Below are 57671 nucleotides of genomic sequence, written 5' to 3'. Positions count from 1 at the left end.
GATAAATGTATCTAGCTCAGCATCAAGAATGTCTCGGCTAGGCGCTTCAAAGTGCACGGTTGGGCGGTCAATTCTTCCTGATACCACTTGCATCGGAGCGTCACCTCGTAGCTGACCTCCAACTACAGGGTTAAACATGGTGTAGCCTTGAGGAAACAGTCTATCGTGCCAATGTAAGATCCTATCAAGCGCTAGTGGCTCTGTTAGGTTCTGCACCGCATCCAACATAATTTCAGCTAGGCCATCGGTTTGTTCTGTCGTTGGAAAAGGTCGATCTTCACTGACACCGAGTTTATTGGCTAAAGAAGACCGGACCGAGAAAGCATTAAGCTTTTCTCCCTCAATCGCACTGGAATGGACTATGTTCGCTAATAAGGTGTCGAGCATGGTTTGGGATTGATCTGCCGACTGTGAGGTAATCTTGCCCAATAGAATGCCCTGATTAAGCCGTACTTCTCTTAACCTCACGCCTATTTTCTGATTATCCCAAACAAAGTTTGGCCAATTATCTTGCTGCCAAATCCACATATTAGACCCCATGATGCGAAAGTATCACTTATTCAACTCATACTATGAGCTGTTTAAGGCAATTATTCAACTCACATTATGAGCCGAATAATGAGTTAATCGCATCACAGAGGTTGCAAGAGTAACTCCTAACCTACAAAACTATTCACTCACCGCGAACACATCGCAGCGTGAGGCGCAGATGAAGTCATTTTTGTGCAGGCCTTTGATTGAGTGGCTCCACCAAGTGACGGTGACTTTGCCCCACTCCAATAAGATCGAAGGATGGTGGAACTCTTCTTCTGCCAGTTCTGACACTATGTTGCTGAATGCCCATGCTTGCTTGTAGTTCTTAAACTTGAACACCTTCTCAAGCTGCGGGATGCCGTCTCTTTCGATGATCTGCCAGTCTGACAACTCCAACAGTAAAGATTGTTGTTCATCTTCACTTAGGGCAATCGCGTCGATACTGCAGGCTTCGCATTTTTGTTCATTCAACATGTGTTGGTTCCTTGGGTTCAAAAAGTGGTGGTAGTAACCCCGCATCGATGGCGAGATCAGCTTGCTGTAATAGGTTTTCCTGACTGATTTTAAAGAGCTCAGATAGCTCGTCGATCACGTAATATTTCGGCTGCATGATGTCGATACGATAAGGCGTTCTTAAAACCGTTTGCAGATCGAACCGCTCGCGAACGGCCAAATCCCCTCCCAACGCATACATAGTTTCCGCTGGAGACGAAAGAATGCCACCGCCATAGATTTTCAGTTGTTGGCCTTCTTTTACTAAACCGAACTCAACCGTAAACCAATACAAACGGGCAAGATAAGCGCGCTGTTTAGATGTGGCGGCTTGGCCTAGTTTTCCATAATGCTCAGTGAAAGCCGCGAAATCGGCATTAGTGAGCATGGCACAATGGCCGAAAATTTCATGAAAGAAATCAGGTTCTTGTAAGTAATCGAACTCGTCTCGCGTTCTCAGAAATGTCGCAACTGGGAATTTCTTATTGGCGAGCAAATCAAAGAATCGGTCGAAATCGATCAATGCAGGCACAGGCTGAACTTGCCAACCGGTTGTTTCCATTAGCACTTTATTTATCTCTGGCAGCTGGGGAACTCTGTCTAATGGTAGATCCAGCAAGGTCAGACCGTGCAAATAGGCATCGCAAGCGCGGTCACTAATGACGTCCAGTTGCCTTTTCACCAAGTCGTGCCAAATGGCATCTTCTTCGAGGCTCCACTCAACCCATCCCTCTTGGCTCACGGGCTTAGAATGATATTGAGTCATTACACACCTCCTTTCGAATGTCTCACTTTAAGCCTATCTCCACTCCTTATAAGCGCCAATTTGCGCGATTTTTCGAAACAAGCGATCGTGTAACATTTTATTTACACAATTCCACCAAGCGCTTATTTTGCTGAACTTTTGACTTTGTAAAACCTAAATACCAGACTGAAAACGTTAACTTTTTGTTAAAGGTAAAGGAATGCACGAAAGCAATAAGCCCATTTGGCAGCCAAGCGAGCAGCGTATCGCCGATGCCAACTTAACCCGATTTATCGATAGCCTTGAACAGTCTGGGTTAAACCTAGATAGGGACGTAAAAAGCTACACCGAACTCCATCAATGGTCTGTGGAACATCCGGAATCATTTTGGCAAAACGTATGGCAGTTTTGTGGAGTAGTCGGCTCACAAGACTCTATTAACAAGGCAGAAAGCGAGACCATCAAAGCTCAAGGTGGGAGCCGCTGGCAGCAGCCTAAATCGAACCGTGATGCGGTTTGGTTTCCCAATGCACAAGTAAACTACGCCGAGAACTTGCTGCGTTTGGCACACACCATGCCTGATGAGCTTGCGATTTGGTTTGAAAATGAACGTGGCGAGCAGCAAAGCTACACATGGAAAACCTTGTGTGAGGAAGTCTCTAGTGTTCAACAGTGGCTCCTGGATTGTGGCGTGGAGCAAGGTGATGTAGTTGCCGCTTATACCCCTTATCTGCCACAAACCGTGGTCGCAATGCTAGCCGCCACCAGCTTAGGCGCGATTTGGACATCGACCTCGCCTGATTTTGGAGTAGAGAGTGTGATTGAGCGATTCGGACAGGTGAAACCTAAGGTGCTGTTCACCTGTGACGGTTACACCTTCAATGGCAAAACGTTCGATATGGCGGGCAAGAACCGTGAAATCATCGAACACTTAAACGAATTAAAACAGGTGTGTGAGATCGGTTATTTGAAACCGAGTAATGACTTAGAGAAGAGCGATTTAGAGAAGAAAAAAGTTGAACATGATGTGTCGATTCTAAGCTGGCACAGCATCATTAATCACTATCAGACAAAACCTCTTCGATTTACTCGTGTCGGCTTCAATGAACCGTTGTTCGTGCTCTATTCCTCCGGTACCACCGGAAAGCCAAAGTGTATTGTTCACTCGGTTGGTGGCACTACCATCAACCACCTAAAAGAGCATCAGCTTCATTGCGATATTAAACCGAGAGATCGCGTGTTCTACTACACCACTTGTGGTTGGATGATGTGGAACTGGCACGTATCTGCGCTCGCGAGCGGTGCTTGTTTGGTGATCTTTGATGGTAGCCCGGTTTATCCGCAACCCAATGTACTGTGGGACTTGGCACAGCGTGCAGACGTATCGACATTTGGCACCTCAGCCAAGTATCTAGAAGCGATTGAGAAGGCAGAACTCTCGCCGATCGACAGTCACTCTCTTCCTCACTTAAGAACACTGTGCTCGACCGGTTCTGTGCTTTATCCAGAACAGTTCGATTACGTCTACAAACACATCAAGCAAGACCTGCATTTAGCCTCAATTTCTGGAGGGACAGATATTTGTGGCTGCTTTGTTTTAGGTAATCCCATCTCGCCAGTGTATCGCGGTGAGTGCCAACAGGCCGGGCTCGGCGTCGACATCAAAGTGTTCAATTCGTCTGGCCACAAGGTTAATCATGAACGTGGCGAACTGGTGTGTACAAACTCCCTACCCAACTTCCCCGCTGGCTTTTGGAATGACACCGGAGAGCGCTATCACAGCACCTATTGGGATAGGTTCGATAATGTGTGGCATCACGGTGATGAAGTCGCACAGAGCGTGCATGGTGGCTACCTGTTCTACGGTCGAGGCGACACCACCCTCAACCCCGGTGGGGTAAGAATTGGGACTGCCGAGATCTACCAGCAAGTGAACACCATTGACGGCATCATCGATTCCATCGCCGTCGGTAAAGATGTCGACCGAAATGAGCAGATATGGCTGTTTGTTCAACTACAACAAGGTGTGGATCTAGATGATGGGCTACTGGCAGCCATCAAAAGCAAACTCAAATCTTCTTGTTCACCAAGGCATGTGCCAAGCCAGATATTTGCGATCAGCGATGTGCCAAAAACGCGCTCTGGCAAACTGGTGGAGTTGGCTGTGAAACAGGTGATCAATGGCAAAAATGTAGAAAACCTCGGGGCTATCGCTAACGCCGAGGTTTTGGAAGAGATAAAGAGTGTTGTTTCGCTTTAGTGTTGAGCCTTAGAAAGTGGCTAACTATCTCCGATTTTCATTTGGCTGTCAGATAACACCTAGAGTAAAGGCAGCCGATTGAAAACCGAATCGAAGCCACTATTAAAGCTCATGAACCCTCTCATCAGTTTGGCTTCGTGCCTTTTCTAAAGCTCTTAATGCGATCTGCTCATCATATTTAAAACAAAAATAGAAAATTAATCATTTTATAGCCAGAGATAATATTCACTAAAGACGAATCATTCATACCAAAAAAGCCTCCACCGCTAGATTGTATCCAAGCTTATGGATATTTAATCGAATTGCAATAACTCCTATTTCCACAGCTCCATTTCTAGTGAAATAATAATTTGATAACTATCACATTTAGGACGATTATTTTCCCATACTATCTCGGTATGTTAATTACTTAAGAGTGATTAAAAACTTAGTCACTGTTATTAATAAGCTTGAATTTAATTAGAAACAAGCGGTTAATCCCTACGTAAAATAAAATCATTATTAAATGATCGGAGACATTATCATGCGCATAGTATTAGCTTTAGGCGGTAACGCTCTTTTAGCAAGAGGCCAAGCATTAACGGCTGAGAACCAACGTGAAAATATAATCAAATCAGCGGCGAGTATTGCCGCGATCGCACGCGAGCATGAGATTGTTATCGTTCATGGTAATGGCCCACAAGTAGGTTTGTTGATGGAACAAAACGCGGCTTATAACGAATATTCGCCTGAGACGACCCCGTATCCAATGGATGTACTCGGCTCTCAAACCTGTGGCATGGTGGGCTATATGTTACAGCAAGAACTAAGAAACATTGACCCTGAATTAGACGTAGCGACGCTAGTCACGCAAACTGAAGTATGCAAAAAAGACCCTGCGTTTGCTAACCCAACTAAATTTGTTGGCCCTGTATATACAGAGCAACGAGCTAAAGAGTTAATGGCTCAAAGCACAATGCAGTTTAAAGCTGATGGCGAGTATTACCGTCGCGTTGTGCCTTCTCCTATGCCAAAAAGCATTGTTGAAATTCAGCAAATTGAAACTCTTCTAGATACAGAAAACCTTGTTATCGCTTGTGGCGGCGGTGGTGTTCCCGTGAGTATTGAGCATGGTAAGAGTACTGGCGTAGAGTGCGTAATTGACAAAGACCTTACGGCTGAATTACTGGCTGAAAAAATCCATGCCGACTTATTTATTATCTTAACCGATGGTTCGATTTTCCGTAACTATGGTAAAGAAGACCAAGCAGAAATGAAGCAAGCAACGCCTGCTGGTTTAGCAGAATTTTCATTCCCTGCTGGTTCTATGGGGCCAAAAATTGATGCCGTTTGTAAGTTCGTTGAAGCTGGATTGGGTAATGCGGCGATTGGTTCATTATTTGATTTAGATAAAATAATTACCAATGAAGCTGGTACTCTGATTACTAAAGGTGAAGGTATTTTTTATTATTAATATTATCGAATGATAATCACCACTAATATAAAACCTTGGGGTAAAGCCTTTTAATTAATAACAAGGCTTTTTATTAAATCCATATTAGTTCTAAACGAGATAAATATTCACACACTAACTGTATTTAATATATTTAATGTTGGAAACCGCTTCTTTCAAGAAGCGGTTTTGGCAGCGCAAGGGAAGAGTATTTGCATTTACATCAGTGAATCTACATGGACTCATTCGCATCCGCTTGGTTCTCTGGCATCGCGTCGATAAAAGCGGGTAACTGATTACACGCTTCGACAATTGAGTTAATCAGCGGATAAGGTGACATATCAACGCCAAAACGCAGCGCGTTATACACCTGTGGCACCAAGCAAATATCGACAATGCATGGTGAATCGGTGAGGCTATACACCGAATCACCGTGTGCTTTTCTGTGCTTTGCCAGTTTCTCTTCTAGAGCACGGAAACCTTGGTTCATCCAATGATGAAGCCAGTCCATTCTCGCCTCTTGCTCGCACGACAATTCCCGCTCCAAATACTGCAACACGCGCAGGTTGTTCAGAGGGTGAATTTCTATCGCAATATCCTGAGCCATTGCCAACGCTTGATAGCGCAATGGTGTTTGCTCGGGAATCAACAAGGAGTCTGGGCTGCTCTCACATAAATATCTTTCATCCAAGTATTGCAAAATAGTCAGCGACTGATTGAGTTTAACTTCACCATCCACCAGCACAGGCACTAACTCACTGGCGTTGAGCTCACAATATTGTGGATCATGCTGCTCGCCGCCATTACGCACCAAATGCACCGATTTAGACTCATAGTCGAGTTGCTTTAGGTTCAATCCAATACGCACCCGATAGGCGGCCGAAGAGCGCCAATAACCGTAAAGTGTCATGTTCTGATTCATACAATGATCTCGCTCGAGCTGAATCTTTATAATATGGGTTATAACGCTCGATATTGGCTAACTTTTTGGTCAATCGCACCAAAAATGGAATCACCCGCCGTATCAAACATCTCTAGGCGAATCGAGTCGCCAAACGACATGAATTGAGTCGAAGGTTTGCCATCGCGAATCGTCTCAATCATGCGCACCTCGGCAATGCATGAATAGCCCACGCCGCCCTCGGCAATTGAGGTGCCGTGGTCAGTGCCTTGCTTATTCGATACCGTGCCTGAACCTATGATCGCGCCTGCCGATAATGGTCGAGTTTTAGCTGCATGCACAACCAACTCTGCAAAATTGAAAGTCATATCTATACCGGCATTCGGACAACCAAAAGGCTGGTCGTTGTAGGTCGATATCAGCGGTAAATGTACCTTGCTGCCTTTCCACTGTTCGCCAAGCTCGTCAGGTGTGACTGCGACCGGGGAGAACGCCGAAGAAGGCTTAGACTGGAAAAAGCCAAAGCCTTTCGCGAGCTCTGCTGGAATCAAGCCACGCAGTGACACATCGTTCACCAACATCAGTAAACGAATCGAATCATGCGCTTGCTTGGCGCTGGCTCCCATTGGCACATCTCCGGTAACAACCGCAACTTCACCCTCGAAATCAATACCCCATTCGTCGCTGGCAAACTCAATATTGTCACGCGGCCCGATAAACGCATCTGAGCCGCCTTGGTACATGAGTGGATCAACCCAGAAGCTTTCTGGCATTTCAGCACCACGAGCCTTACGCACCAGTTCAACGTGGTTTACATAAGCGCTGCCGTCTGCCCATTGATAAGCGCGTGGAAGAGGCGATTCACAATACTGAGGTGCAAACACTTCACTGCCTGTGACATGTCCGTTGTTTAACGAGGTGTATAACTCTTGTAACTGAGAAGCCACGCTGTCCCAGTTATCCAATGCTACCTGCATGGTTGGCGCTAGATGCATCGCATGGAAAATTTCGGTTGCAGCTACACATTGTTTAAGATCTTTACTTACGACCATCAATAGACCGTCGCGAGTGCCATTTTTCTTGGTTGCTAATTTCATCCTTGTCCCTTACTTCTTATCGTCAGCCATGGTTTGAGAACCTGTCTCTTGCAAACCAGTGTCTTGCCAACTGTAGACATATTCTTTGTTCTCAACGCTATCGAGTTCATCAGAGAACTGCAGCGCGTGGCGAGTATCGATCATCACCGCCACTTCATCGGTAAACTTCTTCTTGTGCGCTTGCCCTGCCTTAAAGGCTTTAGGGTGAGGCCCATGCGTAAACCCAGCCGGATGGAAGGTCACCATGCCCGCCTCAATGTTATCGCGACTGAAGAAGTCACCTGCGTGATAGAACAGCACTTCGTCGTAATCATCGTTGTTGTGGTAGAACGGCACTTTTAACGCCCCAGGATCGCTCTCAATCGGGCGTGGCACAAAGGTGCACACCACAAAGCCTGCGCCAACAAAAGTCGTGTGTGCAGACGGTGGCAAGTGGTAGCGATGTGACATCAGCGGTCTGATATCGCGCCAGTTCACTTTCACCACAGCCAAGTCACCATGCCAGCCAATCGCGTCTAAAGGATTGAACGGATAAGTGATCACGCTGACTTTGTCGTGGCGTTTTACCTGAACTTGAGTTTGATCTTCTGAATACTGAGCGCGGAATTGATCGTTGATCGATGGTATTTCAAGAACCGCTGGATCAAACACCGCGTGATTGCCGACCATGCCTTTCTCTGGCAAGGAGTAAGCCGCGTCTGTGTTCTCAATCATCAAGATAAATATCGGCTCGCTTGGCTCTAAACGCCAGTTGGTCGAGCGCGGGATCATCACGTAATCCCCTTCACTCACCTCTAGATGACCATAGTCACAATAGAGATCGGCGCTGCCTTGATGAATGAACAGCAGCTCATCACCGTCGGAATTACGCACCAAGAAATCCATCTTCTCGTCCATGCGCCACACACGAATTTTGCAGTCCGCATTATGCAAAAGATGAGGCACAGCCCAAGGCGTTATCTGGCTGGCTTTTTCCACCAGCGTGAAATCAAAAGCGCGAGGGCGCAGATCACCCTCCCACTCCGACCAACCTGTTGGGGCATGTTGGTGATGAAAGTGAGCCGCTGGGCCGAAGAACCCACTTCGGCCCGCCTCTCGCTCATAAATTGCCTCTTCGGGAAAATCGGCGTGCGCTTGTTTAGAGCACACACCCTCCCGATGAGGAAACGAGATCCATTTATGCATCGTCTAATACTCCTCGACGAATCTGGTCCTCTTCAATCGATTCAAACAGCGCTTTGAAGTTACCTTCGCCAAAGCCTTCATTACCTTTACGCTGAATGATTTCAAAGAACACAGGCCCGATTACCGTCTGTGTGAAAATTTGCAGCAAGATGCCGTCTTTGGTCGGCGCACCATCAATCAGAACGCGTAGGTCACGCAACAGATCGGTATCTTCCCGGTGGCCTTTTACACGATCGTCAACTTTCTCATAGTAGGTATCTGGGGTTGGCATAAAGTCCATGCCGCGATCACGCAGGGTTTTCACCGTTTTGTAGATGTCATCCGTAGCAAGCGCGATGTGTTGGATACCTTCGCCGTTGTATTCACGAATGAACTCTTCAATTTGTGATTTGTCATCTGAAGACTCATTGATTGGAATACGGATCTTGCCACATGGTGAGGTCATGGCACGGCTCACAAGGCCTGTCAGCTTACCTTCAATGTCGAAGTAGCGAATCTCACGAAAGTTACCGATACGCTCATAAAAACCAGACCACAGATCCATATTGCCTTGTTTCACGTTGTGCGTGAGGTGATCGATCTCATAAAGGCCTACGTCGGCTTTCGCCATGCGCTCTTGCGCGTCATCATAGAATCGGAAATCAACGTCGTAGATGCTCTGCTTGCCGTAACGGTCTACGAAATAAAGCAAACTTTCACCAATACCGTAAATAGCAGGAATGCTCAGCTCCATTGGCCCGATTTCTGTCTTGTACTCTTCACCACCACCGCTAGACGCCTGCGTCATTGCCGTGGTTGCATCGTTAACACGAAACGCCATGCCACACACCGATGGGCCGTGAACTTTAGCGAACGCTTCCGCTTGGCTGTGTGGTTGTTCATTGACGATAAAATTGATATCACCTTGTCGATACAGCCAAGCTTCTTTTGAGCGGTGCTTGGCTATCTCAGCAAAACCAAGTGACACAAACAGTGCTTTAAGTTGCTCAATTCCCTTGTGGTCAACGGCCGTGTATTCAACAAACTCGAATCCATCCGTGCCAAGCGGGTTGTATGTATCCACCATGAACTTTCTCCTTGTACCTATTGGTTTTGTATTACGTGTTTTTTGTCCTTAATTAAATTTGGCCCACAAGCGGAAAGATTGGAATGCATCGAAGGAAATGGGCAATAACGCTAAAAACCCGTCAAATTGTAAAATAATTGTTACACACAAACCCTCACAACAGGAAAGTGAGTGCTATCAAGGGATTGAAGAGTGGTGGTTTGATTTACAGCAAAGCAAGAGATGTTACTTAATTGTTACAAGTGATTTTTTTGGCTAAAGCAGAAAGAGATAAGTGTATGTTGAACGTAAAAAGAGCATCACAAAACAGGTGATGCTCTTTTAAAAAGCTTCATATCCCAGCGGTATTCTTATGGGACGAAGTATCAAACCTAACCCATTACTTTAATGGTTGACGGTCAAATAGAGGTTGTTTCTCTCGTGAGCACGTCATCAATTTAGGCAATCACAGAACGAGACTTTTTCAAGCGAACTGAAAGCACGGACATTAAACTGATAAGCACCAATAGCCCGGTACCGGCACCACTACGTTCAACATCTTCAGCGCTATCATCACTTCTTTCAGCAATGTCTTCACTTGTTGCTCCAGATATCGGGATAAGTTTTACAGCCACCACCCTCTCGTCACCTACTCCATCATTACAATAAGCAAAGTGTGCGGTTGAATCATAAGCCATAGAAGAGGAGCTACTTTCACTCGCAAAACATTGTATTGCCGTCCCTGAGATAACACCCGCGTCATTAATGTCGGTTGCGTCCAATATTCTAAAGTGGTTGTTGGCATCACTGTCGTCACCACCGTTAGTTAGGTCGTCTAACCACCAAGCTTGATCATTATATCTTGCACGTCTATCAGCATCGGTACCAGTGTCGTTATAAGGGAAAATGAAGCCGCGATGCCTTCTTTCATGTCCGTCTACTTCAGCGTGAGTTTCGGCGTCAACATAGCCAACGATTTCATTGTAGCTGTTGATCTCACTTGCTTTTCCCTCTGCACTGTCAAAGAAAATGTCTTCACCTAAACTTGCGAAGAATGTGGCTGTTGGCGTTGTGTCATTCGCATCAGCGACGAACATACGATTATCAGACACACGATCCGACGGATAATCACCATCTCTTTTTGCATAACCAATAACCATCATGTTTTCATTAATGTCTGTTGCGACAGAATTACTGTGAATGTATGAATCACTCACTTCTACCGTCGCATTAGCGATAAATGTAGTCGTCCAAGCATTTTCCGAAACGCTGAAATTTGACGTACTGCTTGGCCTAAACACAGCAGCCTGCATAAGAAAGTTATCTGAATCATCTAGTTCCGTATTGTAACCAACTAAAACAGGATAAGAGCTATATGTCCCTCTAGACGAAATCGTTGCAGCCCTCACACTCGCTTGTGCTGAAGCTTCATCATCGTTGTAAGAGTAATAGGTCGAACTGGTTTCCCAATCGGATACTGCAAAACGGTTTCCATCATCATTGGGACCATTCGCATCGGTTATATTCCAGACAAAAGCTCGATTAGCAAAAGCAAAGTTCTGACACTCTGGATATAAAGCAGGCTCAATATCTTCATCGATACAATTATCTAGATCCTCAGCATCACTGTCGGATGTGTACGGAGAGTCATAATCTTTGTATCCATCACTGTAATAAAAAGTCGCAACGGACGCGCTTCCGACCACATAGCTTTCCCCTCCATAACTGAAAGAGTCAAAAGCCATCGTTCTTCCCATTTGGGAGATTATATTCGCTTCGCCGTCAGCATCGCTGATCGTAATGCTGGTATCGGCTTCAGGTTGGAGAACCGTAAATTCAGTGCCTGTATCGTAGTAACCACGCTGCCTATACAACTGAATATATTGGTTGTTATAACTGTAGTAACCACTGCTGGTGTTACCAAGAACAAAACCATTCTCGTCAACTTTAGTGATGACCTTCTCCTCTGTTCCATCAACAAAGGAATAACTATAACTGCTCACATCAGGTGGGTTGCTGCCAACATCTGGGATCTCGCTTAGCGAAGAAGAATCATAAAAAGCCGTGGAATTGGTCTGATAGCTCAGCCCGTAATACGCATCACGCTCATTTTTCAAGCCTCCAATGCCCGCATCATCATCGCCATACCACAATAAAGAACTCCAAGCTTCACAAGTCGCGTAGCCAAGTTCACTTGTGCAGTAGCTATAGATATCGTCATAATCCAAATAGTAGAACGTGTTATCGATACCAAAAGGGACCTCCTCTTTAAAGGAAAAACCTGGTTCTGCATTTTGAGCTTCCCCTGCGAATGCGTAATCGGTGTCACCACAACTGGTACTAAAGCAATCCGTTGTACCAAGCTCTGGTTCAACTGCAACCCCATACACCGATTCCGTTTCTACTGGTGATTCCTCCAAAACCACCCTATAAAGAGCAGCGTTACTATAAGAAGCAACCAACAACGTAGAAGAGACAACGACTGATTTTTTTACCATTGCCTTCATTCTACGGCTCCTAAAAAATAATCCATTTCAATACCAACGATAGCTTTCTGCCTTTATTGCTAAAGGCATTAAATTCATGAGTTCAATAATGGACTAGGATAAAAATAGAAAATGTGGAAACTATGTAGAAACAATGGAGGTTTAAACAACCTGACTTGATGGGCTGATGAACTGATGCCCTATTAAAGTTAAACGCTAACTTTCATCTCCTAGATTTATCCATTTTCTCTGCTAATTTGATCGCTAACCTATTTGCGTCAAAGAAATACACTTATATTTGGTTACGAATAGGAATTAAATTATGAAAAAAATCACGACAGCATTACTTTTACTGACATCGACATTCGCGCTTCAAGCGTGTGCTGAAAGCCGTGAAGGTCCAAGAGAAATGCCAAGTTTTGAAGAAATGGATGCAAACGGTGATGGCGAGTTACAATTAGAAGAGCTCAGAGGTCCACTCGCCGATGACTTTGACAAACTAGACGTAGATGGAAGCGGTGGTCTATCGGAAGAGGAAGTTCCGCCGCCACCACCAAGACGTCAATAATTGTTAGAGGGTTATCCAAAAATAGTGATAATTCAATGCGAGCTGATGGGGTATAGCACCCTGTCAGCTCGCTATTCGTTTCTAACAAAAAGATGCTTATACATGGCCTAAGATGAATAAAGAAATCAATGTCCACATTTCCCACACGATTGGTGACTAATATTGGTTTAACTCACTTTTGTCTTAACTCACTCTATCGTCTTAATTCACTTTAATTTCTGGAGAGAACGTGCGCATATCAATTTTCACCAAACTGTTTGTTTCAATACTAATGGTGTGCGTGACCATGCTCTTTGTACTGACCTATTTTATTAACTCCAGTTTTCAAAGAGGGCTCCAAGATTTCACAAATAATAATGAGATTGCCCTAGCTCAAGAACTCGCCAATAACTTAAAGCAATATTACTCACCTTCCGAAAAGTGGAGGCGGCTAGAACGTGAACCACATTTAATCGCCAGTAGCATTGGTGGCCCCTCACGACCACATGCTCGTGACAGACACCCATCGCCACCACCATTAAGAGAGCCGGAAGCGCCAGATCTTCAACCTATTTGGCAACGACTCAACATTTTAGATCAAAACGGGCGAGCTATAATTGGACCGCCTGAAAACCTACATCACCTTGAAGATGGTCAGCATCAAGCACTAGTCGAAATAACACGGGATGATCAAGTGATTGGGTATATCTCCATCGTCCAGATGGATGAAATATCAGGGCCTTTGGCAGAAAGCTTTTTCAAACAACAAACGACGCATGTAAGCACTATCGCTTCGATTACCGTGTTGCTTTCATTCCTTATCGCTTTATTTCTTGTTAGGCGATTTTTGAAACCATTGCGTGCTTTGTCGAAAGGTGCCAAATCTATCGAAAATGGCGATCTCGATTTCTACATTGAAAAAAGCGGCAATGATGAATTGTCCGATCTCATCGGAATATTCAACGGTGTAGTCGAAACACTAAGAAAACAAAAAACACTTAGAGAACAGTGGTTATCGGATATTTCACATGAACTTAGAACGCCTATCACCGTGCTAAGAAGTGAACTAGAAGCGCTACAAGACGGTATCCGATCTCCTGAGCCAAAATACATCGACTCGTTACATCAACAAATCATCACGTTGGGTCAACTCGTTGAGGATCTTCACCAACTCTCCCTGTATGACATCGGATTTAACCTCAATGTTAAAAACAACGTTGATATACATAAACTGATTGATTCTGTGATCGTTCAAAACTCGATCCGTTTAGAACAAAAAAACATCACATTAACAAAGCACTATGACCATTCAGCCCCACTGTTTACCTCGTGTGATGAGAGATTACTGACACAACTGTTTGTGAATCTGTTGGAAAATAGCGCACGATACACTAGCGATAATGGGCATGTATCGATAGATGTTACCGACATTAGTGATAGTATTATTATCAACGTTGAAGACAGTGATCCAGGTGTACCTGATGCATCACTTCCGCGTTTGTTTGAGAGGCTTTACCGCGTTGATAAATCGCGCAGTCGCTCAAGTGGCGGTTCTGGGCTTGGCTTATCTATCTGTAAAAATATCGTTGAAGCGCACCAAGGACACATTACTGCCGACCACTCAGAATTGGGTGGACTACGAATCATCATAGCGTTACCAAAGGAAATAAAATCGTGATCTTAGTCGTCGAAGATGAGCCTGCATTAGCAAGTGTACTGTGTGAGTACTTAGAGCACTCTGGCCTTGAAAGTCATCATATTATCGATGGTAATCTTGTCATTGACTGGGTAAAACAAGCATCGCCTAAACTCATTATTCTCGACCTAATGCTACCCAATCGAGACGGGTTGGATATTTATCGAGAGCTGAGAACGTTCAGTGACATCCCTGTGGTTATGGCGACAGCCAAGGTCGAAGAGATCGATCGACTCGTTGGGCTTGAATTGGGTGCAGATGATTATATATGTAAGCCGTACAGCCCGAGAGAAGTAGTCGTGAGGGTGAAAAATATTTTGCGCCGTTCCAACAAGCCCCAAGCCACGTCAGCAACGAACGCCATTGATATTGATGAATTGAGTATGACCGCCGTCCTATGTGGTATTAAGCTAAGTTTAACGCCAGCTGAGTTTCGGCTTTTGCACCTTCTTTATCAAAATGTTGGCCGCATTTATAGTCGCGATCAATTGATTGATAAAATCTACGACGATAGAAGAGTGGTCAGTGATCGCACTATCGATAGCCATATCAAAAACTTACGCAAAAAAATGGTCTCGATAAATGAAAAATGTGACTACATCAAATCCATTTACGGGATAGGTTACAAACTAGAAATAGAATAATACGAATCAAAAAGCCGCTTTCATCAGCGGCTTTTTTCGTTCTAAAGCGAACATAATTCAAAGATGGGATCAGCGTTAATCCCAGTTGAGAATCGACCAATTCGGTTGATCTGCTAACGCTTTCAAACGCGGACACGGGTTCACCAAATAAGCAAAATCAGCGTGTTCACACAAAGGTAAGTCGTTGATTGAATCCGTATAAAAGTGAATGTCTGAGTAGTTAGTTTCTTGATTGTCTAACCACTCTTTCAAACGCGTCACTTTACCTTCTCGGTAACTTGGAACGCCTGATATTTGAGAAGTAAAACGACCTTGGTTTTCAATCAAATCAATACCGAGGGCGTTCTCGATACCAATCTTGCGGCCGACCGCTTCTACTAGGAAAGTGACGCTGGCTGAGATGATCAACATGTCGATGTCATCATTCTCTAGCTGCTCAATCAAAGGTTTCGACTGTTTGAACTGCTTAGGCAAAATATGCTGTTCAACACACTCTTCCACCAATGCGGTGACTTGCTCTGTTGGCATATCGGCCAAAGGCTGCATGGAAAACGTGAGGTAATCTTCCATGTTCAGTTTGCCTTCCGAATACAAGCCCATTAAGCGCTTATCTTCTTCAATAAAGTTGGGCGCTGTGGCAATGCCCTTTTCAACCAAGAACTCATTCCAGAGCATCGCTGCATCGGCATTGATCAGCGTTTCATCCATATCAAATACATACAAAGGTTTGAACATCTTAGGCTCTCACAGGTTGAATTTCGTTAAGGTTAAACAGGAGTTCAAGTTGGCTGCCGTTTGCCAACAGTCGTTCAGAAGAACGGTTAAGTAGGTCGACCGTTAATTCACACTCATCAACGTCCACTTGGTAGCGAATCACGTTGCCCAAAAGCTGGTGGTTACGAATCGTGCCCGTTTTTGGCACAGAGATATGTTCGCCATATTGTCGACCTTGCTCTTTCACGTAGATAGATTCCGGTCGAATCGCCACTTTCCATTCCGTTTCAATGTTGAAAAGTTGCTTGGCTTGGTTTGCTTGCACCAAATTATAGTGCCCCATGAACCCAGCAACGAACTCATTGGCAGGTTGAGTGTATATCTCTTCGGGTGTCCCCGCTTGTACGATCTCACCTTTATTCATCAAGAAGATACGGTCAGACATGATCATCGCTTCTTCCTGATCATGAGTCACGAAGATCGTGGTTAGGTTCATCTCTTTTTGGATGTCTCGGATCTGTTGGCGCAGATGTTTACGGATCTTCGCATCCAGCGCCGAAAGTGGCTCATCGAGCAATAGAATACGCGGCTTGACCACCAAGGCTCTTGCCAAGGCAACACGCTGACGCTGACCTCCCGAAAGCTGATGCGGGTAGAATTTCTCTTTACCCGTTAAGTCCACCAGCCCAATCACTTTCGCGACTTCACGTTTAATCTCGTCAGCAGCAAGCTTTTTCATCTTAAGGCCAAACGCAATATTGCCTTCAACCGTCATGTTCGGGAACAGCGCATAAGATTGAAACACCATGCCGATGCCACGCTGTTGTGGCACTTGGTGAGTAATCTCTTCACCGTTGACCCAGATCTCGCCACCATCAACAGGATTCAGGCCAGCCAAGCTGCGCAGTAGAGTCGATTTACCACAGCCACTTGGGCCAAGCAGAGTAATGAATTCGCCCTTCTCGATGGAAAATTCAATATCTTCAAACACCGTGTTGTCACCAAAGCTCTTGGTGAGGTTTTTTGCATTTACATAGCTCATTATTTTGTTCCCTGGCTGAAACGACTTGCCAACCAAGTCAGTAAGAAAATAAACAGGAAGTACGTCATCACAAGGGCTGACGTGAAGTGGCCGCTGGTTTGACGCATGTTGTATAGGTAGATTTGCAGTGTCTCGTAACGTGTACCCACCAAGATATTGGCAAACACGAACTCGCCCAATAGGAACGAGAACGACAAGAACAGTGACGCCATTAAGCCTTTCTTAAGGTTTGGCAGAATAATCAACAAGAATGCTTTAGTAGTACTCGCGCCGAGCAGGTGTGCCGCGTCCATCAAGTCTTGCAGGTTGATCGCTTCAAAGCTGTTGGCAATCGCGCGGTACATGAATGGCAGCGCGATGGTGAAATAAGTACCAATCAAGATCCACGGTGTGCCAATCAGTGATATTTCGCTATCGGCATACAACTGAAGCAAGCCAACCGACGACACCACAGGTGGCACAGCAAATGGCAATAAGATCAGGATATTCATCACCTTGTCGAGCTTCGGAAAATAGTAAAACACCACGAAAATCGCAGGCAGAACCAACACCACACTCAATGACAGCGCCGCCACACAGATAAATAGCGAACGACCAAAGGCTTGTAAGAAGCGAGGATCGGTCAGCAGGTTGATATACCAATCTAACGTGAAGCCATCCGGCAGGATCGTCGCGCCCCATCGAGAAGAGATCGAGTAGATAAAGGTCGCTAAGATCGGGATCACCATGATGCCGACAATCGAATAGACAACCGTTTTATGAAAGCGAGTATTTACGGTATTCATTACTTTCTCTTCCCTGCGTAGCTTTTGCTGATCAGCCATTGGTTAATCACGGTGATGAAGGCCAGCATCGCCATCAGAATCACAGAAATTGCGGCGGCTAGGTTTGGTTCTAAGAACAAGTCGCCCGATACCAAGCTCGCGATACGAATCGTAATCACGTTGTAGTTGCCCGAGGTCAACGCATACACACTCGCATAGGCGCCAATCGCATTAGCAATCAAGATGATGAAGGTGCCGAACAAGGCAGGCGACAACACAGGCAGCGCGATTTTGGTCCAGTATTGCCAAGTTTTCGCGCCAAGCAGTGCCGAAGCGGCTTGCCAGTCGTCACTCAGAGCATCAAACGCTGGATACAGCAACAACACCGCCAATGGGATCTGGAAGTAGATGTAAATCGCCAGCAAGCCCCACTTGCCGTAAAGGTCGAAATCACCCAGCAATCCATACTGCTTGAGCAATAAGGTAATCGCACCATTGGTGCCCAAGATGATGATGAATGCGAACGACAGAGGCACACCAGAGAAGTTGCTGCTCATATTGGTAAACGCGATCACCGCATCGCGGATTTTAGAATCAACACGGCGCAATGAAGAGACCAACAGAGTTGCAATCGCCAAGCCAACAATGCTCGACCAAATCGACAACCATAAACTGTTGCCTAAAGCCTGCATCATGAAAGCAGAATCGAATATTTCAGAATAGTTTTCGAGAGAGAGTTCGTCGTCATAGAAGAAGCTGTTGATCAGCACCCAAACCATAGGTGCCAGTTGGAACAGATAGAAAAACAATGCGAAAGGCGCAAGCCACAAAGCAGGCTTGAGGCGTTGAAACAAAGATTTGGTTTTAGGTTGAAGCGCAGAGCCACCGCTCTGCGTGATTACAGAACTGCTCATAGGGCCAACAATTCCTGAGTGTAAGATTTATCGTGTTCAAGGTTGAGTAACTGACAGACGCTGCCGCAGATATCGGTCTGTTTCACTGAGCATTCTTGGTGTGTAAACTTATCGCCAATCACAAAGAAAGGCACTTCACGCTCTTCAGGCAGAATGCCACCATGAGACAAGTCATTGTTCATACCGTGGTCACTGGTGATGATCACCTGATAACCATCATTTACCCATTTCTCAAGGTAGTTCGATAGGTAGATATCCGCGCCACGAGCACTATTACGGTACTGGCGAGAATCCAGCCCATGCTTGTGTCCCATGTCGTCAATGTTCATTGGGTGAATCAGCAAGAAATCAGGCTGATGAGTGACGCGCAAGTGCTCTGCATCCAAGAACAAGGCTTCATCTGGGTAGTGATCCCAGTGGTAGAAACAACCGTGTTGAATGTTCATGGTCTCATCGTTGGTGAAACGGTCGCGTACTGCATCAAATGGCGCTCGGTTATATAACTCGCTCACCCAATGGTAAGCCGCAGCTGCCGTCACTTTGTTCTGCGACTTCGCCAAGCTAAATACCGACTCGTGATTCGACAAACGCACGATTTGGTTGTTAACGATGCCACTTTCGACAGGGCGAACACCGGTCAGGATGCACTCATACAGTGGACGTGACATAGATGGCAGCTCACACTGCACAGGGTAAAGCGTGGCGCGCAGCTTGTTTTTTTGCGTGCTCTGCGAAGTGCTCTGTTTATTGTACGAATCGCCTTGGTTGCTGTGCATATCGCCTTGTTTTTCATGCATATCGCCCTGTTTTGTCTGCAAATCGCTTAGTTCTAGAAGACCGTTCAGGTAGCCCATGCAATCACGGGCTACCTGATAGTTCAGTCCATCTAGAACAACAAGGATAACCTTATTGCTCATGGTCTATTCTCTATTGCTTGTTTCTAAAAGCCACCTACTGAAGGTGGCGTGTTAAGCGGGGTTATTGCTGGTGAATCAATACGCTTTCTTGCCATTGACGTGGCAGGCGACGTGCTGATTTTTCCCATGCTGAGAAGTCAGTCACTGGGTGAACATTGCTGTATTGCTCGTTTGAGATCAGCTTGTCTTGAACTGATTGAGGTAGCGTAATGTTGCTACGGATTGGACGTGCGTAACCTTCTGCAAGGTTGATTTGGCCTTGGTCGCTGAAGATGTATTCACGAGCCAACTTCGCCGCGTTCGGGTTTTGTGCGTATTTATTAATGATGGTGGTGTAACCAGAAATCACTGAGCCATCTTGTGGAATGCTGACGGTAAAGCGCTCACGGTCGATCTTGTCGCGGTAGTTCAGTGCGTTGAAGTCCCACATGATTGCCACTTCCACTTCGCCTTTTTCAAGATTCGCGATGCTTGGGTCGGTGTAAGACAGACGGCCTTGCTTCGCTAATTCACCAAAGAATTTAATCGCTGGTTTTAGGTTCGACTCGTCACCGCCATTAGCAAATGCTGCCGCTAGAATCGCGTTGTTTGCTTGCGCGGCTACACCTACGTCACCGACTGTTACTTTGTAGTCGCCTTCTAGTAGGTCACTCCAAGTTTTCGGCGCATCTTCAACAAGGTTGTTGTTGGAAATGAAAGAGATGGTGCCAGTGTAAGCCAGAGCCCAATGACCATCTTTGTCTTTTGCCCAGTCTGGAATGTCATTCCAAGTGGTTGGTTTGTATGGCTGAGTGACGTTTTTCTTCACGGCCACACGTGCGAATGCGAACCCCACATCACCAATATCAGCGGTTGCGTTTTTCTTCTCTGCTTCAAATTTCGAGATCTCCTGAGCCGAGCTCATATCGGTATCCTGATGCTTCAAACCGTAGTTTGCTTTCAGGTCAGTCCATGTGCCTTTCCAGTTTGCCCAACTGTCTGGCATACCCACACTGTAAACTGCACCCTCTTTTTGAGCGGCTTCAATCAGTGACTCAAGATCAGCATCCTTCGCCATCGCTGGCATTGAAAGGGTTGCCGTTATTAGCGTTGCGCCGATTAATTTAGCTGGCGATACAGTTGAACGGCTAAGCAAAGTTTTCATTGTCTCTATCCTTCTGGACTAGGTCAGTAAGTTCGTTTTGTATGCTATAGCCGGAATGTGACGGTTTGCCGTAAGTTATTTGACAGTTCGAGTGCATTTACGTGGCAGTTATATTTCACTCATATGACAATAAGCCATTGTTTACTGTCACATTCCTGTTAACTCCATGGTTTACCTTATTAAGCACACGAACTTATGGACTAGATCAGTAATGAGAACATTGGGCACCGGGCAATCAGGGACACAGTTAGGAAGAATTAAGGCGAGTATTCGAGAGCAGCTTCAATCAGGTATCTTCATTGAAGGGCAAAAACTGCCATCAGAAAGAAACCTTAGCGAACTGTTTTCCACCACACGAATCACGCTCAAAGATGCGTTGGTGTCTCTGGAAACCGAAGGTTTGATATACCGAGAAGAGCGCCGTGGCTGGTATGTGTCACCCGAACGAATTCGCTACAACCCGCTGTCTCGCTCTCACTTTCATCAAATGATTCGCGAACAACATCGTATTGCAGAAACAAGGCTGCTGAGCACCCGCACAGAGATGGCCGCGGGCGATTACGCCAAAGCATTAGAGATAGAACAGATAACGCCGATACACGTGATTGAGCGACTACGCTTTATTGATGGCCGAGCGGTGCTATTTGTTGAAAACGTCTTAAAAGCGCCGTTGTTTGAGAAGGTGTTGTCAGAAAACCTCACCATGTCGCTGACAGGCATCTACCGAGAAAAATACGGCTACGAGACCCAACGCTCGCGTTTTGATGTAATTCCAACTTCTGCCCCTGCTCATGTCGCCAAGGCGCTGAATTTGGCTGAGGGGCAGCCTGTTCTTAAGATCTGTCGAGTGAACTACAAACAAGATGGCGAGTTGATGGACTGCGAGTTGGAATACTGGCGACCGGACTCTGTGGTCATTCATATTGACAGTATTGGTTAGCATCACATAACCATTTGCCTAGTTTTAGGTTTAAGTTTGGGTTTGGGTTTGGGTTTGGGAAGAAAAAACGAGCACAGACAAAAACTCCGACTGATTAGGTCGGAGTTTTGGATTTAGCGATCAAACATTAAGGTGATGTGGATCATCTAGTTCACGAATCAAGCTTGAGGAACTTCCTTACCCTTGTTGAATCTGGGTTAGTGAAGAACTTCTCAGGGTTGGATTTCTCAATCAAGATGCCCTTCTCAAGGAATACCACCTGATCCGACACCTGACGCGCGAATTCCATCTCATGAGTCACCACCACCATGGTGTAACCCTCTTGCGATAGCTTCTTCATTACCAGTAACACCTCTTCGACCAATTCAGGGTCGAGCGCGGAGGTTGGTTCATCAAACAGCAACACATCCGGCTCCATCGCGAGAGCTCTGGCAATAGCGACACGTTGCTTTTGCCCACCCGATAACATGCTTGGGTAGTTCTCTAGTTTGTGCGACATCCCAACCTTATCGAGTTGCTTACGTGCCATCTCTTCGGCGTCTGATTTCGCTATCTTCTTAACGTGAACGAGCGCTTCCATAACGTTTTGCAACACGGTTAAATGCGGCCACAAGTTGAAGCTTTGGAAAACCATACCAAGGCGCTCTCTGAGTTTCGCCAGCTCTTTATATTTGAGTGGTTTACCCGTTTCAGAGTTGATACCAATACGCTCATCACCCATGAAGATCGTGCCGCGTTCCGGTTGTTCTAACCAGTTCATGCAGCGTAATAGCGTCGATTTACCCGACCCAGACGAACCGAGAATACTCACCACATCGCCTTTGTTGATGGTGAGGTTGATATCACGTAGCACTTCGATGCCATCAAACTGTTTCGACAAGTTTTCAATGTTGATGATCGTCTCGCGCTCTTCCAACAGTGGCTCGCACTCAATCACTTCCAAACTCACTCCCAAAGAGGGGTTAATCGGTGCTTCTGTTTCAATAATGTCTGATTGTTTAAGCATGGCTAAGCCCTCTAAGTTCAACTTTGGTTTGGATTCGTTTAGTAATGGTTTCAAGTGCAATACTTACCGCCCAGTAGAGCGCAATCGCAATGATGAACGCATTCAATGGGATGAAGTAGGTCGATTGAATGCTGTTGGCGGCCGCGGTAATTTCTGCGACGGTGATGATGCTAAGAAACGCAGTGTCTTTTAAGCAGATGATGAGTTGGTTAGTGATCAGAGGAACCGACTTACACAACACGTTGGGTGTGATGACTCGTGTGAAGGTTTTGAGTTTAGAAAAGCCATAAGCGTGCGCCGCTTCGATGTAACCAGGCTCTAACCCCTTACGAACACCTCGGAAAATCTCACAGAAATACGTACCATGATAGAGGCTGAGTGCGATGATTCCCGCAGTCACTGCATCTAGTCGAATGCCAACCTGAGGCAAACCGTAATAGAGCAGATAGGCTAAAATCAGAAACGGTAAGGTGCGCATCATGCCTATCAAACTGTTGATGGTGTACTTAACACCGAGTCTCGAGTTTTCGAGACAGTACAACAAACCAATGCCTATGACGAAACTCAAGATTGAAGACGAAACAAAAAGATAAAACGTGGTCACAAAACCAGAAGCAAACAGCTCTTTTTGTTGCCAGATAATATTCCATTCTTCCATATTTACTCCTTAAATTTACCCACTCAATGACGCTTCACAAGCAGGTAAATGGTGTAGCTGACCAAGTAGTGATGACGGCCAAACTGTTGCTGCTACTGTAAACAGATGTATGCACTTATTGCTGCAGATAAGTGGCTCGGTTTTCAGCCACAGCTTGCAACTTCACCAACACGCCAATAATCAACATGTAAATGGCACCGGCACATAGAATCGGCCCAAGTGGTTCATAGGTAACCGCAGAGATTCGATTGGTGACACGAGTTAGGTCGACGATGCCGATCACCGCAATCGCTGGGCTGCCTTTGATTAAGAACGACATCTCATTGACTAGCGCTGGTAGGCTCATGATCACCATTTGCGGGAACATGATGCGGCGAAAATAAGTGATACGTCTCATACCAATGGCTTCTGCCGCTTCCATTTGTCCTTTTGAAAAGTTAAGAAAGGCATTGCGCCAAATCTCTGCATTGAATGCCGATGTATTGAGTGTGAGAGCTAAAATAGCAGAAACGTGTTTATCTAAATTGATGCCAAATGACGGAAAAGAAAGGAAAATAAACAGAGCCAGTGTCACCAAAGGCGTTGCTCGTGCCCAGCTGACATAGATACCCAACATTTGATCCACAAACGGGATTTTCATCATTCTAACTAAGGCAATCATTAGGCCGATGACGACACCTAATACAATCGATACTGCCGATATCCATGCCGTTGCCCACGCGCCCTGTAGCAACTGTTCCCAAGCGTAATAATCCATAAACGACCTCTTTGATCAGCGACTTCTTTCGATAGATTGTGCGCCAAAGACTCATGGGTTAAACCGCTTTGAACCCATTGGCATGGACACAAACAGCCGCTAACTGTTTGTGTCGGCGCATGCTTATTCATCTATTGAACGGCTGTTAGCTTGTGATACTGCTCAACCGAAGTGATGGCTTCTGAAGGGAGTTGGTCGAACGATTCACCGAACCACTTCTTCTGCAACTCTGCCATTTTTCCTGTTTGCTCAAGGTGTAGGAAGAATTCCGTTAGGTAAGCCAAAAGCTCAGGATTATCTTTAGGAACTGGCCAGCTAACGAAACCTGGGCCAGAGACTGCTTCGCCTTTTTTGAATACCTTTGACTTCGACTTCACTACCTCGTTAACTGAAACCACACTGTTGATCACATAGTCTATTCGGCCGATTGCCAAGTCGGAATACGCTTCTGGGTAGGATTGATACTGCACCACTTTACCCAAAGATTTGCCTTGTGCTTCGAGCATCACTTCGAGCTCTGGAAGCCTTTCTAGCAAAGCACTGCCCGCTTGTAAGCCCACTGTTTTTCCATCTAAATCGGCTACCGTATTAATATCTTCCGCGTCAGCTCTGGTTAAGAAGTAATGCTGCGCTGAAGCGATAGGTGGAGTGAAATCAAAGGCCTTCAAGCGAGCATCGGTAATGATCGCGCCAGTTAACGCCACATCATATTGACCCGCAGATACCGAAGCGAGTAGTCCTGTCCAAGGTAAGATCTCTTGTTCGATATCGAACTTCGAATATTCACGTAACTCATCAAGCAAATCTTTGTTAATCCCCGCAGGCTTACCGCGGTCGATATAGTTGAATGGAGAGTAGTTGTCTTCTGTCGCCACTTTCATGAAGCCTTGCTTTTCGATGGCTGCAAGCTCCGATGCTTGTGCGACTCCAAAACAACCCAGTACAACTGTCGCTGCCGCTGTTGAAACCCATGCCTTCATCGTCATTCCCTGTTTCATACGCTTTCCTTATCGAGATTATTTGCCTGCCTTTACTTTATGAACGGAATGCATCGGAGACGTAGAGCCAATTTAATTTTCAGGTTGGGACAGAACGATTTTCTAGTTTGGGACAACGTAATTTTCGGGGTTGAGAGAGAGCAAAACACACTCTTAAAACATCAATATGAACTCTGGCGCATTTCTTGCTCTTTTATACAAATTGGACTGAGGTTCACTGAGAATAAGGACTGTATCTCATGGCGATAAATCACAATTGTTTCATCGAGTTTGATTCCAAAAGAAGCCTGCAAGAACAAGTACGTAGCTATTTGGTGACGGCGATATTGAATGGTATTTTTCCGGCTGAACAAGCGCTTCCGTCTTGTCGTAAGCTGTCTAGCCAATTGGGTGTTTCACGCAATACTGTCTCGTTGGTGTACGACAGTTTGCTCGACGATGGCTACCTCATCAGTAAGCCTCGCAGTGGTTATTACCTTTCAGAAAAGTATCAAAATCCGAGTGATACTATCGACGCGAGTTTGGATCATTTTGAATCAGCCGACAGCGACAATGCACCGGATTGGAGCAAACGCGTTAAGCTGCAATTGGGCCAATACCCACGCATCGTCAAACCCTCGCATTGGAGTTGTTACCAATACCCATTTATTTTTGGCCAACCCTCTATCAATGACTTCCCATTAGCTCAATGGCGAGAAGCGACAAGAAAGGTCACCTCAGACCCACATGATCACCGCTGGCTTTGCGACAAGGTCGATAAAGACGTCGACATGCTGGTCGAACAGATACGCACAAGGGTGCTCCCACAGCGCGGTATTCATGCCCAAAGTGATGAGATCCTCATAACCTTAGGTTCGCAGAATGCGCTGTATTTGATTTCGACTTTGCTCATGAACCATCAGAGTCGAGTCGGAGTCGAGAACCCCGGCTACAAAGAAGCGAATCACATCTTCAATCTCTCTGGCGCGCAGTTACACCCGCATCAAGTGGATGAACAAGGATTGAGATTCAATGAGCACTCTTCACTGTGTGATCACTTCTATGTCACGCCTAGCCATCAAGCTCCAACCGGCGTCACCATGAGTGATGAGCGTCGAACTCAGTTACTTGAAATGGCCAAAGCCAATGACGCGGTAATTATCGAAGATGACTATGACGCCGAGTGCAACGTGGAGTGGAATCCTAAACCCGCGCTAAAAGCCAATGACAAGGAAGGGAGAGTCATCTACGTCAGCAGCTTCTCTAAGCTACTGGCACCCGGCTTGAGGTTAGGCTACATCGTGGCACCTGAAGAGTTAATCTACGACCTTAGAATACTGCGTCGCTTGATGTACCGACATGCGCCAAGCCGTGTTCAGATGGAAGTAGCGCACTTTATTGAACAAGGCTACTACGACAGCTTTGTGAGGCGCTTTAGAGAAAACACTCGCCAGCGCTGGAAGCTGATCAACGATGCTGTCTTGAAGTACTTACCTGACTGCAAGCGACTGGCTCAAAGCGAGCAGGCCAACTCTCTGTGGCTACAAACGCCCAGCCACATCAATAGCCAGCGTTTAGCTTCACGAGCCGCCCAAAAGGGCATATTGATTGAGACAGGCTATTCACACTTTATGACGAATACCGAAACGGAATCGGGCTGTGAAGCATTGTCAGAATATGACCCCAATTCCTATTTTCGATTGGGCTTTCACGCCATCGACAAAGATCTGATCGCACCCGGTATCAAAGAGCTGTCAGAGGTGATGAAGATCTAGCATCACTTAAGAGCAGTTTGACCAGACTGATTTAGTGAAAGAACGTAAAAAGAGCATCAATCGATGCTCTTTTGTCGTTTCTGAAGGTTAGGTTTGGCACGTTGAAAAGAACGGGGAATTCTTTGTCAAAGTGCCTTGGTTACTGTGCTGGCTATCTTATTGGAGACTTAAGAAGCGAGTTCAAACAACACTTCATCAATGATCTTAACGCCTTTCTTTATATCGCTTGGCTGAATAACCAAAGGTGGCGCAACGTGAATGCGGTTATTCACAATGAAGGTCAACAGGCCTCGCTTGGTCAATTGCGCTTTCAATTGCCCCATTTTTTCATTGCTTAAAGGTGTTTTACTTTCACGATCTTCCACCAGCTCAACCGCCCAGAACATCCCTTTACCGCGCACATCACCAATCATAGGGTGCAACTCTTGAAGGCTCAGTAGGAGCGGCCCTAGAACGCTGTTACCGACGTTATCAGCATGTGTGACAATGCCCTCTTGCTCCATCACATCGAGCGTTGCAACGATAGAAGCCATCGCCAAAGGGTGACCAGAGTACGTTAAGCCGCCCATAAAGAAGTTTGACTTAAAGTGCTCAACGATCGGTTCGCTGACCACCACGCCACCAGCCGGCACATAACCCGAGTTCACCCCTTTCGCGAAAGTAATCAGATCTGGCACGACATTAAAGTGCTCAAACGCAAACCACTTACCCGTGCGACCAAAGCCGACCATGACTTCATCGAATATCAACTGAATGCCATGTTTGGTTGCCAGCTCACGCACGCCGATAAGGTAATCTTTGGGCGGAATGAGAAAACCAGCCGTTCCCGGAATCGTCTCTAGGATAATCGCCGCAATCGCCGTTGGTCCTTCGCATTCAATCACTCGCTCTAAATGCTGCAGGGCACGCTCACTCTCTTCTGCCTCAGTCGCCGCGTTGAATTCGCTTCGATAGAGAAATGGATTGAAGAAGTGAACGTGCCCACGGCTATACTCGTTTGGAATTCGACGAAAATCCCCCGTCGCAGCAATAGCAGTACCTGTATTGCCATGGTAAGAACGGTAAGCAGATAGCACCTTGTCGCGCCCTGTGAATTGTCGCGCCATGCGAATCGCATTTTCGTTGGCATCTGCCCCTGCATTGGTAAAGAACACCTTCTTAAACGAGCTTGGCGCTTTCGACAAGATACGCTTAGCCGCCAAACCACGAGTGAGGTTGGCGGTCGCAGGGGCAACGGTCACTAATGAATCAGCCTGATCTTTAATCGCTTTGATCACTTGTGGATGCTGATGACCAATGTTGGTGTTAACCAGTTGGCTACTAAAATCAAGGTATTCTTTACCTTCGTAGTCCCACATTTTGCATCCTTGCCCACCCGCAATGGCGATAGGCTCCGCTGCTTCTTGAATCGACCAAGAATGAAATACGCTCTTGTCGAGGTCGATAATATCTTGGTTCACAAGCTGTTCTGTTGATACTTCCATTTCATCGTCTCCATTAACAACACTAGATTCACAGCCGCTCGTGCTTGGCTCGTCTTCGAGAATGAAAGACACAAAACACGACATTGAAAAGGCTGCGCTATCGGATGGAATAATCTTCATCCCAAACAGGGCGGAGGTCATAGTGTCAGTTTCAACAAAACATTGGGCCAGTACATCAGCCCAAGTCTCATCCCCGATCCAACAAACAGCCTGACCCAATCCAATCGTCGATCTGGCTCTATTCAAAACTCTTAGGTGTGAATAGATTGAAAGGCAGACGAGACAGGTCTCATCGAACGCTAATTAACGCAGCAGCAATATCAAAAGCAAAGAGGTGAGCAAGAGTGGAATTAGGATTAGCGATGACATTGATTCTGTTTGCAGGAGTAGTTCGAGGCTATTCAGGATTTGGGTTTGCGATTATCGTAGCGCTTTCCCTCAGCTTTATTGTTCCACCATTGCAAGCGGTAACCATCGCTATCTTGTTGGACTTTTTAAGTGCCTTTCCTCTGCTCAAGCGAAGTAAAACCACCATCAATATCCGGCTTATTGCGCCGCTGTGTATTGGCATGTTGGTTGCGGTGCCTTTCTCGCTGTATTTCATTAGCACGATATCGGAATCAGGCTTGAAGGCCTTTATCGCGATGATGTCTTTGGTCGCTGGCACGCTGATTATTTTGGACTTACGCCTCACTTGGTTGCACCAACGACACGCGTTTTGGGCGGGAGCCATTTCGGGGTTTAGCATGACCACCGCTTCTTCAGGAGGTCCGCCATTAGTGACGTATTTGATGAACCTGACCATTAAAACCAGTGAACAGAGAGCCACCGCGATTGTGTTTTTTCTGCTGAGTTCAGCGATTTCACTGATCGGCTTCATATGGATTGGCGCATTTAACCAAGAATCGTTCATCACAGGTTTATGGCTATTACCGGCAGCTTTGATTGGCAATGTACTGGGGCAAAAACTGTATCTATCAGTACCGAACTTGTCTGCAAAAACAACGACCGCGCCGATTTTGATCGGCATGGCACTACTTATGTTAATTTCAAATTAGAAGGATGTATTTATGGATAAGATAGCGTTCATTACAGGGGCAACCTCTGGTTTCGGCAAAGCGGCAGCAAAACGTTTCGCAGAAGATAACTGGTCGTTAGTGCTGTCTGGTCGTCGAATCGAAAGGCTACTCGACCTAAAGGAAGAATTAACGGTGCCTGTGCATGTAATTCAACTCGACGTTCGAGACGCAGACGCCGTAAAACAAGCCATTGATTCATTACCCGCTGAATTTTCATCGATTACCGCATTGGTCAATAATGCTGGGTTAGCTTTGGCACCAGAAGGCGCGCCTGATGTGGACTTGAAAGACTGGCACACTATGATCGATACCAATGTCACAGGCTTGGTTAATGTTACTCATGCGCTGTTGCCTACGTTAATTAAAAAAGGCGCAGGAAGCTCAATCATCAATGTTGGGTCAATCGCCGGACAGTGGCCTTACCCAGGAAGCCATGTGTATGGTGCCAGCAAAGCGTTCGTAAAGCAGTTCAGTTACAACCTACGTTGTGACTTACAAGGCACAGGGGTACGAGTGACTGACCTCTCCCCTGGTATTGCAGAAACGGAATTTACTCTTGTAAGAACTAAAGGTAACCAGACGGCTTCAGACAACCTTTACCAAGGCACTACACCGTTGTCAGCAGAGGATATTGCCGAGCAGATGTTTTATATCGCAACCTTGCCAGATCACATCAACATTAACCGAGTCGAAGTGATGCCGACACGTCAAGCATGGTCTGCGTTCGCAATCGATAGAGATTAAGTTCAAACCGACACATACAAAAAAGGTGGTCTTTTCAGACCACCTTTATCATTTCTTTCACACGATACTTCAAATATAACCAACGGCATAAAAGACTATGTCTAATTCGCCTCATTACTCTTTTAATGAAAGTAAGATTAGAGATACTCAACTAAACAATTTGCTGCTCATGTTCTTTGTTTGATTCCGTCTCTTTCGACAAGAAACTCGCTACGATCTCTCTCAGTTTGCCTTGGTTAACCGGTTTAGGTAAAAACTCATCCATGCCTACATCGAAGCACAAATGCTTGTCTCGCTGCACGACGTTGGCCGTCAGCGCAATGATTGGAATATGCTTTGCAGCCCCTTCTTCGAGCGCTCGGATCTGCTTGGTCGCTTCGAAGCCATCGAGAACCGGCATCTGACAATCCATAAAAATCATCTCGTATTCGTTGACTTTGAATTTCTCGACACCAATTTCACCGTTGTCGGCAATATCAACCTCAAAGCCAAGCTTCTTGAGCATCATCTTGGCGACTTGTTGGTTTACTCGCGAGTCTTCAACAACTAAAACTGTACCACTAAATTCTCCGGCAACTGCGACAGGTTTTGACTCTGCTTGAATTGGAGCTTGTTTATCGGCTGGTGTGGCGTTTACAGAGACAATGGGAGCATCTTTAACAACCGCTGCAGATTTACTTAACGGCACAGGTTCATTGTCTTTAAACGCAACCTCTCCTCTGTTCGGATAGGTAAAGACTGAAGTATCAGCCGCTCTCGCGAGTACCTCACTGATGGTCCATTTAAGCTGATTATCTTGGTAAGGACGCGCAATGTAGGCAACAAAACCGACTTGTTTAGCACGAGCTTCATCTTGCTTTCTAGGGTCAGCAGAGATCATCACTAACTTGGGACACTCGCTACCAAAGCGTTCAACTAAGCTTCTCGCCAGTTGAAAGCCATCAACGGACGGCATTACTTTGTCTATCAGAACGAGATCATAAGGTGATGACTTAGCCACAGACTCTGAAACCAACTCTAACGCTTGGTTTGCCGTTTCACAGCACTCAGACTTAACGCCAAAGGATTGAAGCTGTGTAGACGTTATACACATGTTCAGCTGGCTATCATCCACAAGCAGAACCGAAACCTTATTGAAATCGATATTGCTTTCATCGGCTTCTAAACACGGGTCAAAGTCAGCCGTAAAATAGAAGGTACTGCCTTTACCTTCAACACTGGTGAGTTCAAGCTTGCTGCCCATCAATGTCACTATCTTCTCGCATATTGTTAGACCAAGCCCTGTGCCTCCATAAATACGTGTGGTACTGCCGTCGGCTTGTTGAAACTTATCGAACACCGATTTCTGTTTGTCTTCTGCAATACCGATACCGCTGTCGACAATCTCGAACCTCACTCTGAGTTTTTGCTCAGGCTCAACCACCTCTTCCAAACGAAGCGAGAGCGTGACGTGGCCATGCTCGGTAAATTTAATCGCGTTACCTACTAAGTTATTTAGGACTTGTCTTAGTTGTGTACCGTCGCCAATCACCATGGTTGGGATCTTAGGGTCGATCGCTAATTGGAATCGAAGCCCTTTCTGTTCGGCTTTCACTCGAAAGGTTGATTCAACGTCGGCCGCAATGCCCATCATTTTCATCGGCTCTTGCTGAAGCTCTAGTCGCCCCGCTTCGATCTTCGAGTAATCGAGAATGTCGTTGATTAAGTCGAGCAACGTAAGCGAAGAGGTATTGAGCATGTTGATGTACTCTTTTTGCTCTTTCGGCATATCCATTTCAGAAAGCAAAGACGACAGCCCGATAATCCCATTCATTGGGGTACGGATTTCGTGACTCATATTGGCAAGGAATTCACTTTTATTGCGGTTGGCCACCTCAGCAATGTCTTTGGCTTTTTCCAGCTCTTGATATTGTTGACGAATACGTTCTACCGATCGGTTATAGCTACTCTCTAGAGTCGATATCTCATCTTTGTAAGTAGAGTGAGTTGGCGTTATAAAGCGCGGTTTGTTGTCTTCGACCTGTTGTTGGTTGATTTGGGAAGACATAGTCATCAAACGTTTTACGACAAGACGATAGACGATGGTTAAACATACGAGAGACAACAAGAAGATTTTAACGGCTTCGAAGGCGAGCAACAATAACACTCGTTCTTCAAAGTCATCTAGGATCATGCTCAAGTCTGATTGCACCGTGAGCGTCGCCAACGGGAAGTCTGTGCCGCCCATCTGGTGCACCATTTCCCAAGACTGAGAATAAGATTGGCCTTCGGTCTTTTGACCTAACTCTAGAATTTTTTCATCGGGACTTTCGATAAGAAGGTAACTGACCGAAGGGAGGCGAGAGATGCCTTCGGCTTGCACAAACAATTGCTCTCGATCTTCAACCCACAAACTTGCCGTTAAACCAGAAAGGTAGCCAGCCTTGACCTGCTCGATCTGAGAGCTGATAAAAGAAACTCGACTTTGGTACTCTACATACAACCCGAGACCTGTCACTATAACTGTGAATAAGGTACTGATCGCTATTATCATCCCGATCAACTGTCGGGAGAGTCCAACGTAGCGTTTTCCTTTTGTCACCATACACAAATTACCATTATTGTTATCCTAGCAAACTACAATTACTCAACTAGTATAATAGTAGTCATTCATCAAATAACTAGGGAAGGTTATGAAAAAACATCTTATCGTTGCATCCATAGTCAGTTTGTTTTCAAGCAGTTATGCTTCTGCAAGCGAACCTCTTCACTACTACATTATTGCGAGCCAAGCGCAACCTTTTCAAATCGAAACTGACGGGTCATCTCACAGAGGAATTGTTTCAGATATTGTGGAAGCCGTGTTTGATGACAGCCAATATGAGATCAACTACCACACCTACCCTTTTAATCGAATGATCGACAAGCTCGATGCGAGAGAGAATCCAAACTGGGTTACCTATGGCAGCCCTAGTTGGGGGAATATTCAATCTGCGAACCTATCTGAAGACCCGATTTACAATGTAAAACACGTATTACTCAGCAGCGGTAAAAAGCCATTTGAGTTCAATACAATCGATGATCTCGATGGGAAAGCCGTGGTATTGCTGAAAGGATTTGAGTATCCGAACTTGGAACCTTATATCCAACAGGGCAAGCTCAACGAGATTCGAGTAAAAGATTACACTGCTGCGTTTCGTGTCCTGAACCGAGCACCTGGCGACACCGTGTTTGTGGAAATGGAATCACGAATCAAATACAACCTAAACGAGCAAAAACTGAGTATTGATGATTACCAGATGCATGAGTTTGGTTCTGTCATCAATAACTACCCTATCCATTTGGCGTTTGACCCTGAGATGGATCCTAAGCTGCAAAGCTTCATCAACCAACGCCTAGACCAAATGAAAGACGATGGACAGCTTGACGACATCGTACAGAGTTACTTATAGCACCAGCGTAACGTAGAACTTATCAACGCATAGCTTAGTCACGTACGTTAACTCTCGTTGATGCCTGACTCTCTAAAACCGAAAAGGCCGCCCTGCTTCATACTAGATAGCAGGGCGGCCTTTTAAATGCGTCTAAGGAGTAATGATAAGCATGCCGCTATCTGAATCGACGAATCAGTGCGAAGCAATTAAATGCAGTTGCTGAGTGCGAAGCTGGTGACGCACTGCCATCAGAATCTTACCCAAATGGTTCTCGCCGGTTCCATCGCCGCCATCGCCCCAGAAGTGGTCTTTGTGCGAATGTTCTTTGATCACCGAATCTCCGGTATTGGTAAGAAACAGCGCAAACTGTGGATTCTGTCTGAACTTCTCGGTGACGATGAACTGCATCACTTCAACACGAATGTCATACCAATCTTCGCGAACTTGGTCTTCGTAGTCACGACTTAAAGAGAACGCTTCAGCAGGTGTACTGGCTTCCAAAATGGTATTACGTAGCGCTTCGGAGGCAAACTTCATCGCTTGATAATAATGTTCGCTGGTTGCCCAAACTTGATCACCTACCTTGATAGGACAAGCGGCAAAATTTGACAGGTATCCGTTCGGATCTTCGGGTTCGTAAAACAGCACTTCTTTAGCTTGAGCCACAGAATTAGACATAGCCTTCTCCTTACCAACGACATCGCATATTTTTGCTTTAACTTTAAAATTAGTGGCGTTGAATATGACTGTCAAACAACTTAGCTCAAGAGTATGCCATGTGCGTGTTTTTCATCTGAAAAGCGTAATATCAAAAGGGTTAGGCTAAACAGAACAGTGAGCCAAAGAATCAAGGAGTTGATTAAATCTGGATAGGAAACATGAAAAAACAATTATAAATCAAAGGGTGGCGTTGTGCCACCCTTCTAAATGCAATGGGGATTATTAGTGAATAAGACCTAGCTCCCTCGCTTCTTCCAGACTCAAACCGCTTTCTCTAATTTCTCTTAGAGTCTCGATACGACGACGAGCTTCAGCAGACTTCATTTTCTTTTCTGGTTTGAAAGATACTTCTTCTTCAGCATCCCACTTGTTTGCAATATTTGTCATTTCATCATGGTTGATAGAATTAATGGACATGTTTTCCTCCGAAAAGCACCATGTAATGGACAGGTAATCTGTAGCAAATGCTTTTTCGCTTGTTAAGAAATTCTGTACTGAAGTGTGATGATTCCGACGCTTCACAAAGCTAATTAATAAATGCCTCATTTAAACTTTGCCAAAGCCATTTTCTGCAATTATATTTAAAAGATTCCCCATAAGAAATGTGGTTTGATCCAACTCTCATTTTCCCCTCTTTCAATGCAATCAAATCCGTTAGCTTTCACATAGGCTAAGGCGAGATTTTCGGCTTAGCCGGAGAATCAGGCTGCGGGAAAAGCACCTGCGCACGATTGATGACCAAGGTTTACCCTGCGACAGAGGGGGAGATACTGTTCAAAGGCAGAGACATCTCTACGCTGAAAAGCCGTAAAGATATCTTGGATTATCGCAGCCGTGTGCAAATGGTGTTTCAAGACCCCTTTGGTTCACTCAATCCCACTCACACTATTGATCACCATTTAACGCGCCCACTTAAGATCCATAAACAGGTAGCCACTAAACAGGCTCTCACAGAACGCCTCAAAGAGTTATTAACGCTGGTGGAGTTACCCATCGAAACGCTCGCCAAATACCCGCACGAGCTCAGTGGAGGCCAAAGACAGAGGGTTAACCTAGCGAGAGCACTGGCCGTTGGCGCTGAGGTTATTCTTGCTGACGAACCCACCTCGATGTTGGACGTTTCGATTCGACTTGGCGTGTTGAACCTGATGCAAAAAATGAAGCAAGAGTTGGGGATTGGCTTTTTGTACATAACCCACGATCTTGCCACAGCACATTACATCGCAGAAGAGACAGCGGTTATGTACAAAGGACAGATCGTCGAATGGGGATCAACCCAGTCGATCTTAACCAATCCACGACACCCGTACACTAAGTTGTTGATCTCTGCGGTACCAGATCCCGATCTGCCATTTGGCGAACTCGTCAAAAATGAGCCAAACTATTCAATAGACGCTGATCGTATTCGAGAGCAGAGCAGTGAAATACAGCATGAAATCAAACAAGTTTCTGATAATCACTCTGTAAAACAGTGGGATAACGTTGCATGAATGAACTAGACACTTGGTTAGAGCGGATCGGAGATTGGTACAAAGACCGAAAGCATGATCAAGTGGACCGGTTAGAACCTTTGATCTTAACGCCTCCAGATGCGCTCTGGGGGCCATTGATCACGGATGAGCAGAGCAAAGGCATCGCATGTTGGCTAGACGGATGCCTGAGAATCTTTACTTTCTATCGCCACCTCGCGGATTCATCGAATCCGGACTTGGCTTCGCAGGAGGCCAACAGCTCAAGCCATCAAGATAAAGCCTACCAATACCTAATGTTTGCCTACAGTAAGCTGCAAGCGGTGTCATGTGACCCAAAATCAGAAGCAGGATTGCAAGAGTGGTGTACACAGCGGCTACAACACTTGTGTGTATTGGCTTTGGAGTTTACGAACCAACAGCAAGAACCACGTTGGAAAGCAGAGTCTGAAAAATTGATCGAGTCGCATGTACGCTTTATGGCAACCCATCCCCGAAACGATGATCAAGGAATTATTCAACGCCATCTCCACTGATCAAGCCCTTCTCGATCAAGCATCAAATCAGAATCTCACCAGAGCTAGATCCGTAGAAAGCATGATCGAGCCTTGATCATGCTTCGGCGTTTAACTCTGTAAGCTATTGAATTTTAATGATTGACTGAATTTTAGGCAAAAAAAAGCGAGTCCCTTGGGAACTCGCAAAAATCTATTCAGTATGATGTAACAAAATATGAGCCAATCTATTAATCACAAGAAAGGACAAAGGTTGTCTATTCGGGATAAATAATAATCAACTAGATGCGCTACTTTGTCATCACTTTGTCAGCGTTAGGTGCGATTTTAATCAGCACCTAATGTGTTCAAAACTATCCATTCAGCGGCGGTAAAACAGGCTTATCGCGATAGGATAATGACTAGTGGCCAATCGCCATTTCATCGAGCGCAAGGAACACGTTTTCGTCTAAATGACCTTCATGAACTTGTTTACACACTTTACGACGCACCGCTAAACCAGAGATCAAACGTTCAATGGACAGATGTCGATTGCTGGTGCTATCTCGGTCGTTATATAGCTCAATCAAGCGACTCAGTGTTTCGTATGGGATAACGTCCTCCCCTACTCTCAACCAATCAAGCTTCTCAATGAGCTCTGAGCACTCTTCTTTGATTGAGGCATGTGAGTGCCCTGTCATAGCAGATAAAGCCGTTATGCTGCGTTCTAGAGCCTCTGCAGAGGTATATTTAGAGAGAGTAATCATGATCTCGTCAGCGTTGATCTCAACAGAGTGTTTACGCTGCTTAACTCGACGTCCCAATTTGCCTCTTGGCGACGGTGCTTTACGCTGAATGGGTTCAAACTCACCATCGATAATCTCAGACAGCTCTTCCAGTTTCTGCTTAGACACCATTTCGTTACGAAGTGGGTTCGGCAGCGTTGGTGCCATATTACGCTTACCTGCGTTAGTGGTACGCGCTCTTGAGTAACGTAATACTTCTTCCACATTACATTTGATATCTACCTGATAATCGGTCGTTTTCCCTTTTTCGATCAACGCGGTGATCGTCAAGTGATAACCCCATAGATTAACCAGGAAGGTATCTTCTTGATCCCCGACTTCACCCAATTTTCTGAGCTCGCGGATCAGATCCATCGAGAAACGACGCCAATCGATGTTACGCGCCAATTTCTGGTTGAGCTCACTGAGCAACATGCTATCTGAATGGCGACGTGCCATGCGGCTTCTAAAGTACGAATACATTTGGAAGACCAAGGTATGTTGCTTCAGGATTTCTGGCGGAAATAGGAAGAAATAGTCACGCGTCAGCAGCTCTTCGTAGAACGAAGGCTCCCAAACCAGGATGTATAGGTTCGGTTTAATGCGAATTTCGCCGTCAGAGCCTTCTGTAGGCGCTTCTTCCGATGCGGTAATGGTTCTAGCTAAGAATCGGAAACGATCACTCTTAAAGCCTTCTGGCATGTTCTCACTAAGCCAACGGCCTGTAAGCTCGTGCAGTTGGAAATCCGTGAATTCGATACGATCAATACTGTCGCGGATAGAATCACGTGCAGGGCCGCTGTCTTTCTTGCCACGTAAAGACAAAATATCAGTGATGTAGAGTGGTGTTTTGTTTGGCGTGTGTTTCGCGTCTAGATGGTAATCATCTTGGTGATGATCATGATATTGAACGGTGAGAGTGAATAACGCGAATAGCGTCATCAGATCGTCAACGGTCATGATATTTTTAGAAGATCGTGTCTCGATCACAGCGCGAGTGCCAGAGATCGAAACCATGGATTTCTGGTAGCTCTTACGAGTTCTAGGTGGCGCTAACGCTTGATCAATAATCCCCGCCCAATTGGTTGGCGAAACAATGAATTGATCCGCTTCATCTTTCATCGTTGGTGGGGTATTCAACCCATGTTCATTCAGTAAGCGCTTGTTTACTTTGGTTTGAGCTAGGGCTTTAGAGCGCTTTTGCTTTTCATTTTGCTTCACGCTTTCTGTCACTAAGCTGGTGGCACCCAGCACCGATATCAATTGGTTTGGGTTCACAAAGCGATGCAACATGGTTTTACCAGCAAGGCCTTCTTCAAAGCGAACTGGGATTTGTTTGAACAATCCGATATTAACTGCAGCTCTCAGCCTTTGCTGTAAGGCTGCGCGAGTGACTTGACCATCGGTTGATTCAATAATCTCAGTGGTGGAAACGTACCCGTCTTTACTGCTAAACCCACGAAGTGAAATTAGGTTAAGAAGCTCAACTATGCTTTTGGTGACACCTTTGAAGTGTTGATATTGTTCTATCCATTCAACGGCTGTTTCAGATACCTCAAATAAATGACCATCTTTGTGGCTTCGTGCCTTAATTAACAATTTCTCTTCTGGTTTCATTTTTGATCCGTATCACACTAACCGTAATTTCACTATAGTTCCTGAATGATAAAGAAAGAATGATCATAAATAAAGAGAATTTATTGGCTTTTAAATAACTGATCTTTTTGATTAATATGATCTTAAATGATTAAGTGATCTAATGATCTGGACGTAACTTTGTTTATAAGTGGCTGAATTTAAAGCATTAAAATAAATCGCCTTGGAAAGCATGATCATAAAGGTTCCGAAACTATGATCATTAAACTTAAGAAAGCATGATCACAGAATATCAGAACGATGATCATTAAGTCATTGTAAGCATGATCATTATTGGTTCGAAAGCATGATCATTATACTTATACAGCTTATCCACAGATCGGAATTCAACATCGGTTTCTAAGTCGCTTTTGACTTGTCTAAGTGGACACTTGTGGTGGCCAATCTATCGGAACAATGATCAAGAGAGCATACTTTTTTATCGTTCCTACCCTATTGAGTGCAAAATTTAGTCTGTATCCGCTGGAAATGGATTGCTTTGATGTATTTAGAGCGGGTGGGTCTTAACTAGGAAGCATGATCATGAAATTGTCATGTTTGTGTATTCTTGGTCTGTGTCGATTGAATTTTCAATCATTGAGCCCTTATAGGCGTTGAATCCCCATTCCAAAAGCATTTGTCCGTAACTTAGTTCATAAATCACATGCTTCCGGAACTATGTTTACTTGATCATTTTTCCGGAGGTTGATCATTTCCAATCTGCAGTTGCTCGGATCAATATTGCTCAGTTTACGCCTTGATCATGCTTCATAATTTGGCGTTATCAATTATCTTACACTGGATGTGCTCCATGATCATTCTTCCGGTTAAGTTCCAATCCTCTGTTGTTTTTTGACACCCCATCTTCTCTTCTGTTTTGAATTTTTTGGTCATTGAGTGTTTTTTTAATTTTTATTGGATTGAAAATCTATAAATTCGAATGCAAATCACACCAACCGTAATCTACGGTTGTATTTCAATCGTTCCGAAGGTTTTTCGTTGAAATTCCATTTACATTGTAAATAAGTGATGCTGTAACATTTAAAATGTAGACTAGAAATAGCATGGTTATACATGATAGAAACAGTCATTTTTGTGTTTGTCTAAGGCGATGTTTCATCAAATTGTAAAAACGCGGTCTATTTTATGTGATTTTACTCATAAATGTATGTTCATGTTTTTGTTGTGTTTGTTGTTAATCGCTGTACAATTTGTACTTAGTTAATCATTACGGAAACTGGCAATGAAAAGAGAACAAACGATTGATAAGCTCTATCAGCTAGCCGAACAAACTCAACAAGTTCAGGCTGACCGAATTGAGATTATTTTGGAAGAGCGAAGTGATGAACATTTCCCTCCAATGTCTAAAGCTATGATGGAGACTCGTTCTGGTTTAACGCGTCGTAAGCTCGATGAAGCGATCACTAAACTTGAAGCTGATGGCCATCAGTTCACAAAGAACAACGCTAATCATTACTCGATTTCATTGACAGAAGCTCACATGTTGATGGACGCGGCAGAAGTGCCGAAGTTCCATGAACGTAAGCAGCACGCTGACAATAAGCCATGGATTATCAACGTACAAAACCAGAAGGGTGGTACGGGTAAATCAATGACAGCAGTTCACTTAGCCGCTTGTTTGTCTCTGAATTTGGATAAGCGCTACCGTATTTGTCTGATTGACTTGGACCCACAGGGCTCTTTGCGTCTGTTCCTAAATCCACAAATTAGTGGGGCAGAGCACGACAGCATCTATTCTGCCGTCGATATCATGTTGGACAATGTGCCTGAAGGCCAAGATGTCGATCTAGAGTTTCTTCGTAAGAACGTACTATTGCCAACTCAGTATCCAAACCTGAAGACAATTTCTGCTTTCCCAGAAGATGCGATGTTTAACGCTGAAGCGTGGCAAAGCCTTTCACAAGATCAGTCACTTGATATTGTTCGTCTGTTAAAAGAGAAGCTTATCGACAAAATCGCCGATGATTTCGATGTGATTATGATTGATACCGGCCCGCACGTTGACCCTCTAGTATGGAATGCAATGTACGCGTCGAACGCACTTCTGATTCCATGTGCAGCTAAGCGTTTGGATTGGGCTTCAACGGTTAACTTCTTCCAGCACTTACCAACGGTTTACGAAATGTTCCCGGATGATTGGAAAGGTCTCGAGTTTGTTCGTCTAATGCCAACCATGTTTGAAGACGACAACAAGAAACAGGTGTCAGTTCTGACGGAAATGAACTACCTGTTGAATGATCAAGTAATGATGGCAACCATTCCAAGAAGCCGTGCTTTTGAAACCTGTGCTGACACTTACAGCACGGTTTTCGATCTAACGGTAAGCGACTTTGAGGGCGGTAAGAAAACTCTAGCTGTTGCTCAAGACGCAGTACAAAAAAGTGCTCTAGAATTAGAGCGCGTATTACATAGCAACTGGCCTTCACTTAATCAGGGATAACAACAATGGCAATTAAAACATCTGACTTAAATGCAAAGCTATTTGGTAAAGCAAACAAACGTCGCGTAGCAACACCACAAGAAGCGCAAACAGCGGCAAAAGAGCAGGCTCAAGTGATTGAGCTTTCTGTTGCTGGCGAAGATTTGGTTTCATTTGAATTGGTTCGAATTCCTGCGGCTGAAGTGGCTACTCGAACGGTTGTTTTTGAAGAGAATGCTCGTGAGCAATCTTTCTTAAACGAGCATGCGCTTTCTGATGTTCTTACAACATTGAAAGAACGTGGTCAGCAATACCCAGCAGTTGGTCGTAAGAACAAAGACGGTAAGATTGAAGTTCTTGATGGTAGCCGTCGTCGTATGTCATGTATTTTGGCTGACAAAGAGTTCCTAATCTATGTTGCTGAAAACATTAACGGCGAACACGCTAAGTTCCTATCAGACGTAGCTAACGCTCATAAACCGCTTTCTCTTTACGAGAAGGGCAAAGAGATGCAAGCGAAGCTGGACAAAGGCGAAGCTGAAGACCAGAAAGCACTGGCAAAAATGTTCCAGTGCAGTGAAGCTTTGGTGAGTGGTGCATTGAAAGCAGCCGCTTTGCCACTTGAATTGCTACAAGCTTACCCAAATGTGAGCGACCTTGGTCGTCCAACTATTGTTAAACTGCACAAGCAGTTTGGTGGATTGACGAGTGAACAGCAGCAAACACTGCTGACTAAGTGTGATGCTTCTGAAGGTTTTGTATGGCAGCGTAGCGAAGCTCAAGGCGTAACTCGTCTAACCAAAGACGTGACCGAAACATTGGAAGGTTGGATTCTTGAATTGGCGCCAGCGCCAGCGAAGAAAGCTTCTCCAAAAGTTGAGCTTATTAAGGGCCGCGTATCATACAGCCGCAAGGGTTCAAACTTGGCGTTGAACCTTAAGAAAGTTGATGACGCAACAATGGAAGAAATCCTCGCCTTCGTACAATCGAAGCTCGACTAAGTCGACGACTTTTCATTACTCCTCTAAAGCCGCTTTATGCGGCTTTTTATTTGGCTGTGATAAACTGTGTTTAGATGAATCTGGACGCTAACTATGACAAACCCAACCAACACTTTTCTACATACACTTTCTAATATTGCTCAGCATAACGATCACCGTTACGGCGTGGTCTTTGATGGCGATTTTGATTGGCAAAACTCTGCTGTTTTTACCTTCCTTCAAGATTCAAACACTCCGAGCATCTTCCAGGTTGGCGGTACGCCATTTGAAGGTGTGATTCATGCTCCAGTAAAAAAAGGCCAACAACTGCTTGGTCGTGAGTGCCAAGTTCTTGTTTGTGATTTTAGAGAGCAGTTCGATGCGAATGGTTTTAGTGCCGCGTTGGGTTCGTTAGTTGGTGGTGGGTTGTTGTTGGTGTTGCCGCCAAAAGTTAATGCCTCTGAAGATAGTGAAAGCTTTGGCCAACGTTGGTTAAAACGTCATTTCGATAAACTGATTTCTGTTTCACAACACAATGAAGCCGGCGATGTAGTTCAAGCAACTCACGCTCTTCCTCAGATGCAAAGCGCCCAAAACGGATTGGATAAATTTGAACAGCAAAACACGGCTGTTGAATTAGTCAAAAAAGTGGTGTCTGGACATCGTAAACGTCCTTTGATTCTCACTGCGGATAGAGGGCGTGGTAAAAGCTCGACATTGGGTATTGCCGCAGCGCAGCTGTTAGTTGAGCGTCACGGTTTTAATATTATTGTTACTGCACCTTCAGTGAAAGCGGTAGAGCCGGTATTTTCTCATGCTGGCCAAGGGTTAGAATCTTGCGAAGTGGTCAACGCTACTCACATTCGCCATCAAGGGGGAAGTTTGAGATTCGTCGCGCCAGATGAATTACTTAAATCCAAGCCCGATTGTGACCTTCTATTTGTTGACGAAGCGGCTACAATTCCAATTCCGATGCTTAAATCCATGGTCGACATCTATCACCGTATGGTTTTTTCGACCACGGTACACGGTTACGAAGGCAGTGGACGAGGGTTCGGTATTAAGTTTGAGTCTTGGCTTTCTGAGCATCGTCCGGGGTGGAAAGGCTTTAAGCTCGAACAACCGATTCGTTGGAATAGCAACGATCCGCTAGAAGCTTGGTTGTTTGATTTCTTCCTACTTGGTAATGACGCATCAGTCACTGAATCGGCGGTTGATGAAATCGAAGGCTTGTCTGCTGACGCAATCAACCAATTAAACTTGGGCGAGTTATCAAAATCAGAATGCTTGGCTAATCCTGAGCAGCTACAACAATGTTTTTCTCTTCTCGTGGATGCGCACTATCAGACCTCGCCAAATGACTTAATGCAGTTTCTCAACAATCCAGCAATCCGTTTATACGCCGCTTGGCAGCAAGATAAATGTTTAGGTTGTATGTTAGTGACGGAAGAGGGTGGTTTGGACAGCGAGTTGATTACTCAAATTCAACTTGGAAAACGCAGGCCTCAAGGTCACCTTGCTCCAGTATTACTGGCAAACCAACTTGGCTGTACTCATGCGGCGAGCAGTCGTTGCCTTCGAGTGATGCGCATTGCTATTTCAGCGCGTCATCAAGGTTTGGGTATTGGCCGTTGGATGTTGGCTCAGTTATCACAGCAAACCAGCCAAGCAGATTATCTGGCGACAAGCTTTGGCGCGACCAGCGAATTGATTTCTTTTTGGCGTGGTAGTGAATTTGAAGCTGTGCACATCGGCCACCAGCGAGATCAGGCCAGTGGCTGTCACTCGGTTCTGATGGTTAAGGCGCTTAACTCAAACTCTCAAGGCTGGATAAACCAAGTTCAAATTCACTTCGAGCGTAGCTACTGTTTTCTTGTTTCAGGTTCTTTGGTTTCACTTGAAACCGATATGGTGCGAGCACTGCTGCCAAAGAGTGTTCACACCGTTAGTGAGTTTGAAACTCAGTTAGTTAGAAATTACGTGAACGGTGGCAACAGTTATGATGCGATCAGCTTCAGCGTACTGAACTTGATTCTACTCAGTAACGATCGAAACATAGGTATTTCTGACTTACTCATCGCAAAGGTTGTTCAGCAGAAAGAGTGGGGGACTTGTGTTGAACAGTTTAATCTTGTTGGTCGTAAACAAGCAGAGATTCAGTTTCGTAAAGATGTCGATGTTTTGCTAGCAAATTTACAGTGTAAATAGGCTAGCCATCATTTAAATAGACTGACCGCTACAAATTAGATTTACAGTGTAAATTAGAATCTTGGATTTACACTGTAAACTGAAGCTCCATATTCAAATCCGTTTTTACCCTGATTATCTGTTACATCACTTCTGTTTCATCTCTCCACTACAGCCTTTAATCTTCTAAAGCTATTCGCCTTTACTATCTAGCCCTACATCGAATCAACATTCAATCGCACGAAATATTCTGAAAAAATTTTCCTATGTATTTGTAAAGGCGAAGCAGATCATAAAATGTGTAAGTCTTATTTATGAGTCATGTTTGCAGAATCGAAAGTAAGTGATGTGACGCTGATTATTCTAATAATGTGATACTCAGCGCAGAATGAATTATATAGACTGAATAACAACTGAGTCATTAGGGATACTCAATTCGAATGTGGGATAACATCGTTACATTGTCGGAAGACAAGCAACAAGTAATGGCATGTCTGCCAACCGGGACTGTGGTTGACGCAAGCTTTGATAACAAGACGCTGCCACCAACCTTGGAAGCTTTGAATGCATCAAACTATTTTCTTTTCGAAGAAGAGGTGTTGCGTTTCGTTACTCTTGCTAAAGAAGGTAAGGGTGAAGCTTATGAAGGAATCTTGATTGCCGAAGTTCGAAATGCCACTGTTGCGGTCGAACTGTCTGATGATGAGATGTTGGCGAGCCTCGTGGTCACTGGTCCCTACAATGGACACCCACTGCGTGGCAGCGACATCATTCATTGTTTATCTCAAGCTCAAATAACAAAAGGAATAAATAAGTTAGCGCTCAGAAAAGTTCTGATGATGAGTAGCAAACTTAAGCCCGGCGAAAAGTTTACTCAGCCAGCCGCTAAAGGGACACAACCAGTAAAAGGTAAAGACGCTAAGTTTGCCGCTTTGGTTGAAGATATTACTCGTCAAGTATTGAAGCCTCGCAGTAAAGACGAAGGCAAGATTGATATGCGAGACTTGGGACAAACCATTACCGTTGGTCAAAATGATCACTTAATGAAACGAACCCCCGCTACCAAAGGCATCGCTGGCTTTACCGTTCAAGGCCGAATTATCCCACCGCTTCCTGGACAAGACAGTTTAATCAAGCCTGGAAAGGGCACTTACATCTCCCCTGAAGATCCCAATTTACTACTCGCCTCACACCCTGGATTGCCCATCATTAAAGACCGAACCATCGAAGTGGATGACGCCTTATGTGTCAGCAACGTCGATGTCTCAACTGGGCACGTTAAATTTAAAGGTAATGTCTTTGTCTCTGGCAACATCGAGCCGGGGATGATCGTCAAGGCGACCGGAAGTGTTACGGTTGGTGGCTTTATCGAATCGGCCGAAGTGCAAGCTCAGGGGGATATCAAAGTCGCGAAAGGCATTATCGGCCACACGACCAAAGAGGGTGAGCCAAAAAGTTGTAAGGTATTCAGTAAAGGCTCTATCACAGCAAGCTACGCACAGAATGCCGAGCTACAAACGGCCAATGACCTTCGACTTGGTGTGCACAGTATGAGTAACGACATTCGCTGTGGTAACAACCTTATCGTGATGGACAGCTTGAAAAAACACGGCACGCTAAGCGGTGGTGAAGCCAAAGTTGGCGGAAAAGTAGAATGTGTCTTCTTAGGTGTTGAGGGAGACACCGCAACTAAGGTACATGGTTTTGCGCGCTACGATGGTTACCGCCAAAAGATAGCTGAGTTGAAGGAAACTTATAAATACACTCAAGAGCAAACCATGGGTGTGATTCGCCAAGAGTTAGAATTTAAGAAGCGCCCGAAAGCAGAGAGAAGCGAAGAGCAAGCCCTAGAAATAGAGCAGCAACGTGAGAAGAACAACCTCGCAATTGAAAACACAAAGTCGCAGTTAGATACACTCGAAGCAGAGTTTGAAACCAATCTTGCTGAATGCACGGTAGAGGTACACGAAAAAGTGTATACCCGAGTGACGATTCAATTTGGTGATGAGACAGTCACAACCAAGCGGACCCACGGCGGAAGTGTTTTCTCATTCAACCAATACGAGATCCAATGTTCGTTTAAGATGGAGCAAGAGGATATTGCTTTGTAGACTTTTGTGCTGAACACAAAGTGACGTATTGTCTAGGTGTCGATACTGACAAATAGAAAAAGGGGAGTTGATGCTCCCCTTTTGCTTTCTACTGATAATGATTTATTTAGGTGGATTGCGCGTTTTAGCTAACCGCTCTCACTCGGCCTTGTTTAAGGTCTGAAAGAACCTGTGCTTTAGGACCATCTGCAATGATGCAGCCTTTCTCCATTACGATCACTCGATCGACAATGTCCAACATCGACGTTTTGTGTGTAATCAGAATTAACGTCTCGCTTGGTAGCAATTGGTTAAGTTGGTGTTTGATGTGCATCTCTGAACGGTTATCCATAGCACTGGTCGGCTCATCCATCAACAACACTGGCGGACGGCCAAGGAAGGCTCTAGCAATGGCAATTGACTGACGTTGTCCACCAGACAGCAAGGCACCACCTTCACCCACTTGGCGTTCCAAACCTGCAGGATCTTGTTGAGTAAACGCGGTTACCCCTGCACGGTTTGCTGCATCCATCACGTCACGGTCATCCACCAAAGGACGACCTAAAGTAATGTTGTCTCTTACTGAACCGTAGAACAGGTTACTGTCTTGCGGAACACAACCTATATTGCGTCGTACGTCGACATGATGCAGTTGCTCCATATCCGTGTCATCAATACGTACATGGCCTTCTGTGGGCTTGTACAGGCCCATAATCAGACGTTCTAGTGTGGTTTTACCTGAACCAATACGACCAATGATTGCTACTTTCTCACCAGGACTAATATTGAGGGTTAAGTCTCTAATTGAAGCCACTGGTGAATCTGGGTAGTGGAACGTCACTTTATCTAGCGCGATATGGCCCTGAATAATCGGACGGTGAATGTAGCGTTTACCTTCTTCTTGTTCATCAGGCATCGACATCACTTGCTCAATCAGAGTCATTGATGACTTTGCTTGGTTGTAACGAGTCGAAAGCAAAGACAGCTGAACAAGCGGGCCAATCGCTCGGCCGCTCAACATGGTTGCAGCGATCAAGCCACCCATCGTAAGTTCACCTTCTGCAATTAGATACACGCCAAAGATGATCATACCAACGTTAGTACTTTGCTGAACAAAGCCGGCGGTGTTTTGGATGCTGTCAGTGATGCGTCGACTTTTGATATTCCAATTCGCCATGTGAGCAACGGCTTCTTCCCAACGGAATTGGAATTGGCTTTGCGCACTGAACAGCTTAACCGTCTCTAACCCAGCCAAACTCTCGATTAAGTTCGCGTACTTCTGCGAAGCAAGACGAGAGCCTTCCTCAATGGTACGGCGCAGTGGACCTTGGATTAGCAATGCATAGACGATCAAAATGACCACGCCAGCAACGGGAACAAACACAAGGTTTCCAGCCATTAACCAAATTAGCGCTAAGAACATCAGTGCGAAGGGGAGGTCGATTAACGAGCCAATGGTTGCAGAGGTAAAGAATTCACGAATGGATTCGAACTCTTGCAAGTTTTTAGCGAAAGCACCGACAGAAGCAGGCTTCGCTTCCATACGAATCCCCAGTACTTTACTGAACAGTTTGGAGGAAATGAGAATATCGGATTTCTTACCGGCAACGTCAATGAAGTAGCTGCGCATCAATTTGAGCAGCAAATCGAATAGGAACACGACAAAGATACCACTTGCCAGCACCCACAAAGTTTCAAAGGCGAGGTTGGGAACTACCTTGTCGTACACCAAGCGTGTAAACATCGGCGCGGCAATCGCGAAGATGTTGATAAGAATGGAGGCAATCAACACATCTCGGTAGATGTTTTTAGATTCCCAAATCGTGCTCCAAAACCAATGCCCTTTACGTGTTTTTAGAACTTCTGGTGAACGTTCATCATAACGGAACTGTTTCTTTACCAAGAAGTAGCGGCCGATGAATTGTTCTTTCAGCTCTTCGACAGGAATGATGATTGGCACCATTCCGCTTTCCGCAGTAATGATTTCCGCTTCTTGCTTCTCTAAATCGATACTGTTGAGAACGCACGCCTCACCTTGTTTAAGTAGTAAGACCGCAGGCAGTATCAGGTGAGGAATCTTTTCTAAGTCGGAACGGTTTTCTTTTGCCACTAATCCTGCTCGTTCAGCAGAGCGTGGGAATAGGAAAGGGGTTAGCTTTCCATCGGATAGTGGTAGCCCATTGATCAACGCTTCGGGCGAGTTAGCTAACCCGTAATACCGGCTAACGTAGATCAGTGAGTTCAATAGTGGATCTTGCATGTGATATAACCCTTACAACTATTTATCAACAATGAAGCCTTGGAACACTTCTACGTAGTTATCAGACAGAATATCTAGCTGAGTCTGAGTTTCTATTCGAGACGCGATGGTGGTGACGCCTAGGTTGTGAGCGGTTCTAGAGATCGACGTTAAGGTAAACTTCTGTTTTTCGTCATCAAGGTTATGTGTGAACAGGTAATCTAGCTTCACATAGCTTGGACGGTATTCGTTGATGTAATCCAGTGATTGGAAGTTACGTCCGTAGTTATCGACACCAAACACCGCTTCAGCGTTGCGAATGGTGTTACACAAAAGTGCCGTGTAGTGCGGAACGTTGATGAAGCAGTTTTCTGGAATCTCAAAGTGCAACAGGTGAGCGATTGAAGCATTCTGTTCAAGCGTCTTACCGATCCAACGGATGAAGCTTGGTTGAGATATACTGCTTGGCGAGAGATTAATAGCGACTGGGCTGGTTACTTCTTTTGCATTGAGCTTTTCAACCATCTTCTCAATAACGTATTGGTCGAGAATGTGGCTCATTTCAAGCTGTTCTAGCGCGTATAGATACTGGTTAGCACCGTAACGCACGCCATCTTTTTCAATCGCAGAGAACACCTCTTGGTGATACGTTTTACCAAAGGCATTGTTTGCAGCCTGCAAACGGAAGGTAATGAGGTCGTTGATGATCGCTTCTTCAACCAACATACGCCATTGTTGTTTGCCCATCACTGCGCCGTGATCGTCTGCGGTTACGTAGCCGTAAGCAAGTTCTCGATTCGCCTTGGCACTTGAGAGTGCGTTATCCACCAGCGACATGATTTCAGTACTGGTTTTACGCTTGTTGCTGTAGGTCACACCAAGAGCAATATGTGGATTCGCAGTGCCTGTTGGGTCTGAACCTAGGCTCTGGATACAGTTTACGATGCTGCTCGCGACAAGTTTCAGTTCGCTCTCATCAATGTTTGGCATGATGAAACCGAACTCGTCACTAGAAATACGAGCGATGGTGATATCTGGAGATGAAATTGAAGCTTGCAGCTGTTCAGCCAGTTGATGAACCAAGGCATCACCTTCTTGATAGCCCTTTTCATCGTACTCTTCACTGATAAACTCCGCTTTAAGTACCGCTAAACCACCTAAGCTCGACTCCTCTAACCATTGAGTTAACTGAGACATGTAGTAAGCACGGTTACCTAGCTGAGATACAGGGTCGATATATGCCCTTTCACGTAACTTCTGAGCTTCTTTCGCTTGGTTTTTAAATGCCAGTTCAACTTGAGTCGACATGTGGTTGATACCATCGACAACCAAGGTGAGATCTTTTGTCTTTGGACGAGCCAGAGGTTCGCCAAACTGATTCTTGGCGATCTGATCCATCTTGGTAATGATCAACGAGAGCGGGCGTAAAGCGCGCTTAAGGATCCAAGAGATAGACACCAAACCGAGCAAGAAGATCGTGCCAAATATGCTCAGTAAGCGGATGAATGCTTGCCAAAGTTGATCGTAGGCAGGGCCTGGGTGACTTACGATCTCGACCTCGGCCAATTGCATCCAGCCACTGGTGATCACGCGGCGGTCATGAACAGGCTCGAACAGGTTTAGGTTGGTAAACCACTCTGGTACGCCAGTTGGCTTTACAGGGTATGAGCGGAGAATGTCTTCACCGCTATCGAGAAAGATCAATCGAACGACTGAGTAAGAACTGCCATCAAACAGGGCGTTGATAACAGACTCCACTGCCACCTTGTCCTTTTCTTCTAGGTAAGGGGCGAGAGCCAGTCCAACAGTATTAATGGTATTACTTACCTCAGAGCGTTGCTGCTCCTCTAAGTATCCACGGGTGGTATTGAATTCGATCATAAAAACTGACGTCATCAGCAGTATGAACACTGCAACCATCCCGACCACAAGCTGTTTATATAAAGTCATTGTACCTACTCATCGTAATTGATAATGGGTTTGTTTAATTTTAGAGAGCGCTCACGTGAACGTAAGTCGTTCCATAAGCTCAATCTTGAAGATTTCCCTGCCAATTTGCCGCTGCCTGCTGCCGACTTGATCAACCAAAGGTTTTTACCGTTAAAACTGTAAATTGGTCGTAGATCTGGGCGTTTGGAACCGCGTTTAATTTCAGGGTTTAAGTTGTCCAAAATTAATGGCTCTGCACTCGGTGTTGAGTAGTAAGCCAACACCATGTGGAACTGGTTTAGTTCCAGTGCTTTTACGTACACTAATCGTAATTTCTTATCTGGGACGCCCAGTTCAAGCAAAGAGAAGTATTTTGCGATTGTGAAGTCTTCACAATCACCGGCGTTGCTGCCTAAAAATTCCAGTGGTGTTGCCCAGTAATCATTCTTTCCCCACAGTATGTTGTCATCGACAAAGTACATCTGGTTGAAGAACTGGTTCACCGACCTGAGCTTCTCTTTTTCACTTAATCCGTCGTATGACGTCATACTTGAGCGCCATGTTGCCACTCGCTTTCCGGCTCTATCGCCGTAGGTTTTGGTCACTGCATCTATCCACCGTTGGTCGCTCTTGTTGAGCGCCACAGAGGTGAAAGAGGTGAGGACCAGCAGCAATAGCGAAATCCGAGACTTCATAGCCTCTGCTCTTGTCTATTTGCTGTGTATTGAAAGGCGTTATCAAACATCAAACGTCCTTACTCTTTTAGTGCATTGTTTTGAGCGCTTAATAGTGGCTTCAACATGTACTCAAGCACGGTTCTTTTACCCGTGATGATATCGACAGAGGCGGTCATACCTGGAATGATTGGCAACTCTTCGTTCTGTCCAAAATTGTGTTTTTCGGTGCGCACGCGCACGATATAGAAGCTATTGCCTTCTTCATCTTGAGTGGTATCGGCACTGATGTGCTCTAACACGCCTTCTAGACCACCGTACTTAGTGAAGTCATAAGCACTGAATTTAACGATGGCAGTCAATTCTGGGCGTAGGAACGCGATATCTTGCGGGGCGATTTTCGCTTCAACCAATAGAGAGTCTTCTGTTGGTACAATCTCAACGATGTCCATACCCGGTTGGATAACCCCGCCGACAGTATTAATACCCAATGTTTTAACGGTGCCTGTTACAGGAGAAACCACCACGGTACGGTTTACTCTGTCTTCTAGGCCAACGGCAGATTCGGTCATTGCAGAGAGCTTGTCTTGGGCTTGATTGAGTTTTTCTTGTTGTTCGGAGCGGAAGTTCAGTGCGGCGTCAATACGGCTGAGCATGGATTCTTTGATTGCTGAGCGTAAAAGAGGAATTTTTAGCTCGCTCGAAGTCATTTCTCGGCGAGTGTCGTTCACTTGTCTTTGCAGTTTAAGTAATTCAATTCGTGGTACCACCCCTTCATCGGCGAGAGGTTTGGTGATATCCAGTTCTTGGCGAGCAAACTGGTAGCTCTGTTTTAGGTTTCGAACACGCGCTTTAATCTCAACTAGGTCTTGCTGTTTCTGTTCAACTTGTTGATCAAAAACAGAAAGTTGGTTTTTTAGGTTATTCAGATCTTGACGATATTCGGCTTTTTGGCGATTAACCAGTTTAGGCTGAAGCTCGTAGAATTTTGGTGGAAAGGCGAGTTTACCGTAATCAAGCAACACGCTTTTTTTCCACTCTTCAACAGAGAACTCTTCGTTAATGACGACACTGGTTAATGAAGCGGATAGCATCAACACGTTGGCGGTTAAGTTCGCCACTTGTTGTTCACGTTCGCGGAAGTCCGAACGGAATCGAGTGTCATCGATCAACAGTAGCTGCTGACCTTTCTGAACACGTTGACCTTCTTTAACTAAGATCTCTTTAACTAAGCCACCTTCAAGGTTTTGCACCACTTGGATTTGAGAGGAAGGGATCACTTTGCCTTGGCCAACGGTAACTTTGTCGATCTCTGCCCATGCAGACCACCCAATAGCAGCAATAAAAAACAGAACGATCACCCACAACATAATTCGCGCACTGGTGGGCGTATTGAGGAGTAGTGCCGCTGTTTTATCATCGACATACTCAAGCTCGGTCTCGTTCAATTTGCTGAAATTTTTCTGACTCATAACAGTCCTTGTTCGCTAAATAAAAGTGCAAGCCTATTGAGTGTATTCTTACTTTTGATAAATGTTAAGATTTTGCTCATTTAAATCTTTGAATTTATATATTTTTTAAGACTTATCGGTTCTTGAAATCTGTTTTATCGAGTTGGTGCTTTCTTAGTTTGTCATACAGTGTTTTTCGCGATACCTGCAGCTCTTGTTGTACTTCTTTTAAACGACCTTGATGGCGATGTAGTGCCTCAATCAAGATAATTTGTTCAAAGCTATCGGTGCGTTGGTTTAACGACTGTTGTTGCTCTTCAATGCTCATATCGAGTTCATTTTGCTCATTAGTATCGTTGTCGAGCGACGGCTGCTTAATTTGAGTCAGCACTCTGAGTTCAGCATGTTGGCGAAGCTGACGAATGTTCTCCGTCCAATGCGTTGCAATGAGTCTCTGGATCTCTTTTTCTGTAATCACGGGTGGCGGCAGTTGATAGCGACTGGCTGCACCACGAGCAAAGTGTTTGAACAAAGAGCCAATATCTTCCGTTCTTTGCGCCAAGGGTAGTAAATTAAATCGGCGCAGTTCACCTGTAATTGTAGTAGGAACTACTGTAGTTGCGATAATGATACAAGTTGCATTGGTCTTGCATGAGTTTTCACGAAGTAGAGTGGGTTTTAGAGCGGCTAACCATAGCCATTGCTGCGAAGTTAACGCTTCTGTTTCATGGATATAGAGTGTTCCACCTTGATGCTTCAAGAACAGTTGCAAAATAAACTGATGGAATGTCGCTTCGTCACTGCGTGGCAAATTAAACGCCGCGACAGGGCAAAGCTCTGCGGTTTGATGACTGTGTAAATCATGGGTGTATTGTGCAGTGACCCTTTTCCCCGTCCCTAAATCACCAACAAACAATAGAAGTGGGTTGGTTTTGGTATCTAGGGTGATCAATTCTCGGCGTAATGCCTGCATCGATGGCGATTGACCAATCAGTTTTGGGCCAACCTGATTTTGCATTGCCAACTCTTTACGCAATAGGTTGTTTTCTTCAACCAGTGCGAGTTTATCTGCCGCTTTTTTAACGGCAGTGAGTAGGGCATCGACTACAAATGGCTTTTCCAGAAAATCGTAAGCACCGGCTTTCATCGCTGATACCGCGGTTTGCACGTCACCATGTCCGGTAAGTACGATGACCTGAAAATGAGGATTTTGGCTCAGCAACTTTTGCGTTAATTGAATGCCATCCATTACCGGCATGTGAATATCGGTGATGACAATTCCGGCTTGCGTGGTATCTATTTTCTTTAATGCCTCAATAGCATTGGGAAAGCAGACGATATCGATGCCTTCAATGAGCATGGCTTGTTCTACGGAGTCTCGAATGGTGGGTTCATCGTCGACAAAATAGAGTTTAGGCATAGATTGCAAAAGTCGAGTCCTTAGCTGTAGGTGAGATTAGCAGTATGTGAGATTCGTTTTCTAATCAGCGATAACAACGGCGTGTTAGCCCTTATCGTTATATAACGGGATGTTTAGCGAGAATACCATGCCTGAAGGCTCTAACCGGTTCGCGCTGATCGTGCCGTGATACGCTTCAATAATCCGTTTCGATATTGAAAGCCCTAGCCCTAAACCTTCCGGTTTGGTGGTAAAAAACGGGTCGAACAGCTGTTCTAGCTTATCGTTCGGCATGCCAATTCCGTTATCCCAAATGATCAGCTGACAAGAGTCATGATGCAGTTGCCATTCGATGCCTATCTGTGGGCTAGCCTGTTGGTCAACGCTTTCCAGGTTTTGTTGCTCCTGCAAGATTTTGTGTTCAAGAACTTGTTGTTGCAGCGCTTGAGTCGCGTTGTGAATCAGGTTCACTAGTACTTGCTCGAGTTCGGTTGGATGAATCGCAATATTAATGTCGTCTGGCACCGTGCTTAGCCTTAGCGTAATGCCTTGCTTGATCATCAGCGCACTGAGAATGCTAGTGGCGTTATTGACCGCTTGATGCAGGTTCGCCACATGATGTTCTTGTTTGGTGACCTTGCGAGTAAAGACTTTGAGTCGCGCGATGATGTCGGTAATGGTGTTGTTGAGGCCAATCATTTTCTCAAGATTGCTTTTCACTAAATCGGTTCGTTCCATTTCCAGTAGCTTTAAGCTGTTTTCACTGTAGGTTCGCAGTGCTGCAAGTGGTTGGTTGATTTCGTGGTTAATGCTGGCTGACAGCTCACCGAGTACCGCTAGTTTCGCGGTTTGTGTCAGCTCTTGTTCTGTCTGTTTCAACTTCGACTGCGACTCTTGGTATTGAAAAAGGGTTTGTTGCAGCTGCTGATTGGATTGCTTCAAGTAGTGGGTACGTTTATCAACGGTTTGCTCTAGGTTTTGGTTGAGTCGGGTCAACGCCACTTTCGCGAGATAAGTCTGGCGCCACGACCAAGCGATGAGCATCACCAAGCTGTAAATCACCACGAAGATGACATCGATCTGAAAGATTTTAATAAGTTCAGCTCTGGTCTCTTTTAGTGCGACAACTTGGTACTGGTTGTTGCTGACCGTTGCAGGGTAAAGATTAAAAGCACCAAGCTTGAATAACTGGTTGGCGGTGAGCTCTTTTCGGATTTCATTGGATTGAAGGTTGCTAGATTGATTGGTATTGCTCGCTTCTGACTGAGAGCTTGAAGAACGAAAGGCTTCGATGATCGAAATTTCGCTTTGACCGTATTGGCGTTGAAGTGCGATATCCGTTTGTTGTTGCTGAGTTAGTGGCAACAATGAATGGTAAAGCCATGGAGCTTGGCTTGATAGAAAGACCACTTGGTTAGAGTCGAGTACTACGATCTCAAAATCGTCGCTGGTTAGGATGTTTTCGAGATTTTCTAAGCTCACTTTTACGGTGATAACGCCAACAATTTCCTTGTCGATATACAGAGGTGAAGACAGAAAATAACCGCGTACGTTCGAACGAGCGCCTAGCGCGACATATTGTGTGTTGTTACCTTGAATGGCAGAAGCAAAGTAGGGACGAAACGAGAAGTTCTCACCCACAAAAGTGCGAGGCTTTTGGTAATTACTGGAAGCGACCACAGTACCGTTCGGATCGTGAATATAGATGGTGTCGGCTTGGCTTTGATTCGACCATTCAAATAGCAATTGATTGAGCTGCGCAGCGGAAATCTTGTCTGCTTGTGGTGATGAGTCAAAATAAGAGAGCAAGCGCGGGTCATGGCTGAGCAAATCCGGGATCTGTTTGAATTTATCCAATTCAGAGTCGATTTGTAGATTGGCTTTACTTGCTGCTTCATCGAGTTGCTGAGTGACGATTTTTTCTTGGAATTGCACTGCCATAAAGTGGGTTGCGGTCAGCCCTGCAGCTCCCAATAACAATGAGAATAAAACAAAGGGTGTCATTAGGTTAGGCAGTATTTTGGTCACTCGGATCTCAGCTTGTCATCGGTTTGTATAAAGATTATCAATATGATGGAGAGAGTACCGAGATCTTGTTAACACAGAGCACCTTCTGTGAGACAAAACCATGGCTTAGACTTGTGTTTCAAAGGATTACGGCGCAAAATCACAAAAAAATTAAAAGGAGCAACCAAATGGAACTGACAGATATTCGTCGCGAATACGCTAAGGGTGGATTGAGACGCAAAGACTTGGCCGCAGACCCGATTGAGCAATTCAATCTATGGCTAGAGCAAGCCATTGAAGCGAAGTTGACGGACCCTACTGCCATGACAGTTGCTACGGTTGATGAAAATGGTCAGCCATTCCAACGAATTGTTCTGCTGAAGAATGTTGATAAAGACGGGTTCGTTTTTTACACCAACTTAGGTAGCCGCAAAGCGCACCAGCTTGAGCACAACAGCAAAATCAGTTTGCACTTCCCTTGGCATCCACTCGAACGACAAGTTCATATTACGGGCACGGCTGAAAAGCTGACCGCTATGGAAAATATGAAGTACTTCTCGTCACGTCCAAAAGAGAGCCAATTGGCCGCGATTGCAAGTAAGCAGAGTAGCCGCATTTCAGCGCGTGGGATTTTAGAAGGTAAGTATCTAGAGCTTAAACAGAAGTTTGCCAAAGGCGAGATTCCTGTGCCTTCTTTCTGGGGTGGCTTCCGAGTTCGTGTGGATAGTATTGAGTTCTGGCAGGGTGGTGAACACCGCTTGCACGACCGTTTCTTGTTCTCACGCCAAGACAACAGTTGGGATATTGATCGCCTAGCGCCTTAGGCTGCTTGATCGCTTAGCTGCTTAACAGATCCAAAAATGCCGTTGATTAGACTGATCAAATCAACGGCATTTTTTTGTCTGCATTTTCAGCTGAACAGTCAATCAGTCACTGTGAAGAACAACAGAGATCTGTTTTTTGAGCAGAGTTTCTGGGATCACTGAGCCCAATCCTGAATCCAATGCATACTCAATCAATTGGCTTTTACTGCGTGCATCAAACTTCTGTTTCAATCTGGCGACATGACCTTCGACCGTTTTGATTGAAATGTTTAACGTCGACGCGATGTACTGTGGTTTCTTGCCGAAAAGCAGTAAGAACAGTACCTCTGATTCTCTCGAAGTCAGCCGCTTTTGCAGCTTAGACACGCGCGGCTCTGACCCCGCAAGCGATGCCTGATCGCCTTTTGTTCCTGTGGCCTGACAAACCCAATGACCGACCTCTAAGATCGCGGTATCGGTAAGCTCTTGGCCATAGAAGATGGTGCCTTGGACGTTGTCGTCGTCATCAAGCCATGGTGTTTTAGTAAAGATATGGGCGTGCCAGCGTCCGTCTGGATAGGGGTGAATATCGAGAATCTTAAGGGTACTGCGTGTATCCATCACATGTTTGTCTTGAGCTCTGAAATCTTGTGCGCACTCGGTGGTTTGACTGGGCATGTCGAAGTCGGTCAAGCCAGTACAAGTCTCATTGGGTTTTAAGCCAATCAATTGGTTGTAAGCAAGGTTGGCGTACACGAAGACCGAGTCAGTATCTTTGCAGCCCCAGCAGCCTGGAAGTTGTTCGAATAAAGAACGATGTATGGAGTTGAGTGGATCTGGCAAGGTTTTATCTCGTGTGTTGCGATGTTGCAATAATATCAGTTTCTTATAGCGCTGCAATGGCAATTAGAGTACGAAAAATAAGGTTCATCGCGGCTTTCCGGGGAAAGCCGCTTTTATCTTCAAGAAGAAGTAGT

46 protein-coding genes and 1 pseudogene (1 of these 47 running past the window's edge) are annotated in these 57671 nt (G+C 45.3%); 17 read left to right on the top strand and 30 right to left on the bottom strand.

What is annotated here, in order from left to right:
- The 3 genes from AB6E78_RS12915 to phhA form a co-directional block, all read right to left on the bottom strand.
- Window positions 1–528, bottom strand: the 5' end (the start) of a protein-coding gene (locus AB6E78_RS12915; protein WP_372133759.1) for a Fic family protein. 573 nt of this gene lie to the left of the window's left edge; 528 of the gene's 1101 nt are visible here — the first part of the coding sequence; it begins with the start codon at window positions 526–528; its stop codon lies beyond the left edge, outside the window.
- A 141-nt stretch (window positions 529–669) separates the two neighbouring features.
- Complete coding sequence (locus AB6E78_RS12910; RefSeq protein ID WP_017065112.1) at window positions 670–1008, bottom strand: 4a-hydroxytetrahydrobiopterin dehydratase; 339 nt, start codon at window positions 1006–1008, stop codon at window positions 670–672.
- A complete protein-coding gene (phhA, locus tag AB6E78_RS12905; protein ID WP_017066732.1) occupies window positions 998–1792 on the bottom strand; it encodes a phenylalanine 4-monooxygenase in 795 nt (264 codons plus the stop codon). Before phhA ends, AB6E78_RS12910 begins: the two co-directional genes overlap by 11 nt.
- 199 nt (window positions 1793–1991) lie before the next feature.
- Here phhA and AB6E78_RS12900 point away from each other — a divergent pair, with 199 nt between their 5' ends.
- Window positions 1992–4031, top strand: a complete 2040-nt coding sequence (locus AB6E78_RS12900; RefSeq protein ID WP_372133758.1) for an acetoacetate--CoA ligase — start codon at window positions 1992–1994, stop codon at window positions 4029–4031.
- Between the two features lie 523 nt (window positions 4032–4554).
- Entirely contained in the window at window positions 4555–5484 is a 930-nt protein-coding gene (locus AB6E78_RS12895; protein WP_371724785.1) for a carbamate kinase, read from the top strand.
- Between the two features lie 211 nt (window positions 5485–5695).
- On the opposite strand, the gene maiA is transcribed toward AB6E78_RS12895, so the two are convergent.
- From maiA to AB6E78_RS12870, 5 genes are all read right to left on the bottom strand, one after another.
- The gene (gene maiA, locus AB6E78_RS12890; RefSeq protein WP_372133757.1) at window positions 5696–6385 is read right to left on the bottom strand and encodes a maleylacetoacetate isomerase; all 690 of its coding nucleotides are present in this window, start codon (window positions 6383–6385) and stop codon (window positions 5696–5698) included.
- A gap of 38 nt (window positions 6386–6423) precedes the next feature.
- Window positions 6424–7461, bottom strand: a complete 1038-nt coding sequence (locus AB6E78_RS12885; protein WP_372133756.1) for a fumarylacetoacetate hydrolase family protein — start codon at window positions 7459–7461, stop codon at window positions 6424–6426.
- Window positions 7462–7470: 9 nt separating this feature from the next.
- A complete protein-coding gene (locus AB6E78_RS12880) occupies window positions 7471–8646 on the bottom strand; it encodes a homogentisate 1,2-dioxygenase (protein WP_372055626.1) in 1176 nt (391 codons plus the stop codon).
- Entirely contained in the window at window positions 8639–9712 is a 1074-nt protein-coding gene (hppD, locus tag AB6E78_RS12875; RefSeq protein WP_102397962.1) for a 4-hydroxyphenylpyruvate dioxygenase, read from the bottom strand. The genes AB6E78_RS12880 and hppD overlap by 8 nt, the downstream gene beginning before the upstream one ends.
- A gap of 437 nt (window positions 9713–10149) precedes the next feature.
- Complete coding sequence (locus tag AB6E78_RS12870; RefSeq protein WP_065584491.1) at window positions 10150–12198, bottom strand: DUF3466 family protein; 2049 nt, start codon at window positions 12196–12198, stop codon at window positions 10150–10152.
- Window positions 12199–12499: 301 nt separating this feature from the next.
- On the opposite strand from AB6E78_RS12870, the gene AB6E78_RS12865 reads away from it, so the two are divergent.
- The 3 genes from AB6E78_RS12865 to AB6E78_RS12855 all read left to right on the top strand — a co-directional run bounded on the left by AB6E78_RS12865 (window position 12500) and on the right by AB6E78_RS12855 (window position 15064).
- The gene (locus AB6E78_RS12865) at window positions 12500–12745 is read left to right on the top strand and encodes a hypothetical protein (RefSeq protein ID WP_372133755.1); all 246 of its coding nucleotides are present in this window, start codon (window positions 12500–12502) and stop codon (window positions 12743–12745) included.
- 286 nt (window positions 12746–13031) lie between these two features.
- Window positions 13032–14402, top strand: coding sequence for an ATP-binding protein (locus AB6E78_RS12860; protein WP_372133762.1), 1371 nt, complete (start codon window positions 13032–13034; stop codon window positions 14400–14402).
- Entirely contained in the window at window positions 14399–15064 is a 666-nt protein-coding gene (locus AB6E78_RS12855; RefSeq protein ID WP_010432275.1) for a response regulator, read from the top strand. Before AB6E78_RS12860 ends, AB6E78_RS12855 begins: the two co-directional genes overlap by 4 nt.
- A gap of 75 nt (window positions 15065–15139) precedes the next feature.
- Here AB6E78_RS12855 and AB6E78_RS12850 read toward each other — a convergent pair whose 3' ends face one another.
- From AB6E78_RS12850 to AB6E78_RS12825, 6 genes are all read right to left on the bottom strand, one after another.
- Window positions 15140–15799 carry an HAD family phosphatase gene (locus AB6E78_RS12850; RefSeq protein ID WP_017091954.1) on the bottom strand — a complete coding sequence of 220 codons (660 nt, stop codon included), beginning with the start codon at window positions 15797–15799 and terminating at the stop codon, window positions 15140–15142.
- 1 nt (window position 15800) lies between these two features.
- Window positions 15801–16820 (bottom strand): ABC transporter ATP-binding protein, encoded by a 1020-nt coding sequence (locus AB6E78_RS12845; RefSeq protein WP_372133754.1) that lies wholly within the window; start codon window positions 16818–16820, stop codon window positions 15801–15803.
- Window positions 16820–17605, bottom strand: a complete 786-nt coding sequence (locus AB6E78_RS12840; protein WP_017070181.1) for an ABC transporter permease — start codon at window positions 17603–17605, stop codon at window positions 16820–16822. The genes AB6E78_RS12845 and AB6E78_RS12840 overlap by 1 nt, the downstream gene beginning before the upstream one ends.
- Window positions 17605–18498, bottom strand: coding sequence for an ABC transporter permease subunit (locus AB6E78_RS12835; protein ID WP_136982543.1), 894 nt, complete (start codon window positions 18496–18498; stop codon window positions 17605–17607). Before AB6E78_RS12835 ends, AB6E78_RS12840 begins: the two co-directional genes overlap by 1 nt.
- Entirely contained in the window at window positions 18495–19415 is a 921-nt protein-coding gene (locus AB6E78_RS12830) for an alkaline phosphatase family protein (protein WP_372133753.1), read from the bottom strand. The genes AB6E78_RS12835 and AB6E78_RS12830 overlap by 4 nt, the downstream gene beginning before the upstream one ends.
- A 61-nt stretch (window positions 19416–19476) precedes the next feature.
- Entirely contained in the window at window positions 19477–20559 is a 1083-nt protein-coding gene (locus AB6E78_RS12825) for an ABC transporter substrate-binding protein (RefSeq protein ID WP_372133752.1), read from the bottom strand.
- A 211-nt stretch (window positions 20560–20770) separates the two neighbouring features.
- Between AB6E78_RS12825 and AB6E78_RS12820 the strand changes: the two genes are divergently transcribed.
- A complete protein-coding gene (locus tag AB6E78_RS12820; protein WP_004732583.1) occupies window positions 20771–21499 on the top strand; it encodes a UTRA domain-containing protein in 729 nt (242 codons plus the stop codon).
- A 151-nt stretch (window positions 21500–21650) separates the two neighbouring features.
- On the opposite strand, the gene AB6E78_RS12815 is transcribed toward AB6E78_RS12820, so the two are convergent.
- From AB6E78_RS12815 to AB6E78_RS12800, 4 genes are all read right to left on the bottom strand, one after another.
- A complete protein-coding gene (locus tag AB6E78_RS12815) occupies window positions 21651–22505 on the bottom strand; it encodes an amino acid ABC transporter ATP-binding protein (RefSeq protein WP_372133751.1) in 855 nt (284 codons plus the stop codon).
- Window positions 22498–23163, bottom strand: a complete 666-nt coding sequence (locus tag AB6E78_RS12810) for an amino acid ABC transporter permease (protein ID WP_372133750.1) — start codon at window positions 23161–23163, stop codon at window positions 22498–22500. The genes AB6E78_RS12815 and AB6E78_RS12810 overlap by 8 nt, the downstream gene beginning before the upstream one ends.
- A gap of 115 nt (window positions 23164–23278) precedes the next feature.
- Window positions 23279–23920 (bottom strand): amino acid ABC transporter permease, encoded by a 642-nt coding sequence (locus AB6E78_RS12805; RefSeq protein ID WP_017066356.1) that lies wholly within the window; start codon window positions 23918–23920, stop codon window positions 23279–23281.
- A gap of 131 nt (window positions 23921–24051) precedes the next feature.
- A complete protein-coding gene (locus AB6E78_RS12800; protein WP_065584482.1) occupies window positions 24052–24918 on the bottom strand; it encodes a transporter substrate-binding domain-containing protein in 867 nt (288 codons plus the stop codon).
- A gap of 239 nt (window positions 24919–25157) precedes the next feature.
- Between AB6E78_RS12800 and AB6E78_RS12795 the strand changes: the two genes are divergently transcribed.
- Entirely contained in the window at window positions 25158–26672 is a 1515-nt protein-coding gene (locus AB6E78_RS12795) for a PLP-dependent aminotransferase family protein (protein WP_372133749.1), read from the top strand.
- A gap of 167 nt (window positions 26673–26839) precedes the next feature.
- On the opposite strand, the gene AB6E78_RS12790 is transcribed toward AB6E78_RS12795, so the two are convergent.
- Complete coding sequence (locus AB6E78_RS12790; RefSeq protein WP_017066353.1) at window positions 26840–28156, bottom strand: aspartate aminotransferase family protein; 1317 nt, start codon at window positions 28154–28156, stop codon at window positions 26840–26842.
- A gap of 362 nt (window positions 28157–28518) precedes the next feature.
- On the opposite strand from AB6E78_RS12790, the gene AB6E78_RS12785 reads away from it, so the two are divergent.
- On the top strand, window positions 28519–29214 hold the full coding sequence (locus AB6E78_RS12785) for a sulfite exporter TauE/SafE family protein (protein ID WP_017061223.1): 696 nt from the start codon (window positions 28519–28521) through the stop codon (window positions 29212–29214).
- A 12-nt stretch (window positions 29215–29226) separates the two neighbouring features.
- The gene (locus tag AB6E78_RS12780) at window positions 29227–29979 is read left to right on the top strand and encodes an SDR family NAD(P)-dependent oxidoreductase (protein WP_017061222.1); all 753 of its coding nucleotides are present in this window, start codon (window positions 29227–29229) and stop codon (window positions 29977–29979) included.
- A gap of 151 nt (window positions 29980–30130) precedes the next feature.
- Here the strand turns inward: AB6E78_RS12780 and AB6E78_RS12775 are convergent, their stop codons facing one another.
- The gene (locus AB6E78_RS12775) at window positions 30131–32563 is read right to left on the bottom strand and encodes a response regulator (RefSeq protein WP_372133748.1); all 2433 of its coding nucleotides are present in this window, start codon (window positions 32561–32563) and stop codon (window positions 30131–30133) included.
- Window positions 32564–32651: 88 nt separating this feature from the next.
- Between AB6E78_RS12775 and AB6E78_RS12770 the strand changes: the two genes are divergently transcribed.
- Window positions 32652–33410 (top strand): ABC transporter substrate-binding protein, encoded by a 759-nt coding sequence (locus tag AB6E78_RS12770; RefSeq protein WP_136974558.1) that lies wholly within the window; start codon window positions 32652–32654, stop codon window positions 33408–33410.
- 174 nt (window positions 33411–33584) lie between these two features.
- Here the strand turns inward: AB6E78_RS12770 and AB6E78_RS12765 are convergent, their stop codons facing one another.
- Complete coding sequence (locus tag AB6E78_RS12765; protein ID WP_050643559.1) at window positions 33585–34145, bottom strand: NADAR family protein; 561 nt, start codon at window positions 34143–34145, stop codon at window positions 33585–33587.
- A gap of 189 nt (window positions 34146–34334) precedes the next feature.
- Entirely contained in the window at window positions 34335–34529 is a 195-nt protein-coding gene (locus AB6E78_RS12760) for a hypothetical protein (RefSeq protein WP_017061218.1), read from the bottom strand.
- A 185-nt stretch (window positions 34530–34714) separates the two neighbouring features.
- Between AB6E78_RS12760 and AB6E78_RS12755 the strand changes: the two are divergent.
- Both AB6E78_RS12755 and AB6E78_RS12750 read left to right on the top strand, forming a co-directional pair.
- A pseudogene (locus AB6E78_RS12755) lies at window positions 34715–35602 on the top strand (ABC transporter ATP-binding protein).
- Window positions 35599–36117 carry a transcriptional regulator gene (locus tag AB6E78_RS12750; RefSeq protein WP_102320933.1) on the top strand — a complete coding sequence of 173 codons (519 nt, stop codon included), beginning with the start codon at window positions 35599–35601 and terminating at the stop codon, window positions 36115–36117. Before AB6E78_RS12755 ends, AB6E78_RS12750 begins: the two are co-directional and overlap by 4 nt.
- 380 nt (window positions 36118–36497) lie before the next feature.
- On the opposite strand, the gene AB6E78_RS12745 is transcribed toward AB6E78_RS12750, so the two are convergent.
- Window positions 36498–38477, bottom strand: coding sequence for a replication initiator protein RctB domain-containing protein (locus AB6E78_RS12745; RefSeq protein WP_017071247.1), 1980 nt, complete (start codon window positions 38475–38477; stop codon window positions 36498–36500).
- Between the two features lie 1261 nt (window positions 38478–39738).
- Here AB6E78_RS12745 and AB6E78_RS12740 point away from each other — a divergent pair.
- The 4 genes from AB6E78_RS12740 to AB6E78_RS12725 all read left to right on the top strand — a co-directional run bounded on the left by AB6E78_RS12740 (window position 39739) and on the right by AB6E78_RS12725 (window position 46213).
- Window positions 39739–40956 carry a ParA family protein gene (locus AB6E78_RS12740; RefSeq protein WP_017061213.1) on the top strand — a complete coding sequence of 406 codons (1218 nt, stop codon included), beginning with the start codon at window positions 39739–39741 and terminating at the stop codon, window positions 40954–40956.
- Window positions 40957–40961: 5 nt separating this feature from the next.
- A complete protein-coding gene (locus AB6E78_RS12735) occupies window positions 40962–41936 on the top strand; it encodes a ParB/RepB/Spo0J family partition protein (RefSeq protein ID WP_017061212.1) in 975 nt (324 codons plus the stop codon).
- A 93-nt stretch (window positions 41937–42029) separates the two neighbouring features.
- Window positions 42030–44123, top strand: coding sequence for a GNAT family N-acetyltransferase (locus tag AB6E78_RS12730; RefSeq protein ID WP_372133747.1), 2094 nt, complete (start codon window positions 42030–42032; stop codon window positions 44121–44123).
- Window positions 44124–44542: 419 nt separating this feature from the next.
- Entirely contained in the window at window positions 44543–46213 is a 1671-nt protein-coding gene (locus AB6E78_RS12725; protein ID WP_372055654.1) for a FapA family protein, read from the top strand.
- A 124-nt stretch (window positions 46214–46337) separates the two neighbouring features.
- Here AB6E78_RS12725 and AB6E78_RS12720 read toward each other — a convergent pair whose 3' ends face one another.
- From AB6E78_RS12720 to AB6E78_RS12695, 6 genes are all read right to left on the bottom strand, one after another.
- The gene (locus AB6E78_RS12720; RefSeq protein WP_017061209.1) at window positions 46338–48452 is read right to left on the bottom strand and encodes a type I secretion system permease/ATPase; all 2115 of its coding nucleotides are present in this window, start codon (window positions 48450–48452) and stop codon (window positions 46338–46340) included.
- Window positions 48453–48470: 18 nt separating this feature from the next.
- Window positions 48471–50381: a LapD/MoxY N-terminal periplasmic domain-containing protein gene (locus tag AB6E78_RS12715; protein ID WP_017061208.1), complete on the bottom strand. Its 1911-nt coding sequence runs from the start codon at window positions 50379–50381 to the stop codon at window positions 48471–48473.
- A gap of 5 nt (window positions 50382–50386) precedes the next feature.
- Window positions 50387–51055, bottom strand: a complete 669-nt coding sequence (locus tag AB6E78_RS12710) for a transglutaminase-like cysteine peptidase (RefSeq protein ID WP_372112007.1) — start codon at window positions 51053–51055, stop codon at window positions 50387–50389.
- Window positions 51056–51114: 59 nt separating this feature from the next.
- Window positions 51115–52506, bottom strand: a complete 1392-nt coding sequence (locus AB6E78_RS12705) for an HlyD family type I secretion periplasmic adaptor subunit (RefSeq protein ID WP_048660519.1) — start codon at window positions 52504–52506, stop codon at window positions 51115–51117.
- 112 nt (window positions 52507–52618) lie between these two features.
- The gene (locus AB6E78_RS12700; protein ID WP_372112109.1) at window positions 52619–53905 is read right to left on the bottom strand and encodes a sigma-54-dependent transcriptional regulator; all 1287 of its coding nucleotides are present in this window, start codon (window positions 53903–53905) and stop codon (window positions 52619–52621) included.
- Between the two features lie 84 nt (window positions 53906–53989).
- Entirely contained in the window at window positions 53990–55912 is a 1923-nt protein-coding gene (locus AB6E78_RS12695; RefSeq protein WP_372112005.1) for an ATP-binding protein, read from the bottom strand.
- A 167-nt stretch (window positions 55913–56079) separates the two neighbouring features.
- Between AB6E78_RS12695 and pdxH the strand changes: the two genes are divergently transcribed.
- Window positions 56080–56715, top strand: a complete 636-nt coding sequence (gene pdxH / locus AB6E78_RS12690) for a pyridoxamine 5'-phosphate oxidase (RefSeq protein WP_017061203.1) — start codon at window positions 56080–56082, stop codon at window positions 56713–56715.
- Window positions 56716–56817: 102 nt separating this feature from the next.
- Here pdxH and AB6E78_RS12685 read toward each other — a convergent pair whose 3' ends face one another.
- Window positions 56818–57600, bottom strand: a complete 783-nt coding sequence (locus tag AB6E78_RS12685) for a helix-turn-helix transcriptional regulator (protein ID WP_032546410.1) — start codon at window positions 57598–57600, stop codon at window positions 56818–56820.
- Window positions 57601–57671 lie beyond the last annotated feature (71 nt).

Source organism: Vibrio sp. 10N.247.310.98 (assembly GCF_041467395.1).
GTDB classification, from domain to species: Bacteria; Pseudomonadota; Gammaproteobacteria; order Enterobacterales; family Vibrionaceae; genus Vibrio; species Vibrio crassostreae_C.
Note: the sequence above shows the minus strand (reverse complement) of the source record. Positions and strands in the feature narration are given on the sequence as shown.

Excerpts from the sequence above, each read along its gene's own strand:
- AB6E78_RS12845 (WP_372133754.1), bottom strand. The coding sequence starts at position 16,820 with ATGAGCTATGTAAATGCAAAAAACCTCACCAAGAGCTTTGGTGACAAC.
- AB6E78_RS12715 (WP_017061208.1), bottom strand. The coding sequence starts at position 50,381 with ATGACTTTATATAAACAGCTTGTGGTCGGGATGGTTGCAGTGTTCATA.
- AB6E78_RS12800 (WP_065584482.1), bottom strand. The coding sequence starts at position 24,918 with ATGAAACAGGGAATGACGATGAAGGCATGGGTTTCAACAGCGGCAGCG.
- AB6E78_RS12750 (WP_102320933.1), top strand. The coding sequence starts at position 35,599 with ATGAATGAACTAGACACTTGGTTAGAGCGGATCGGAGATTGGTACAAA.
- AB6E78_RS12740 (WP_017061213.1), top strand. The coding sequence starts at position 39,739 with ATGAAAAGAGAACAAACGATTGATAAGCTCTATCAGCTAGCCGAACAA.
- AB6E78_RS12840 (WP_017070181.1), bottom strand. The coding sequence starts at position 17,605 with ATGAATACCGTAAATACTCGCTTTCATAAAACGGTTGTCTATTCGATT.
- AB6E78_RS12735 (WP_017061212.1), top strand. The coding sequence starts at position 40,962 with ATGGCAATTAAAACATCTGACTTAAATGCAAAGCTATTTGGTAAAGCA.
- AB6E78_RS12830 (WP_372133753.1), bottom strand. The coding sequence starts at position 19,415 with ATGAGCAATAAGGTTATCCTTGTTGTTCTAGATGGACTGAACTATCAG.
- AB6E78_RS12760 (WP_017061218.1), bottom strand. The coding sequence starts at position 34,529 with ATGTCCATTAATTCTATCAACCATGATGAAATGACAAATATTGCAAAC.
- AB6E78_RS12820 (WP_004732583.1), top strand. The coding sequence starts at position 20,771 with ATGAGAACATTGGGCACCGGGCAATCAGGGACACAGTTAGGAAGAATT.
- AB6E78_RS12775 (WP_372133748.1), bottom strand. The coding sequence starts at position 32,563 with ATGGTGACAAAAGGAAAACGCTACGTTGGACTCTCCCGACAGTTGATC.
- AB6E78_RS12745 (WP_017071247.1), bottom strand. The coding sequence starts at position 38,477 with ATGAAACCAGAAGAGAAATTGTTAATTAAGGCACGAAGCCACAAAGAT.
- AB6E78_RS12835 (WP_136982543.1), bottom strand. The coding sequence starts at position 18,498 with ATGAGCAGTTCTGTAATCACGCAGAGCGGTGGCTCTGCGCTTCAACCT.
- AB6E78_RS12870 (WP_065584491.1), bottom strand. The coding sequence starts at position 12,198 with ATGAAGGCAATGGTAAAAAAATCAGTCGTTGTCTCTTCTACGTTGTTG.
- AB6E78_RS12785 (WP_017061223.1), top strand. The coding sequence starts at position 28,519 with ATGACATTGATTCTGTTTGCAGGAGTAGTTCGAGGCTATTCAGGATTT.
- AB6E78_RS12885 (WP_372133756.1), bottom strand. The coding sequence starts at position 7,461 with ATGAAATTAGCAACCAAGAAAAATGGCACTCGCGACGGTCTATTGATG.
- AB6E78_RS12815 (WP_372133751.1), bottom strand. The coding sequence starts at position 22,505 with ATGCTTAAACAATCAGACATTATTGAAACAGAAGCACCGATTAACCCC.
- AB6E78_RS12795 (WP_372133749.1), top strand. The coding sequence starts at position 25,158 with ATGGCGATAAATCACAATTGTTTCATCGAGTTTGATTCCAAAAGAAGC.
- phhA (WP_017066732.1), bottom strand. The coding sequence starts at position 1,792 with ATGACTCAATATCATTCTAAGCCCGTGAGCCAAGAGGGATGGGTTGAG.
- AB6E78_RS12900 (WP_372133758.1), top strand. The coding sequence starts at position 1,992 with ATGCACGAAAGCAATAAGCCCATTTGGCAGCCAAGCGAGCAGCGTATC.
- pdxH (WP_017061203.1), top strand. The coding sequence starts at position 56,080 with ATGGAACTGACAGATATTCGTCGCGAATACGCTAAGGGTGGATTGAGA.
- AB6E78_RS12725 (WP_372055654.1), top strand. The coding sequence starts at position 44,543 with ATGTGGGATAACATCGTTACATTGTCGGAAGACAAGCAACAAGTAATG.
- AB6E78_RS12810 (WP_372133750.1), bottom strand. The coding sequence starts at position 23,163 with ATGGAAGAATGGAATATTATCTGGCAACAAAAAGAGCTGTTTGCTTCT.
- AB6E78_RS12865 (WP_372133755.1), top strand. The coding sequence starts at position 12,500 with ATGAAAAAAATCACGACAGCATTACTTTTACTGACATCGACATTCGCG.
- AB6E78_RS12730 (WP_372133747.1), top strand. The coding sequence starts at position 42,030 with ATGACAAACCCAACCAACACTTTTCTACATACACTTTCTAATATTGCT.
- AB6E78_RS12710 (WP_372112007.1), bottom strand. The coding sequence starts at position 51,055 with ATGAAGTCTCGGATTTCGCTATTGCTGCTGGTCCTCACCTCTTTCACC.
- AB6E78_RS12700 (WP_372112109.1), bottom strand. The coding sequence starts at position 53,905 with ATGCCTAAACTCTATTTTGTCGACGATGAACCCACCATTCGAGACTCC.
- AB6E78_RS12880 (WP_372055626.1), bottom strand. The coding sequence starts at position 8,646 with ATGCATAAATGGATCTCGTTTCCTCATCGGGAGGGTGTGTGCTCTAAA.
- AB6E78_RS12705 (WP_048660519.1), bottom strand. The coding sequence starts at position 52,506 with ATGAGTCAGAAAAATTTCAGCAAATTGAACGAGACCGAGCTTGAGTAT.
- AB6E78_RS12895 (WP_371724785.1), top strand. The coding sequence starts at position 4,555 with ATGCGCATAGTATTAGCTTTAGGCGGTAACGCTCTTTTAGCAAGAGGC.
- AB6E78_RS12780 (WP_017061222.1), top strand. The coding sequence starts at position 29,227 with ATGGATAAGATAGCGTTCATTACAGGGGCAACCTCTGGTTTCGGCAAA.
- AB6E78_RS12825 (WP_372133752.1), bottom strand. The coding sequence starts at position 20,559 with ATGAAAACTTTGCTTAGCCGTTCAACTGTATCGCCAGCTAAATTAATC.
- AB6E78_RS12850 (WP_017091954.1), bottom strand. The coding sequence starts at position 15,799 with ATGTTCAAACCTTTGTATGTATTTGATATGGATGAAACGCTGATCAAT.
- AB6E78_RS12910 (WP_017065112.1), bottom strand. The coding sequence starts at position 1,008 with ATGTTGAATGAACAAAAATGCGAAGCCTGCAGTATCGACGCGATTGCC.
- AB6E78_RS12790 (WP_017066353.1), bottom strand. The coding sequence starts at position 28,156 with ATGGAAGTATCAACAGAACAGCTTGTGAACCAAGATATTATCGACCTC.
- AB6E78_RS12720 (WP_017061209.1), bottom strand. The coding sequence starts at position 48,452 with ATGCAAGATCCACTATTGAACTCACTGATCTACGTTAGCCGGTATTAC.
- maiA (WP_372133757.1), bottom strand. The coding sequence starts at position 6,385 with ATGAATCAGAACATGACACTTTACGGTTATTGGCGCTCTTCGGCCGCC.
- AB6E78_RS12805 (WP_017066356.1), bottom strand. The coding sequence starts at position 23,920 with ATGGATTATTACGCTTGGGAACAGTTGCTACAGGGCGCGTGGGCAACG.
- AB6E78_RS12860 (WP_372133762.1), top strand. The coding sequence starts at position 13,032 with ATGCTCTTTGTACTGACCTATTTTATTAACTCCAGTTTTCAAAGAGGG.
- AB6E78_RS12770 (WP_136974558.1), top strand. The coding sequence starts at position 32,652 with ATGAAAAAACATCTTATCGTTGCATCCATAGTCAGTTTGTTTTCAAGC.
- hppD (WP_102397962.1), bottom strand. The coding sequence starts at position 9,712 with ATGGTGGATACATACAACCCGCTTGGCACGGATGGATTCGAGTTTGTT.